Origin of the sequence: Tessaracoccus aquimaris (assembly GCF_001997345.1) — a bacterium.
GTDB lineage: Bacteria > Actinomycetota > Actinomycetes > Propionibacteriales > Propionibacteriaceae > Arachnia > Arachnia aquimaris.
Genome location: NZ_CP019606.1, coordinates 1,364,141 through 1,421,811, shown reverse-complemented (window position 1 = coordinate 1,421,811; position 57,671 = coordinate 1,364,141). Strand labels below are relative to the sequence as shown.

The 57,671-nt window shown below is 68.6% G+C and carries 49 protein-coding genes, 1 tRNA gene and 10 pseudogenes (2 of these 60 running past the window's edge); 35 read left to right on the top strand and 25 right to left on the bottom strand.

The genetic code is table 11. The features are described from left to right. The 3 genes and pseudogenes from BW730_RS06705 to BW730_RS06695 all read left to right on the top strand — a co-directional run. Positions 1-507: the 3' portion of an SOS response-associated peptidase gene (locus tag BW730_RS06705; RefSeq protein WP_077685574.1), read on the top strand. Its footprint begins 186 nt before the window's first position; the window shows 507 of its 693 coding nt (coding positions 187-693); the start codon falls outside the window, past its left edge; the stop codon is at positions 505-507. Between the two features lie 134 nt (positions 508-641). Continuing rightward, positions 642-1,267, top strand: a pseudogene (locus tag BW730_RS06700) (sigma-70 family RNA polymerase sigma factor). Then, positions 1,267-1,533: a zf-HC2 domain-containing protein gene (locus BW730_RS06695; RefSeq protein ID WP_077685573.1), complete on the top strand. Its 267-nt coding sequence runs from the start codon at positions 1,267-1,269 to the stop codon at positions 1,531-1,533. Before BW730_RS06700 ends, BW730_RS06695 begins: the two are co-directional and overlap by 1 nt. A 62-nt stretch (positions 1,534-1,595) precedes the next feature. Here BW730_RS06695 and BW730_RS20290 read toward each other — a convergent pair whose 3' ends face one another. Continuing rightward, positions 1,596-1,670 carry a 50S ribosomal protein bL37 gene (locus BW730_RS20290; RefSeq protein WP_390620223.1) on the bottom strand — a complete coding sequence of 25 codons (75 nt, stop codon included), beginning with the start codon at positions 1,668-1,670 and terminating at the stop codon, positions 1,596-1,598. Between the two features lie 111 nt (positions 1,671-1,781). Here BW730_RS20290 and BW730_RS06690 point away from each other — a divergent pair, with 111 nt between their 5' ends. Further along, a complete protein-coding gene (locus tag BW730_RS06690; RefSeq protein WP_077685572.1) occupies positions 1,782-3,197 on the top strand; it encodes a sensor histidine kinase in 1,416 nt (471 codons plus the stop codon). Positions 3,198-3,200: 3 nt separating this feature from the next. Here BW730_RS06690 and BW730_RS06685 read toward each other — a convergent pair whose 3' ends face one another. After that, on the bottom strand, positions 3,201-3,452 hold the full coding sequence (locus BW730_RS06685; RefSeq protein ID WP_077351911.1) for a WhiB family transcriptional regulator: 252 nt from the start codon (positions 3,450-3,452) through the stop codon (positions 3,201-3,203). A 170-nt stretch (positions 3,453-3,622) separates the two neighbouring features. Between BW730_RS06685 and BW730_RS06680 the strand changes: the two genes are divergently transcribed. Beyond that, entirely contained in the window at positions 3,623-4,018 is a 396-nt protein-coding gene (locus BW730_RS06680; protein ID WP_145952756.1) for a hypothetical protein, read from the top strand. On the opposite strand, the gene galK is transcribed toward BW730_RS06680, so the two are convergent. The 6 genes from galK to BW730_RS06655 all read right to left on the bottom strand — a co-directional run bounded on the left by galK (position 4,015) and on the right by BW730_RS06655 (position 10,661). Next, positions 4,015-5,157, bottom strand: coding sequence for a galactokinase (galK, locus tag BW730_RS06675; protein ID WP_077685570.1), 1,143 nt, complete (start codon positions 5,155-5,157; stop codon positions 4,015-4,017). The genes BW730_RS06680 and galK overlap by 4 nt on opposite strands. Next, positions 5,158-5,334, bottom strand: coding sequence for a DUF6104 family protein (locus tag BW730_RS18765; protein WP_145952755.1), 177 nt, complete (start codon positions 5,332-5,334; stop codon positions 5,158-5,160). A gap of 4 nt (positions 5,335-5,338) precedes the next feature. Then, on the bottom strand, positions 5,339-9,190 hold the full coding sequence (locus tag BW730_RS06670; protein ID WP_418082030.1) for a multifunctional oxoglutarate decarboxylase/oxoglutarate dehydrogenase thiamine pyrophosphate-binding subunit/dihydrolipoyllysine-residue succinyltransferase subunit: 3,852 nt from the start codon (positions 9,188-9,190) through the stop codon (positions 5,339-5,341). A 63-nt stretch (positions 9,191-9,253) separates the two neighbouring features. Then, positions 9,254-9,817 carry a hypothetical protein gene (locus tag BW730_RS06665; RefSeq protein WP_077685568.1) on the bottom strand — a complete coding sequence of 188 codons (564 nt, stop codon included), beginning with the start codon at positions 9,815-9,817 and terminating at the stop codon, positions 9,254-9,256. Continuing rightward, positions 9,817-10,539, bottom strand: coding sequence for a glycosyltransferase 87 family protein (locus tag BW730_RS06660; protein WP_158522504.1), 723 nt, complete (start codon positions 10,537-10,539; stop codon positions 9,817-9,819). Before BW730_RS06660 ends, BW730_RS06665 begins: the two co-directional genes overlap by 1 nt. A 50-nt stretch (positions 10,540-10,589) precedes the next feature. Continuing rightward, positions 10,590-10,661 (bottom strand) — tRNA-Arg (locus BW730_RS06655). 166 nt (positions 10,662-10,827) lie between these two features. On the opposite strand from BW730_RS06655, the pseudogene lysA reads away from it, so the two are divergent. The 20 genes and pseudogenes from lysA (at position 10,828) to BW730_RS06550 (ending at position 29,125) form a co-directional block, all read left to right on the top strand. After that, positions 10,828-12,230: pseudogene (gene lysA, locus BW730_RS06650) on the top strand (diaminopimelate decarboxylase). Further along, positions 12,227-13,531, top strand: coding sequence for a homoserine dehydrogenase (locus BW730_RS06645; RefSeq protein ID WP_226997113.1), 1,305 nt, complete (start codon positions 12,227-12,229; stop codon positions 13,529-13,531). The pseudogene lysA and the gene BW730_RS06645 overlap by 4 nt, the downstream one beginning before the upstream one ends. Before the next feature lies 1 nt (position 13,532). Beyond that, positions 13,533-14,429: a homoserine kinase gene (gene thrB, locus BW730_RS06640; RefSeq protein WP_077685565.1), complete on the top strand. Its 897-nt coding sequence runs from the start codon at positions 13,533-13,535 to the stop codon at positions 14,427-14,429. A 233-nt stretch (positions 14,430-14,662) separates the two neighbouring features. Beyond that, positions 14,663-16,575 (top strand): annotated as a pseudogene (gene rho / locus BW730_RS18760) (transcription termination factor Rho). Positions 16,576-16,689: 114 nt separating this feature from the next. After that, the gene (gene rpmE / locus BW730_RS06625) at positions 16,690-16,896 is read left to right on the top strand and encodes a 50S ribosomal protein L31 (protein WP_077685564.1); all 207 of its coding nucleotides are present in this window, start codon (positions 16,690-16,692) and stop codon (positions 16,894-16,896) included. An 85-nt stretch (positions 16,897-16,981) separates the two neighbouring features. After that, positions 16,982-18,049, top strand: coding sequence for a peptide chain release factor 1 (prfA, locus tag BW730_RS06620; RefSeq protein WP_077685563.1), 1,068 nt, complete (start codon positions 16,982-16,984; stop codon positions 18,047-18,049). Beyond that, positions 18,046-18,879 (top strand): peptide chain release factor N(5)-glutamine methyltransferase, encoded by an 834-nt coding sequence (gene prmC / locus BW730_RS06615; protein WP_226997112.1) that lies wholly within the window; start codon positions 18,046-18,048, stop codon positions 18,877-18,879. Before prfA ends, prmC begins: the two co-directional genes overlap by 4 nt. 4 nt (positions 18,880-18,883) lie before the next feature. Next, a pseudogene (locus tag BW730_RS20140) lies at positions 18,884-19,803 on the top strand (L-threonylcarbamoyladenylate synthase). Then, positions 19,803-20,951, top strand: a complete 1,149-nt coding sequence (locus BW730_RS06605; RefSeq protein WP_077685561.1) for an MraY family glycosyltransferase — start codon at positions 19,803-19,805, stop codon at positions 20,949-20,951. The pseudogene BW730_RS20140 and the gene BW730_RS06605 overlap by 1 nt, the downstream one beginning before the upstream one ends. Then, entirely contained in the window at positions 20,944-21,399 is a 456-nt protein-coding gene (locus tag BW730_RS06600; protein ID WP_077685560.1) for a hypothetical protein, read from the top strand. The genes BW730_RS06605 and BW730_RS06600 overlap by 8 nt, the downstream gene beginning before the upstream one ends. A 72-nt stretch (positions 21,400-21,471) precedes the next feature. Continuing rightward, a complete protein-coding gene (locus BW730_RS06595) occupies positions 21,472-21,702 on the top strand; it encodes a hypothetical protein (protein WP_145952754.1) in 231 nt (76 codons plus the stop codon). Positions 21,703-21,719: 17 nt separating this feature from the next. Continuing rightward, positions 21,720-22,501: pseudogene (gene atpB, locus BW730_RS20285) on the top strand (F0F1 ATP synthase subunit A). Between the two features lie 57 nt (positions 22,502-22,558). After that, entirely contained in the window at positions 22,559-22,780 is a 222-nt protein-coding gene (gene atpE, locus BW730_RS06585) for an ATP synthase F0 subunit C (protein ID WP_077685558.1), read from the top strand. Between the two features lie 8 nt (positions 22,781-22,788). After that, positions 22,789-23,334 carry a F0F1 ATP synthase subunit B gene (locus tag BW730_RS06580; protein ID WP_418082029.1) on the top strand — a complete coding sequence of 182 codons (546 nt, stop codon included), beginning with the start codon at positions 22,789-22,791 and terminating at the stop codon, positions 23,332-23,334. Continuing rightward, positions 23,331-24,128 (top strand): F0F1 ATP synthase subunit delta, encoded by a 798-nt coding sequence (locus BW730_RS06575; RefSeq protein ID WP_077685557.1) that lies wholly within the window; start codon positions 23,331-23,333, stop codon positions 24,126-24,128. The genes BW730_RS06580 and BW730_RS06575 overlap by 4 nt, the downstream gene beginning before the upstream one ends. Before the next feature lie 20 nt (positions 24,129-24,148). Continuing rightward, positions 24,149-25,786 (top strand): F0F1 ATP synthase subunit alpha, encoded by a 1,638-nt coding sequence (gene atpA, locus BW730_RS06570; RefSeq protein ID WP_077685556.1) that lies wholly within the window; start codon positions 24,149-24,151, stop codon positions 25,784-25,786. Between the two features lie 5 nt (positions 25,787-25,791). Continuing rightward, a pseudogene (locus BW730_RS06565) lies at positions 25,792-26,711 on the top strand (F0F1 ATP synthase subunit gamma). A gap of 8 nt (positions 26,712-26,719) precedes the next feature. Next, positions 26,720-28,171, top strand: a complete 1,452-nt coding sequence (atpD, locus tag BW730_RS06560; protein ID WP_077685555.1) for a F0F1 ATP synthase subunit beta — start codon at positions 26,720-26,722, stop codon at positions 28,169-28,171. 3 nt (positions 28,172-28,174) lie between these two features. Further along, complete coding sequence (locus BW730_RS06555; RefSeq protein WP_077685554.1) at positions 28,175-28,588, top strand: F0F1 ATP synthase subunit epsilon; 414 nt, start codon at positions 28,175-28,177, stop codon at positions 28,586-28,588. Positions 28,589-28,660: 72 nt separating this feature from the next. Continuing rightward, a complete protein-coding gene (locus BW730_RS06550; RefSeq protein WP_077685553.1) occupies positions 28,661-29,125 on the top strand; it encodes a DUF2550 domain-containing protein in 465 nt (154 codons plus the stop codon). Between the two features lies 1 nt (position 29,126). Here the strand turns inward: BW730_RS06550 and BW730_RS06545 are convergent, their stop codons facing one another. After that, on the bottom strand, positions 29,127-29,756 hold the full coding sequence (locus tag BW730_RS06545; protein ID WP_226997111.1) for a M23 family metallopeptidase: 630 nt from the start codon (positions 29,754-29,756) through the stop codon (positions 29,127-29,129). Here BW730_RS06545 and BW730_RS06540 point away from each other — a divergent pair. Beyond that, on the top strand, positions 29,755-30,795 hold the full coding sequence (locus BW730_RS06540) for a hypothetical protein (RefSeq protein WP_077685551.1): 1,041 nt from the start codon (positions 29,755-29,757) through the stop codon (positions 30,793-30,795). The genes BW730_RS06545 and BW730_RS06540 overlap by 2 nt on opposite strands. Positions 30,796-30,813: 18 nt before the next feature. Here BW730_RS06540 and BW730_RS06535 read toward each other — a convergent pair whose 3' ends face one another. Further along, entirely contained in the window at positions 30,814-31,431 is a 618-nt protein-coding gene (locus BW730_RS06535; RefSeq protein WP_077685550.1) for a cob(I)yrinic acid a,c-diamide adenosyltransferase, read from the bottom strand. 83 nt (positions 31,432-31,514) lie between these two features. On the opposite strand from BW730_RS06535, the gene BW730_RS06530 reads away from it, so the two are divergent. Beyond that, positions 31,515-32,174, top strand: coding sequence for a peptidylprolyl isomerase (locus BW730_RS06530; RefSeq protein ID WP_269466652.1), 660 nt, complete (start codon positions 31,515-31,517; stop codon positions 32,172-32,174). A gap of 10 nt (positions 32,175-32,184) precedes the next feature. Here BW730_RS06530 and BW730_RS06525 read toward each other — a convergent pair whose 3' ends face one another. From BW730_RS06525 to mce, 6 genes are all read right to left on the bottom strand, one after another. Beyond that, positions 32,185-32,961, bottom strand: coding sequence for an alpha/beta fold hydrolase (locus tag BW730_RS06525; RefSeq protein WP_145952753.1), 777 nt, complete (start codon positions 32,959-32,961; stop codon positions 32,185-32,187). Next, entirely contained in the window at positions 32,958-33,233 is a 276-nt protein-coding gene (locus tag BW730_RS06520; protein ID WP_077685547.1) for a hypothetical protein, read from the bottom strand. Before BW730_RS06520 ends, BW730_RS06525 begins: the two co-directional genes overlap by 4 nt. Beyond that, positions 33,233-33,928, bottom strand: coding sequence for an endonuclease NucS (gene nucS / locus BW730_RS06515; protein WP_077685546.1), 696 nt, complete (start codon positions 33,926-33,928; stop codon positions 33,233-33,235). The genes BW730_RS06520 and nucS overlap by 1 nt, the downstream gene beginning before the upstream one ends. 21 nt (positions 33,929-33,949) lie before the next feature. Next, positions 33,950-35,173, bottom strand: coding sequence for an AI-2E family transporter (locus BW730_RS06510; RefSeq protein ID WP_077685545.1), 1,224 nt, complete (start codon positions 35,171-35,173; stop codon positions 33,950-33,952). Then, positions 35,170-36,240, bottom strand: a complete 1,071-nt coding sequence (locus BW730_RS06505; RefSeq protein WP_077685544.1) for a DivIVA domain-containing protein — start codon at positions 36,238-36,240, stop codon at positions 35,170-35,172. The genes BW730_RS06510 and BW730_RS06505 overlap by 4 nt, the downstream gene beginning before the upstream one ends. 125 nt (positions 36,241-36,365) lie before the next feature. Further along, entirely contained in the window at positions 36,366-36,815 is a 450-nt protein-coding gene (gene mce, locus BW730_RS06500) for a methylmalonyl-CoA epimerase (protein WP_077685543.1), read from the bottom strand. 159 nt (positions 36,816-36,974) lie between these two features. On the opposite strand from mce, the gene BW730_RS18460 reads away from it, so the two are divergent. Both BW730_RS18460 and BW730_RS06490 read left to right on the top strand, forming a co-directional pair. Further along, entirely contained in the window at positions 36,975-37,130 is a 156-nt protein-coding gene (locus tag BW730_RS18460) for a hypothetical protein (protein ID WP_158522502.1), read from the top strand. Between the two features lie 6 nt (positions 37,131-37,136). Further along, positions 37,137-37,700 (top strand): PH domain-containing protein, encoded by a 564-nt coding sequence (locus tag BW730_RS06490; RefSeq protein WP_077685542.1) that lies wholly within the window; start codon positions 37,137-37,139, stop codon positions 37,698-37,700. 111 nt (positions 37,701-37,811) lie between these two features. Here BW730_RS06490 and pgm read toward each other — a convergent pair whose 3' ends face one another. After that, positions 37,812-39,440 (bottom strand): phosphoglucomutase (alpha-D-glucose-1,6-bisphosphate-dependent), encoded by a 1,629-nt coding sequence (gene pgm / locus BW730_RS06485; protein WP_077685541.1) that lies wholly within the window; start codon positions 39,438-39,440, stop codon positions 37,812-37,814. A 142-nt stretch (positions 39,441-39,582) separates the two neighbouring features. On the opposite strand from pgm, the gene BW730_RS06480 reads away from it, so the two are divergent. Next, positions 39,583-40,398: a tetratricopeptide repeat protein gene (locus BW730_RS06480; RefSeq protein WP_077685540.1), complete on the top strand. Its 816-nt coding sequence runs from the start codon at positions 39,583-39,585 to the stop codon at positions 40,396-40,398. 1,780 nt (positions 40,399-42,178) lie between these two features. On the opposite strand, the gene treZ is transcribed toward BW730_RS06480, so the two are convergent. The 8 genes and pseudogenes from treZ to glgX form a co-directional block, all read right to left on the bottom strand. Further along, entirely contained in the window at positions 42,179-43,909 is a 1,731-nt protein-coding gene (treZ, locus tag BW730_RS06470; protein ID WP_145952752.1) for a malto-oligosyltrehalose trehalohydrolase, read from the bottom strand. 13 nt (positions 43,910-43,922) lie between these two features. After that, positions 43,923-45,212 (bottom strand): malto-oligosyltrehalose synthase, encoded by a 1,290-nt coding sequence (locus tag BW730_RS19160; RefSeq protein ID WP_226997110.1) that lies wholly within the window; start codon positions 45,210-45,212, stop codon positions 43,923-43,925. Continuing rightward, positions 45,209-45,754, bottom strand: a complete 546-nt coding sequence (locus BW730_RS19155) for a hypothetical protein (RefSeq protein ID WP_077685537.1) — start codon at positions 45,752-45,754, stop codon at positions 45,209-45,211. The genes BW730_RS19160 and BW730_RS19155 overlap by 4 nt, the downstream gene beginning before the upstream one ends. Then, positions 45,703-46,440 carry an alpha-amylase family glycosyl hydrolase gene (locus BW730_RS19150; RefSeq protein WP_077685536.1) on the bottom strand — a complete coding sequence of 246 codons (738 nt, stop codon included), beginning with the start codon at positions 46,438-46,440 and terminating at the stop codon, positions 45,703-45,705. Before BW730_RS19150 ends, BW730_RS19155 begins: the two co-directional genes overlap by 52 nt. A 310-nt stretch (positions 46,441-46,750) precedes the next feature. Next, positions 46,751-47,530, bottom strand: coding sequence for an NUDIX hydrolase (locus BW730_RS06455; RefSeq protein WP_077685535.1), 780 nt, complete (start codon positions 47,528-47,530; stop codon positions 46,751-46,753). Then, positions 47,527-49,424: pseudogene (gene glgB, locus BW730_RS06450) on the bottom strand (1,4-alpha-glucan branching protein GlgB). Before glgB ends, BW730_RS06455 begins: the two are co-directional and overlap by 4 nt. A gap of 35 nt (positions 49,425-49,459) precedes the next feature. Beyond that, a complete protein-coding gene (locus BW730_RS06445; protein ID WP_077685534.1) occupies positions 49,460-50,602 on the bottom strand; it encodes a phosphotransferase in 1,143 nt (380 codons plus the stop codon). An 8-nt stretch (positions 50,603-50,610) separates the two neighbouring features. Further along, positions 50,611-54,811 (bottom strand): annotated as a pseudogene (glgX, locus tag BW730_RS20280) (glycogen debranching protein GlgX); the annotation flags it as partial. A 95-nt stretch (positions 54,812-54,906) separates the two neighbouring features. On the opposite strand from glgX, the pseudogene BW730_RS19950 reads away from it, so the two are divergent. The 5 genes and pseudogenes from BW730_RS19950 to BW730_RS06415 form a co-directional block, all read left to right on the top strand. Continuing rightward, positions 54,907-55,083 (top strand): annotated as a pseudogene (locus tag BW730_RS19950) (aminotransferase class V-fold PLP-dependent enzyme); the annotation flags it as partial. 98 nt (positions 55,084-55,181) lie between these two features. After that, the gene (locus BW730_RS06430; protein ID WP_250637762.1) at positions 55,182-56,027 is read left to right on the top strand and encodes a cysteine desulfurase family protein; all 846 of its coding nucleotides are present in this window, start codon (positions 55,182-55,184) and stop codon (positions 56,025-56,027) included. Positions 56,028-56,078: 51 nt separating this feature from the next. Beyond that, positions 56,079-57,133: pseudogene (gene mnmA, locus BW730_RS06425) on the top strand (tRNA 2-thiouridine(34) synthase MnmA). Then, on the top strand, positions 57,133-57,597 hold the full coding sequence (locus BW730_RS06420) for a uroporphyrinogen decarboxylase/cobalamine-independent methonine synthase family protein (protein ID WP_077685532.1): 465 nt from the start codon (positions 57,133-57,135) through the stop codon (positions 57,595-57,597). The pseudogene mnmA and the gene BW730_RS06420 overlap by 1 nt, the downstream one beginning before the upstream one ends. Continuing rightward, positions 57,489-57,671: the 5' end (the start) of a uroporphyrinogen decarboxylase/cobalamine-independent methonine synthase family protein gene (locus BW730_RS06415; RefSeq protein WP_158522500.1), read on the top strand. It continues 414 nt past the right edge of the window; the window shows 183 of its 597 coding nt (coding positions 1-183); the start codon lies at positions 57,489-57,491; the stop codon falls past the right edge of the window. The genes BW730_RS06420 and BW730_RS06415 overlap by 109 nt, the downstream gene beginning before the upstream one ends.

Genomic DNA, 57,671 nt, shown 5'->3' with positions numbered 1-57,671 from the left:
CGCTGGGGCCTGGTGCCAAGCTGGGCGAAGGCGCCCACCGCCACGATGATCAACGCGCGGGTCGAGACGGTCACCGAGAAGCCTGCCTTCCGGAAGGCCGCCTCAGCCCGCCGCTGCCTGATTCCGTCGATCGGCTACTACGAGTGGCGGCCCGAGCAGGTCCCGGGAACGGCGAAGCCGGTCAAGCAGCCCTACTTCCTCTACCCGCAGGCGGAGCCGTTCGTGATGGCAGGGCTGTACGAGTTCTGGAAGGGCCCCGACGGCTGGGTCGCGTCGACGACGATCATCACCACCGAGGCCACCGACGAACTGGGCTGGGTGCACGACCGGATGCCGATGATCGTGCCCGCCGACTCCTACGACGACTGGCTCGACCCCGGACTCACCGACGCAAGGGCGGCGGTCGCGCTGCTCGAGACCCCCCTGACGCTCGCCCACCGCAAGGTCTCCCGGGCCGTCAGCTTCGTCGGAAACGACGGCCCCGACCTCATCGTCGCGGCTGGCTGAGCCTCGGCCCCAGCCGGCCGCGCGGGAATATCGCGGCGACAATCGGGGTTGTCCCACACATGACGCTCACGAAGGTGCCACCGGTGGTGACCATCGCCGAGTCGATCGTGGACTCGGCGCTATTGTCGTACCTGATGGAAGATCAGGATCTGGTGGCAGCGTCGGCAGACGCCACCCTCGAAGATGCCGAAGCGGCAGCCTTCGAGGAGGAGGCGCTGAGCCATCTCGACAAGCTGTACGCGGCCGCCCTGCGGATGACGCGGAACCCGGCCGACGCCGAAGACGTGGTGCAGGACACCTACGCCAAGGCCTTCGCGTCCCGCCACACCTTCACGCCAGGGACCAACCTCCGCGCCTGGCTCTACCGGATCCTGACAAACACCTACATCAACGCCTACCGCAAGGCGCAGCGCACCCCAAGAGCACCGGCGACGACTCCGTCACGGACTGGCAGTTGGCCCGCGCGGCCTCGCACGACTCCACCGGCCTGCGCAGCGCCGAGATGGAGGCGCTCGACCAGACGCCCGACGCGGTCGTCGCCGAGGCGATCTCGCAGTTGCCCGAGAACTTCCGCACCGCGGTGCTGCTCAGCGACGTCGATGGATTCTCCTACAAGGAGATCGCCGAGATCATGGGCACCCCCATCGGCACGGTGATGAGCCGGCTCAACCGCGGAAGGGCCCAACTGCGGGAGTTACTCGCCGACCACGCCAAGGAACTGGGCATCGGACGAAACGACACACGGGAGGGGGGACGCTGATGAGCGCCATGGGAATGTCCCAGGAACACGACGAGATGGACGAGTGCGTGCAGGCCCTCGCGCGCGTCCACGCCTTCCTCCACGAGGAACTGGTCGAGGCCGACGCAGACGCCATCCGGATCCACCTGCATGCGTGTGAGCGATGTATGGAGAACTTCGAGATCGAGTCGACCATCACCGAGATGATCGTGCGCAGTCAGCCCGTAGAGCAGGCCCCGACAACGCTGGCTGCGCGGATCCAGACGATGCGCATCACCCGTAGGTGACCCCCGACATGAAGAAGCCCCCGCACGCAGCGGGGGCTTATCTGCCTCGGCGAGGCGACGGCTCAGGCGTTGGGACGCTTGCCGTGGTTTGCCTTGTTCTTGCGACGCGCGCGGCGCTTGCGACCGGTCTTACCCATGGTGGGACTCCTCGTGGCTGAATCTGCGGACACCACATTGTGCCAGAACCGGGTCGTCATGAAAAAGCCCGACGTGGCAGAGTTGGCATCGTGGCACGAGCAGTAGACCGGATGACCGACGACGAGTGGCTCGACGCCTTCGTCTCCCAATGGCACCTCCTGGCGGATCTGAGCTTCTCGGATCTGGTCCTGTGGAGGGCACTCGACGAGGGCGACACATTCGAGTGCACCGCCCAGATCCGCCCCGTGACAGGCCCAACGGCCCTCGAGGACGACATCGTGGGGGAGCGCATCGAGTACGACCCCGAGCATCAGGTCACCGTCGCCTACATGACGCACGAGATCTCCGAGACCAGCAACAACGCGATCAGCGCGGGCATCCCCGTCGACGTGTGGGCGATCCCGGTGATCCGCAACGGCCACCCCATCGCCGTCATCGAGCGGCACACCAACCAGATGGGCATGCGGGCCACCGGCGCCCTCGAGGAGAACTTCCTGGAGGCCGCGGAGATCCTCACCCAGATGCTGATGCGCGGCGAATTCCCGCTCGTTCCGCCGTCCGACAAGGCGCTGGCGCCGCGCCCCGCAGACGGCGTGCTGCGGGTGCAGCCCGACGGGATCATCTCCTTCGCCAGCCCCAACGCGATCACCGGCTACCGCAGGCTCGGCGCGCAGGGCGACATCGAGGGCGAGCACTTCCGCGACCTCACGCGAACGCTGCGCCGTGGCGTCGAGGCGGTCGGCCAGACCGTCAACGCGGACATCGACGGGCGACTCACGCTCGAGTTCGACGTCGAGACCCACAGCGCGTCGATGCGCTTCGTGGTGCTGCCGCTCTGGTTCGAGACGACCTCCGCCGGGATGCTGGTGCTCTGCCGCGACACGACCGACCTGCGGCGCCGCGACCGGATGCTCGTCACAAAGGACGCCACGATCCGCGAGATCCACCACCGGGTCAAGAACAACCTTCAGACGGTCGCGGCGCTGCTGCGGATGCAGTCACGCAGGCTCGAGTCCCCGGAGGGCAAGGAGGCGCTGCGCGACGCGATGCGGCGCGTCTCGTCCATCGCGATGGTGCACGAGACGCTGTCCTACTCGCTCGTCGAAGAGGTCTCCTTCGACGAGGTGTGCGACAAGATCCTCGACATGGTGGGAGACCTGGCCGCCTCGAACGGAACCGTCCGTGCGGTCCGGCGCGGCACCTTCGGGGTCGTCCCCGCCGACATGGCCACGTCGCTGTCGATGATCATCACCGAGTTGTGCCAGAACGCCATCGAGCACGGGCTGAACAGCTCCTCTGGCCTCGTGGAGGTACTCCCGGAGCGCAACGGCCAACAGTTGGCCGTGTCCATCCTGGACGGCGGTCAGGGGCTGCCGGAGGACTTCAGGCTCGGTAACCAGAAGTCGTTGGGGCTCTCGATCATCTCGACGCTGATGCACGACCTGCACGGCACCCTGTCGATCGCCAACCGCACGGACGCGCCGGGGACGGTCGCCCGGATCGAACTGCCCGTGCCGAGGGGCTGAGCCTCAGGAGTTGCGCAGGCGGGAGCGCGCGGCGCGGCGCTTGATGGCGCGGCGCTCGTCCTCGCTCAGGCCACCCCACACACCGTGGTCCTGGCCGGCCTCAAGGGCCCACGCGAGGCACTGTTCACGAACGACGCAACGGGCGCAGATCTTCTTTGCCTCTTCGATCTGCTGCAGCGCCGGACCAGTGTTGCCAACAGGAAAGAACAACTCCGGATCCTCAGTGAGGCAGGCAGCCTTGTGGCGCCAATCCATAGTTGTGCTCCTTCTGTGGCAGGTTCATGGTGCTGCGGAGGCTCCGCAAGCTTATGCAGGTTACCCCTGGGACCAACGATAGGCAATAGATGCTCGCCGGGGGAGGGTTGTTCTCAACAAATGTGTCAGTCGGCTTGATCGACGGCGGTGGCCTTGGCAGGCTTCGTTCCGTGAACCTTAGCCTGCTGCGCCGGCCCCTGCTCGCCGTCGCCATCATCCTGACAGCCCTGACGGGGCTTGCCTTCGTGGTGAGCGGAATCGCGGCGCTGGTGGCCAACTCGCGCACGTTCGGTCTCGGCGTGGCGGCCATGCTCATCGGCTACGGCGCCGTGCTGATCCTCATCGCGTGGCTGGTGCTGCGCGGCCGCCCGTGGGCGCTCGGCCTGATCGTCGCGTCGTCGCTGCTGCACGCGCTGGCGGTCGGCAGTTTCCTGACCAGCCAGGACCGGACCCAGTTCGTCCTGATGCTTGTGATCGCGCCGTTCGTGCTCGCCACGTTGGTGGCGTCGGTGCTTGCCGTCGGTCGCGGCGAGTTGCAGCGCGCGACCGACGGCACCGCGGGTTAGGCCAGCCGGCCCGCACCCGGGGCTGGCAGCACCGTGAACCATTCGGGGGCCGCGTAGCCAGCGTCTGCGAAGGCGGCCGCGACCTCCGCGCCGATCCGCTCACCCTGGCCTGCAGGGGCGAGCGCGATGATGCAGCCACCGAACCCGCCGCCCGTCATCCGGGCGCCAAGCGCGCCCGAGCGACGCGCCTGCTCGACGGCGAGGTCGACCGTCGCGACGGTGATCTCGTAGTCGTCGCGCATGGACGCGTGCGACGCGTCCAGCAGCGGCGCCAAGTCGGCGAGGTGACCGTTCTTGGCGACCTCGAAGGCGTCCAGCACCCGGGCGTTCTCCGTGACGATGTGACGCACCCGGCGCCGCATCGTCTCGTCGTCCAGTTGGGCGAGGGCAGCGTCCAGGTCGGTGACGTCGCGCAGCGCAGGAATCCCCAGCAGCGCGGCCGCCTCCTCGCAGGACGCGCGCCGCGCGCCGTACTCGCCGTCGACGTGGCTGTGCGGCGTCTTGGTGTCGAGGACCAGGATCTCAAGGCCCTGCTCCGCAAGCGGGAGCGGGACCTGTTCGGCCTCGAGCGAGCGGCAGTCCAGGAACAGGCCGGCGTCCTTCTCACACAGCGTGCTCGCCGCCTGGTCGAGCAGGCCCGTCGGGGCGCCGACGTAGGCGTTCTCGGCGACGCGGGCCAGCTTGGCGCGGTCCATCGGGGCGATGTCCAGGTCGTACAGGTCGGCCATCGCGGCGACCGTTGCGCACTCGATCGCCGCCGAGCTCGACAGCCCCGCACCCAACGGCACGTCCGAGGTGAGCACCAGCGTGGCCCCGCCGAGGTCATGACCGGCCTCACGCAGCGCCCACACGACGCCCGCGAGGTAGGCGGACCACCCGTCCTGCCCAGGCGCCAGGTCGGCAAGCGGCAGGCTGACCTGCTCGTCGAGCTCCAGGGAGACGATCAGCAGGGTGTCGTCGTCGCGACGCCCCGCGGCGAGCACCGCCTTCCTGTCGAGCGCGAACGGCAGCACGAAGCCGTCGTTGTAGTCGGTGTGTTCGCCGATCAGGTTGACCCGTCCGGGCGCGAACCACAGACCCTCGGGCGCGGCATCCGCCACCTCCTGGTAGCGCTGACGCAGGGCGTCGAGGTCGAGCATTCAGTCCTCCTCATCGTCGAGCCGTGCCAGCCACGAGGCGAGCCGCTCGACCGGAGTCTCGAACTCCGGGTTCAGGTCAACAAAGGTGCGCAACTGATCGGCGAGCCACTCGAAGGTGATCTCCTCGTGGCCGCGCCGATCGACGAGCTCTTCGAGCCCGCGGTCGGTGAAATACATGGCGTCACCCTAGCGCGGCGTCGAGGAGTTCATCCTCCTGGGCCTTGTGGACCTTGAGTGAGCCAACGGACGGTGCCGACGACCACGGGCGGGAGACCAGCACCATGTCGAGGTTGAACTCGGGGAAGTGCTGAGCGACCGCGCCGGGCAGATGGACGGACAGGAACGGCCAGCCGCCCTGGTTCTCCGGCTCGTCCTGCACGAACCGCACATCGGTGACGTGCGCGTAGCGGCGCAGCACCTCCGCCAGTTCCGCGTCTGGAAGCGGGTAGAGCCGCTCGAGCGCGATGATCGCGACGGTCCCGTCGTGACCGGCCTTCTCGCGGGCCGCGACCAGGTCCCAGCGGACCTTGCCGGAGCACAGCACCAGTCGCGTCACCTTGCTCGGATCCTCGATCGTCGGATCGTCGAGCACGGGCTGCCACTTGCCGGAGGTGAAGTCGCTCGGATCGGAGGTCGCCAGCTTGTTTCGCAGCATCGACTTGGGCGTCGCGATCACCACGGGACGGTGGTAGTTGACGTAGGCGTGCTGGCGCAGCAGGTGGAAGTAGCTGGCCGGCGTCGACGGCTGGCACACGGCAAGCGCGTTCTCGGCGCACAACTGCAGCCAGCGCTCGATCCTGGCCGAGCTGTGGTCGGGCCCCTGCCCCTCGTAGCCGTGGGGGAGCAGCAGCACAACGCCCGACTTCTGGCCCCACTTGGCGTTGCCAGCGGCGACGAATTCGTCGGAGATGGTCTGGGCGCCGTTGACGAAGTCGCCGAACTGGGCCTCCCACAGCACAAGGGCGTCGGGGCGGGCCACGGAGTAGCCGTACTCGAAGCCGAGCGCGGCGTACTCGCTGAGCAGCGAGTCGAACACGTCGAAGGAGGCCTGGTCGTCGGTGAGGTGCTTCAGCGGCACCCACGCCTCGTTGGTGACCCGGTCGACGATCGCGGCGAAGCGTTGCGAGAACGTGCCGCGTCGCGAGTCCTGACCCGCGAGGCGGACCGGGCGACGCTCCATCAGCAGCGAACCGAAGGCGATGATCTCGGCGGTGGCCCAGTCGATGGGCCCCTCCAGGATGGCGTGCGCACGACGCTCCAGTTGGGGCTTCACCTTCGGGTGCGGCGTGAAGCCCTCCGGGAACTGCGTGTGCACGTTGGCGATCGTCTGCATCATCTCCGGGGTGATCTCGGTGAGACGCTCATCGGGCTTGGTCGGGTAGTAGGGGACGCGCATGTAGTCGTCATCCGCCGCCGCGCTGTCGCGCACCTCGCGGAACACGTTCTCGAGCCGGCTGCGGAACCGGTTCATGACGTCCTCAGCGTCCGACATCGAGATGTCGCCGCGGCCGATCAGCGACTCGGTGTAGAGGCGCCGCGTCGAGCGCTTCTGCTCGATCAGGTCGTACATGTTGGGCTGCGTGAAGCTCGGATCATCGCCCTCGTTGTGACCGCGCCTGCGGTAACAGACCAGGTCGATGACGACGTCGCGGTGGAACTTCTGCCGGTAGTCGAACGCGATGCGCGCCGCCCTGATGCAGGAGTCCGGGTCGTCGCCGTTGACGTGCAGCACCGGGGCCGAGATGGCCTTTGCGACGTCCGTGGAGTAGGTCGAACTGCGCGACTCGGTCGGCGCAGTGGTGAAGCCGACCTGGTTGTTGACGACCACGTGGATGGTGCCGCCGGTCTTGTAGCCGCGCAACTGGCTCATCTGCAGGGTCTCGAACACGACGCCCTGGCCCGCGAAGGACGCGTCGCCGTGCAGCGTGAGGGCGAGCACCGGGTGGTCGGTGGCCTTCAACGTGTCCTGCTTGGCGCGCGTGATGCCCTGCAGCACCGGGTTGACGGCCTCGAGGTGCGACGGGTTCGCCGCGACCGACGCCTTGATGGTGGCGCCGTTGGCCGCCACGAAGGTGCCCTCGGCGCCAAGGTGGTACTTCACGTCGCCGGTGCCGGTGGTGTCGAGGACGCCGTCGAACTCCTTGAAGATCTGCGCGTACTTCTTGCCGACGATGTTGGCGAGCACGTTGAGGCGGCCGCGGTGCGGCATGCCGATGCAGACCTCGTCGAGCGAGTCGTTTGCCGCCTGCTGCGCGATCTCGTCGAGCAGCACGATCAGCGACTCGCCGCCCTCGAGCGAGAACCGCTTCTGGCCGACGAACTTCGTCTGCAGGAAGGTCTCGAAGACCTCCGCCTCGTTGAGTTTGTCGAGCGCGTGCATGTGCTCCTCGTGCGTGAGGGGCTGATGCGGGACCTCCATGCGCTGCTGGAACCACTCGCGCTGCCGGATGTCTGCGATGTGCATGTACTCGACGCCGACGGTGCGGGTGTAGGAGTCCTGCAGGATCGAGATGATCTCGCGCAGCGTCAGGTAGACGCGCTCGTTGCCGCTCAGGGTGCCGACGGCGAACTCGCGGTCGAGGTCCCAGATGCTCAGGCCGTGGCTCTCGAGGCGCAGGTCCTCCTGCGAGCGCTGCCGGTACTCGAGTGGGTCGGTGTCGGCGACCAGGTGGCCGAACGTGCGATAGGCGTTGACCAGTTCCAGCACGCGGGCCGTCTTGGAGACCTGCTGGTCGCGGTGCGCGGAGATGTCGGGTGACCAGCGCAGCGGCTCGTATGGGATGCGGAGGGCCTCGAAGATCTCGTCGTAGAAGCCCTCCTCGCCGAGCAGCAGCGAGTGCATCTTCTTGAGGAACTCTCCCGACGTGGCGCCCTGGATGACGCGGTGGTCGTAGGTGCTCGTCAGCGTCGTGACCTTGCTGACGGCGAGGTCGGTGATCCGCGACGGGCTCATGCCCTGGAACTCGGCCGGGTAGTCGATGTTGCCGACGCCCAGGATCATGCCCTGGCCTGCCATCAGGCGCGGCACCGAGTGGTTGGTGCCGATGCCGCCCGGGTTGGTGAGCGACGCGGTGGTGCCCGCGAAGTCGCTGACCTGCAGTTCGCCGGCGCGCGCCTTGGCGATCACCTGCTCGTAGGCGGACCAGAACTGGAAGAAGTCGAGCTTCTCGCAGCCCTTGATGTTGGGCACCAGCAGTTGGCGGGTGTCACCCTTCCTGAGGTCGATGGCGATGCCGAGGTTGATGCTCGGATTCTCGACCAGGTTCGGCTTGCCCTCGACCACCGTGTAGGCGTTGTTCATGTCGGGCAGCGACTTCAGTGCCTGCACCATCGCGTAGCCGACGATGTGGGTGAAGGAGACCTTGCCGCCCTTGGAAGTGCGGAGGAAGTTGTTGATCACCGTTCGCTGATCGATGACCAGCTTCATGGGAACCGAACGCACCGACGTCGCGGTCGGCACCGTCAGCGAGGCGTCCATGTTCTTCGCGGTGCGCATCGGGGCGCCGCGCATCACCACGTAGGTCGGTTCGGCGGCGCTCGGCTCGGGGCGCAGCGACGGGTTCGGCGCGTTGGCGGAAAGGCCAGCGCCGCTTCCCGGGTTGGAGGGGGCGCCTGCACCCTTGCGGACGGGCTCCACCTGGGGCCTGCTCGCGGGCCTCTCCTCGGCCTTCGGCTCGGGCTGAGTCGCTGGCTTCGCCGCCGCCGCCGCTGCCGTCGTTGGAGTCGGTGCGGGTGTCTGGGGCGCAGGCTCGGCTGCGGGCTCGGGGGTCGCGGGCTGCGGGGGAGGGGTCGCTTCGGTCGCGGCCGCGGGGGCCTCGGGCCGCTTCGGCTCGGTCTGGGCGGCGACCCGGGGCTGAGCCTCGGCCCGATCGCCGGGGTCGGCCTTCTCTGCGGCGAAGAACTCTCGCCAGGACGGATCGACGGACTTCGGGTCGGCCTCGTAGGCCTCCCGCATCTCGTCGATCAGCCAGGAGTTGGCCCCGAATGCGTCAATGGAGTCAGGTGCTGACATATGCCTTGTGGCGGTGGCCACGATCCCCTCTGTGTGGACTACGACCGCAGGCGCCTGCGGCTGCTGAAAAGGAAGCTTACCCAATCAAACCGACGCCGTGTCGCCACGACGACGGCTGGACCTCAGTGTCAGATACAACGCGTACCCCGTCAGCACCACAAGCGTCAGGTTCCTGAGCAGCAGAACGGACGTCTCAGGGCCGGATCCGAGCGGGTTGCCCATGATTCCGTAGGTGCCCCACGGGTAGGTGAACTGCGTCAGCGCGCCGACCAGCACGAGCGCCACCGCGAGCACGTTGACGTGCCTGCGGAGCCAGCCCGACTCGTGGTGGATGTACAGCGCGGCGACGGGGCCGCCGAGCCACAGGATGTACTGCGGCGAGAGGGTCTTGTTGACGATGATGGTCGCCAGGATGATCGTCAGGACGGCGAGCAGGATCGACTGCGGCAGCCGGGCGTCGCCGATCCGAAGGTTCCTGATCAGGCGGTAGCTGAGGTAGCAGGCAAGCAGGATGCTCAGCACCGTCAGAACCGACGAGACCTGCAGCATGAGCTGAACCCCTGGGGCCTCGCCGCGGATCTCGATGGCGTTGAACTCCGAGAGGTAGGTCTCCCAGAGCGGCTGGTTGGTGAAGGTGCGCAGAAACATCAGGGGCTGGCGGGCACCGACTCCACCTGCAGCCCACGGTTGCCCTGCCAGGTGATGGGGGAGGCCGAGCGCGACCACCCGTGCGTCAGCAGCGACGCGGCGGCCAGCCCGAAGCCGACGACCGCGAAGCCGATCAGGCGGCCGCGGGAGGTCTTGTCGCGCAGCGGGTTCGGGGCGAGCATCGGGCCGATCAGCAGCGCGGGCCACAGCTTGATGGCGGCGCCAAGCCCGACAAGCGCGCCCGCGATCCGCGGATGCGTCATCACGAGCATGCAGGCCCAGGCGACGAGCGCGGCGGGGATCAGGTCGAAGCGCGACCACACCACCGCGCCCTGGACGCCGGTGAAAAGGATCCAGAACAGGCAGCCCCACGGGTTGCCCCGCCGGTAGAAGGAGATCGCCACCAGCGCGTCGAGCAGCACGAAGGTCACCATGAAGTACGGCGTCCACTCGTAGTAACCGCCGAAGAGTTCGTACAACCCCTGCAGGATCCACACCGCCGGAACCGGATACTCGGCCATCACGTCGGGTTGGCCCTCGATGAGGGCGTAAACGTTCGCGCCGTAGTAGGAGATGTCGTTGATGACGAACTTCACGGACTCAAGGCGCAGCGTGAGGACGGTGAACAGCCGGGTGACCAGGAAGACGAGGATCAGCGCCGCGATCGTCTCGAGACTGCGCAGGGAGGGCCCGGCCTTCGGCGCGGTTCCAGCCAGTGACAACCTCGGCCTCCTCATCGTCGGTCGAAGAGTCTCCGACAACTGCTGGTCGGCGCCCCCGCGAGGATTCGAACCTCGGCTCCCGCCTCCGGAGGGCGGTGCTCTATCCCCTGAGCTACGGGGGCCGACGCGCACCCTGGTGCGCGACCTCGGCAAGGTTAGCACCCGTGCGACCCCGCTGTCGCACCGCGACGCGGCGACGGGCGGATCGGCCGCGGCTGTGGCGTCCTCCACGTGGACAGTGCGGTCATGGATGGCGCCGATCGGCGGCGCTCTGGCAGGCTTGCGGACATGACGCACATGCACATCGCCGGGTCGATCCACGCCGACGCGGCACAGGGCGGCCCGACGTGGCTGCGCGTGCCAGACGACCTGAACGAACTGGACCTGAAGCTCTGGCCGCGCGGCACGCACCGCGACGAGGCCGGGCGGATCGTCGTCGCGGGCGTCGCGCTGACCGATGTCGCCGAGCAGCACGGCACCCCCACCTACGTCATCGATGAGGACGACTTCCGCTCGCGCGCCCGCGACTTCACGGAGGGCTTCCCTGGCTGGGAGGTCTACTACGCAGGCAAGGCGCTGCTGACCCGGACGGTTGCCCGCTGGGCGGCGGAGGAGGGCCTCAACCTCGACGTCACCACCATGGGCGAGATGAAGATCGCGCTGGCGGGCGGCATGCCGGCGGCGCGGCTCGGCTTCCACGGCAACAACAAGTCCGACGAGGAGATCGCGTTCGCGCTCGACCAGGGCGTCGGGCGCGTCATCGTCGACTCCTTCGACGAGATCCAGCGCCTCGAGCGGGCCTGCGCCGAGGGGGCCACCGCGCCAACGTGCTTGTCCGTGTCACCACCGGCGTCGAGGCGCACACGCACGAGTACATCGCCACCGCCCACGAGGACCAGAAGTTCGGCCTCAGCATCATGGGTGGGCAGGCGCTGACGGCGCTGGTGCGCTGCTACTCGTCGCCGTACCTCGATCTGCGGGGCATCCACAGCCACATCGGCTCGCAGATCTTCGAGACCCTCGGCTTCGAGGTCGCCATCCGGCGCACCATGAAACTGGCGAGCCAGTTCCGCACCGCCACCGGCGTCGAACTGCCCGAGTTGGACCTCGGCGGCGGCTTCGGCATCGCCTACACCGCGGCCGACACGCCCCGCGCGACCACGGAACTTGCGGCGGCGTTCGAGGAGATGGTCGACCACGAGTGCAGGGCTCTCGGCCTCAACCGCCCCGAACTCAGCATCGAGCCGGGTCGGGCGATCTGCGGACCCTCCGGCGTCGCGGTCTACCGCGTCGGCACCGTCAAGACCGTCGAACTCGAGGGCGGCCGCTCCCGCGTCTACGTCTCGGTCGACGGAGGCATGAGCGACAACATCAGGCCCGCCCTGTACGCCGCGGAGTACTCGGCGGCCGTCGCCAACCGGACCTCCTCGGCTGAGCCGGTGCTCAGCCGTGTTGTCGGCAAGCACTGCGAGGGCGGCGACATCCTGATCCGCGACGTCTTCCTGCCCTCCGATGTCGCCATCGGCGACCTGATCGCCGTGCCCGGCTCGGGAGCGTACGCCAGGAGCATGGCCAGTAACTACAATCAGATCCCGAAGCCGCCTGTGGTGAGCGCCAAGGACGGCGACACGTCCGTGATGCTGCGCCGCGAGACGCTGGAGGACTTGATGAGATTGGACGTGGGACAGTGACCAAACCGCTGAAGGTCGCCCTGCTGGGCGCTGGCGTCGTGGGCTCTCAGGTGGCCCGCATCCTGGTACAGGAGTCGGACACCCTGGAGTCGCGGATCGGCCGCCGCCTCGAACTGGTCGGCGTCGGGGTGCGCAACCTCGACACCCCGCGCCCCGGGATCGACCCGGCGCTGATCACCGACGACCTGGAGGGCCTCGTCAACCGGGGCGACCTCGACGTCGTCATCGAGTTGATCGGCGGCATCGAGCCCGCCCGCGGCCTTGTCCTCAAGGCCATCGAGAACGGCGCCTCCATCGTGACGGCCAACAAGGCGATGCTCGCCGACGACCTCGGCTCCCTGTCGCGCGCCGCCGTCGACAAGGGCGTCGACCTCTACTACGAGGCCGCCGTCGCGGGTGCTATCCCGATCATCCGGCCGCTGCGCGAGTCCCTGGTCGGCGACGAGATCGCCGAGGTGATGGGCATCGTCAACGGCACCACCAACTTCATCCTCGACAAGATGGTCACCGACGAGGTGAGCTTCGAGGAGGCGCTGCGCGAGGCGCAGGAACTCGGCTATGCCGAGGCCGACCCGACCGCCGACATCGAGGGCCACGACGCGGCCGCGAAGGCCGCGATCCTCGCTGGCCTCGCCTTCCACACCGAGGTCCGCAGCGCGGAGGTGTTCTGCGAGGGCATCACGGACGTCACCCCCGCGGACATCGCCGCGGCGGAGCAGATGGGTTGCACCATCAAGCTGCTTGCGATCGCCAAGCTGACAGACGACGACCGGATCATCGTGAAGGTGCACCCGGCGATGGTCGCCAACAAGCACCCCCTCGCCAGCGTCTCCGGCGCCTACAACGCCATCTTCGTCAACTCCCGCGAGGCGGGCGAACTGATGTTCCTCGGCCAGGGTGCGGGCGGCAACCCGACGGCCTCGGCCGTGATGGGCGACGTCGTGACGGTGGCCCGCAACCGAGCGCGCGGCACTGCATCGCACCTCAGCTCCGGGTACACCCGGCGCGCGGTCGCCCCGATCGGCGAGTCCTCTGCCCAGTTCTACGTCAGCTTCGACGTGGTCGACCGGCCGGGGATCCTGGCGAAGTGCGCCGCGGTGTTCGGCAGGCACAACGTGTCGCTTCGCGTGGTCCAGCAGAGCTACGCCGACGACGGTCGCCCCTCCGACGGCTTCCCGGCAAGGCTCGGCGTGATGACGCACCTGACGCTCGAGGGCAGCCTCAGCAAGGTGATCGAGGAGCTGAACGAGGCCGACTTCGTCGGGTCCACCGTGCGCGTGATGCGCGTCGAGGGCTTCTGACGTGGGCCGGAGGCTCCACGTCCGGGTGCCGGCCACCACGGCCAACGTCGGCTCCGGGTTCGACTGCATCGGCATCGCGCTCAACCTGTACGACGACCTCGACCTGGAACTCCTCGGCGATCCGGGCGACCTGCGCGTCGCCGTGACGGGCGAGGGTGAGGGGTCGGTGCCGCTCGACGCGCGGCACCTGGTCGTCTCGTCGCTGCAGCACGGCCTCAACGCGTGGGGCGCGGAGCGGCCCGGCCTGGCGCTGACCTGCCACAACCGGATCCCGCACTCGCGCGGGCTCGGCTCGTCGGCCGCCGCGATCGTCGCTGGCCTGGCGCTCGCCTGGGGCATCGCCCGCCCCGGGGAACCGCTCGATCTTCCGGAACTGACACGCATCTCGAGCCGCCTCGAGGGGCACCCGGACAACGCCGGGGCAGCAGTGTGGGGCGGCGCGATCCTCGCGTGGTTCGCCGACGACGACGTCCGCCTGGTCAACCTGGCCGTCCCCGACGCGCTCGGCACCCGCGTGTGGGTGCCCGACTTCGAGGTGGCGACCGCGGGGGCCCGCTCGGTGCTCCCCGATGAGGTGGCGCGCCACGACGCCGTCTGGCAGGCCATCGCCTCAGCCGCCCTACCGCTCGCCCTCGAGAGGCGCCACGACCTGCTGCTCAAGGCGACGGGGGACAGGCTGCACCAGAGCTACCGGGCGTCGCTGATGCCCGAGTCCTGGGAACTGATGAACCGGCTCCGCGGGGCGGGCGTGCCCGCCGCGATCTCCGGCGCGGGGCCCGCGGTCTTCGCGATCGGCACCGCGGACCAGTTGGCCGTCGCCGACGCCACCGGCCACGACGGCTTCGTGCGCCACGATCTGGCCATCGGGCCGGGCGTCGAGCTGAGCGTCACGGCCTGATCCTGCGTCCTTTCGGCGCGACGTCAGCAGCCGATGCGCGATGGCGGGTGGTGACCTCTGCCGTGCTCGTCACGCGCGATTGACGGGGGATGCGCGACCCGTGGCTGAGTGGCGGCTTTGCCCCTGACGGGTGCAGTGCTAGCCTTGATACGTTCACTGATCGATGGCGCCCAGCTGCGAGATTCTTGCGATAAGCCTGTGCAGCGCCGAAGCGAATCTCAACTTGTCAGCCGATGAGGCCTTATCTAGTTGCCTTTCGGTTCATTTGTGGAAGGAAATCCGTGACCGAAAACGGTTCCCACCTCGCCAGCTTGAAGCTGCCCGAACTCAAATCCGTCGCCTCCGGCCTCGGCATCAAGGGCATCTCCGCCATGCGCAAGGGTGACCTGATCGCCGCCATCCAGGGGGCGGGATCCTCGCCGAATGGCGGCGGGGCGAAGACCCAGACCCGCCGCGCGACCCGCCCGGCGGGCGCGACGACATCCGACGCCGCCCCGTCCCAGGGCGACCAGGCGCGCGACGGGGCAACCCAGCGCCCCGCGAAGGCAGAGCGTGCCGAGCAGGCACCCAAGGCCGAGCGTGCCGACCAGGCCCCCAAGGCCGAGCGGGACGAGCGCGCCCCGCGGGGCGAGCGCTCCGAGCGACGCGACGGCCAGCAGCGCGAGAAGCAGGACAGGCAGCCGGAACTGGTCGCCCAGGACTCGGGCGCCCAGGCCGACCAGGACGGCAACCGGAACCGCCAGCGCCGTCGTTCCCGCGACCGGGCCGGCCAGGACACCATCGCGGAGGTCGGCGAACTGCTCGACGCCGCCATGGGCCAGTCGCCCGCGCCTGTTTCGAAGTCCGTTCCCGTCGAGTCGAGCCCCCCGCCCAGCGGCGGCTACGACGACGGAGACGGCAACTCGCGGCGCAGCCGCCGTCGTCGCAACCGTGAGCGCAACAACAACCGCCGCCAGGGCCGAGGCAGCCAGGGCATGGAGCGCATGGAGGCCGAGCCCACCGTCTCCGAGGACGACGTCCTCGCCAACATCTCCGGCATCGTCGACATCCTCGACAACTACGCCTTCGTGCGCACCACCGGCTACCTGCCCGGCTCCGCAGACGCGTACCTGCCGATCTCGACCGTCCGCCGCTACGGCCTGCGCCGCGGCGACGTCATCACCGGCGCCATCCGCACGCCCCGCGACGGGGAGCGCAAGGAGAAGTTCAACCCGCTCGTTCGCCTCGACTCTGTCAACGGCGACGACCCGGAGAAGGCAAAGGGCCGTCCCGAGTTCGCCAAGCTGACCCCGCTGTACCCGCAGGAGCGGCTGCGCCTCGAGACGGTGCAGAACCAGCTCACCGGCCGCATCATCGACCTGGTCTCGCCGATCGGTAAGGGCCAGCGCGGGCTCATCGTCTCGCCCCGAAGGCGGGCAAGACCATGGTGATGCAGGCCATCGCCAACGCGATCGCCGCGAACAACCCCGAGGTGCACCTGATGGTCGTCCTCGTGGACGAGCGTCCCGAGGAGGTCACCGACTTCCAGCGGACCGTCTCCGGTGAGGTCATCGCCTCGACGTTCGACCGTCCCGCCGAGGATCACACCATGATCTCCGAGTTGGCCATCGAGCGCGCCAAGCGCCTCGTCGAGCTCGGCCACGACGTCGTCGTGCTGCTCGACGGCATCACCCGCCTCGGCCGCGCCTACAACCTGGCCGCGCCCGCGTCGGGCCGGATCCTCTCCGGTGGCGTCGACTCCGCGGCGCTGTACCCGCCGAAGAAGTTCTTCGGTGCGGCCCGCAACATCGAAAACGGTGGCTCGCTGACCATCCTTGCGACGGCGCTCATCGAGACCGGATCCAAGATGGACGAGGTCATCTTCGAGGAGTTCAAGGGCACGGGCAACATGGAGCTGAGGCTCCGCCGCGAGCTGGCCGACAAGCGGATCTTCCCCGCGATCGACGTCGACGCCTCCGGCACCCGCCGCGAGGACCTGTTGCTCGGCCGCGACGAGCTGAACATCATCTGGAAGCTGCGGCGGGCACTCTCCGGCCTCGACGACCAGTCGGCGCTCGAGACGCTCAAGTCGCGCATGACCAAGACGGCCAACAACCACGAGTTCATGCTCAGCGTCCTGAAGACGACGCCTGCGCAGGACGGCTGAGACCCGACTTGGAAATCTCGCACCCGCGAGGCAAAATGAATAGTTGTGCCGGTTCACGCACTCTCACTGTCCCGACCATGGGCAGGCGACCCGGCCGAATCGAAGGAGAAACACATGAAGCAGGGAATCCACCCTGACTACGTGGAGACCACGGTGACCTGCACCTGTGGCAACACGTTCACCACGCGTAGCACCCTCACCAAGGGCAGCATGAGTGCCGACGTGTGCGCCGAGTGCCACCCGTTCTACACCGGCAAGCAGAAGATCCTCGACACCGGCGGCCGCGTCGCCCGCTTCGAGAAGCGCTACGCCAAGAAGTAGCTCTTGACAACGAACGCCTCGTTGGGACCCGGTTCCAGCAGGCGTTCGTTTCTTTTTGCCCGACCGTCCCGCCTGGAAGAGCCCCATGTTCGACAACGCCCAGCCCCTCATCGATGAGTTCCACGACCTGGAGCAGCAGTTGGCAGACCCGGAACTGCACGCCGACGTTGCGCGCTCCCGGAAGGTCGGTCGTCGGTACGCCTCGCTCCGGCCCATCGTCGAGGGCATCGAGGAGTTCCGCCGCCTGAGCGACGACCGGGAGGCCGCCGCCGAACTGTCGGCCGACGACTCGTCCTTCGCCGACGAGGTCGCCGACCTCGACGCGCAACTCGAGGTCTCTACCGCGAAGCTCACAAAGCTGCTCGCGCCCCGCGACCCCAACGACGACGCCGACGCGCTGCTGGAGATCAAGTCCGGCGAGGGCGGCGACGAGTCGGCGCTGTTCGCGGGCGACCTGCTGAAGATGTACACCAGGTACGCCGAGCAGGTCGGCTGGAAGATTGAGGTGCTGGACTCGCAGGAGACCGACCTGGGCGGCTACAAGTCCGTCACGGTCGCCGTCAAGACCACCAGCCACCAGGAGTTCGGGCCATACGGTCGACTCAAGTTCGAGGGCGGCGTGCACCGCGTGCAGCGGGTCCCCGTCACCGAGTCGCAGGGCCGCATCCACACCTCGGCGGCGGGCGTCCTCGTGATGCCCGACGTCGAGGCCGACGAGGTCGAGATCAACGACGACGACCTGCGCATCGACGTGTACCGCTCGTCCGGGCCGGGCGGCCAGGGCGTCAACACGACCGACTCTGCCGTGCGCATCACGCACCTGCCGACCGGGGTGGTGGTGAGCTGCCAGAACGAGCGCTCGCAGTTGCAGAACCGCGAGTCGGCCATGCGGATGCTGCGCGCCCGCCTCACGCAACTCGCCGAGGCGCAGGCCGCGGCGGCGGCGTCGGACGCTCGCAAGTCGCAGGTCCGCACCGTCGACCGCTCGGAGCGGATCCGCACCTACAACTTCCCCGAGAACCGGATCACCGACCATCGGATCGGCTACAAGGCCCACAACCTCGACCAGGTCCTCGAGGGCGCCCTGACCCCGGTGCTCGACGCGCTCGCCGAGCAGGACCTCGCCGAGCGGCTCGCGGAGGTATCCGGGTGAGCGAGGCGGCCTACGAGCTCGCCGTGCGCCTCGCGAAGACCGGCTCCCCGAGCCCGGGACCCGAGGCGCGCACGATCGTGGCGCACGTGCTCGGCGTCGAGGTGTCGCGGCTGATCACCGTCGACGGGGTGACCCCGGAGCAGCAGCGCCTCATCAACGAACTGGGCGAGCGCCGGGCGGCCGGGGTGCCTGTGCAGCACCTGACGGGGACGGCCTACTTCCGCCACGAGATCCTCAGCGTCGGGCCGGGCGTGTTCATCCCGCGGCCCGAGACGGAGGTGATGGTCGGCTGGGCGCTTGACCGCCTCGCCGAGCGCGACAGCCGCGTGGTCGTCGAGCTCTGCGCCGGCTCAGGGGCCATCTCGGCGGCGATCGGCTCGGAGATCGGGGGAGTGCGCCTGCACGCCGTCGAGCTCGACCCCGCCGCGTACCGCTACCTCGCCTCGAACCTCGAGGACTACGACGCCGACCTGCGGCTCGGCGACATGGCGGACGCTTTCGGTGACCTCGACGGCACCGTCGACCTCGTCATCGCCAACCCCCCGTACGTGCCGGAGACGATGCGCCCGTTCCTGCCGAGCGACGTCGTCGACCACGACCCCTCCATCGCCCTGTTCTCCGGGCCGGACGGCCTGGACGCTCTGCGCGTGCTGGTGGGCGTCGCGCACCGACTGCTGGTGCCAGGTGGCCTCGTGGCGAGCGAGCACGACGAGTCGCACCCGGACGCCGTCGTGGAGTTGTTCACCGCAGCGGGCTTCTCCGACGTGACTCCGCATGCCGACCTGACGGGACGAGCCCGATTCGTCACCGCCGTCAAGCCCCTAGGATGAGCCTGTGACTGAACCCGCCCGCGTCTTCAACCTGTCCATCGACGAGGAGGCCGGACTCGCCGAGGCTGTTGCGGCGGTGCGCGCCGGGTCCTGCGTCGTGCTTCCTACCGACACCGTCTACGGGATCGGCGCGAACGCGTTCGACACCGCGGCGGTGCAGGGCCTGCTCGACGCGAAGGAACGCGGCCGCGACATGCCGCCGCCCGTGCTGATCGCCGAGCCGTCGATGCTGCGCGCGATCGCCGACGAGGTGCCCGAGGGCGCCGCCGCGCTGGCGAAGGCGCTGTGGCCGGGGCGCTGACCCTCGTGCTGAAGGCTCAGGCGAAGAGCGGGATGGACCTCGGTGAGACGCAGGGCACCATCGCGGTGCGGGTCCCCGACCACGAGGGCGCGCGCACGCTGCTGCGCCGCACCGGGCCGCTCGCGGTGAGCTCGGCCAACGTCTCCGGTCAGCCAGCGGGCCTGACCTGTGAGGAGACGCTCGCCCAACTCGGTGACCGGGTCGCCGTCTACCTCGACGGCGGTCCCGTCAGTGGGGGAGTCGCCTCCACGATCGTCGACTTCGCCGCAACGGACGAGGGCAAGGTGCTGCGCCTCGGGGCGATCCCGCTCGAGACGCTGCGCGAGCACGCCCCGTCGGTCGTCGGCCTCGACGAGCCGAAGGACGAGCGCGCGGAGCCCACCGACCAGGAGTCGGACGCCGATGCCGCCGCGATCGAGCAGGGGGATGGTGCCATGGGCGGGGCCGACGCGGACGCGACGGTCGCCGACGCTGAGACCCCTGCCGACGCCGCGACCGACACCGGTCCGGCCCACGAAGACCACCCCGACGCCGCCGACCCGGCCGACGAGGCCAACCCGAGCGACGAGTCGCCCACCGACGCGACCGACGCCGACGCCACCGATCGGATCGACGGGGCGTAGTGCGCGAATACCTGCTGGTCCTGCTCATCGCGGCCGGCGCAACCTACGTCCTGGCGGGGCTGTGCCGGAACCTCGCCGTGCGCACGGGCATCATGGCGCCGGTCCGCGCCCGCGACGTGCACACGCACCCGATTCCCTACCTGGGCGGCGTCGCGATGCTTGGCGGCCTCGCGGTCGCCTTCACCGTCGCGCTGCAGATGCCGTTCCTCGGCAAGTACGCGCTTGTCGCCCACGACGCCTCCGCGGTGCTGTGGGCGGGGCTGATCATCACCATCGTGGGTGTGCTCGACGACAAGTACGACCTCAACCCGATCGTGAAACTCGGCGGGCAGACGCTAGCGGCAGGCGTCGCCGTCATGCAGGGCGTGCGGCTGTTCTGGATCCCGCTGCCGAACCGGATCATCGCGCTCGACGACGCGACAAACATCGTCCTGACGGTGCTGGTGATCCTGGTGTGTGTCAACGCCGTCAACTTCGTCGACGGTCTCGACGGCCTCGCCGCGGGCGTGGTGGCGATCGGCTCCGGAGCGTTCTTCAGTTACACCTACGTGCTCGCCTACCAGCACGGCCTTGAGCGGGCCACCACCGCCAGCCTCATCACGGTCGCCACCTGCGGCATCGCCGTCGGTTTCCTGTTCCACAACTGGCACCCCGCCAAGATGTTCATGGGCGACTCCGGCGCGATGCTGCTCGGCCTCCTGATGGCGATGAGCGCCATCTCCTACACCGGCCAGTTCGACTCGAGCGCGCTGCCGCAGCAGAGTTCGGACTTCCTGCCCACCCTGCTGCCGATCCTGCTCCCCGTCGCGGCGCTCGCGCTGCCGCTGGTCGACCTGGTGACGGCGTGGGTGCGGCGCGCCTGGAACGGACAACACCCGTTCTCGGCAGACAAGCAGCACCTTCACCACCGCCTGCTGGCCCGTGGCCACTCCCACTGGGGGGCCGTGCTCCTGATGTACGGCTGGACGGCGGTTGTCGCCGTCGGGCTCGTGGTGATGGCGTTGTCACCGGCGTCCGCGTCCATCTGGATCCTGGCCGCCGCCCTGGTGATCCTGCTCGTCCTCACGCTGTGGCCGGTGCGGACCGCGCCGCCGCACATCGGGGGCGAGGAGTCCGACGTCGTCGACCAGGTGCCCAATCATGAGTGAACGCAAGGTGGTGACGGCGGCCACCCGGAGGGCCCGCCAGATGATGTTCGGAGGGCTGGTGCTCGGTCACGTGGTCGGCATCACCATCATCGGCCTCGGGTTGGCGATCGGCGGGGTGAACGCGGCCCTGACCGCGGCGCTCGGCTTCGCGGCCGTCGTGATCTTCTACAGCATCGGGCAGGCCCTCGAGGTGGTCGCCTCCGAACTGGAGCCTATGCAGGGCATGGCGCTGGTGCTGGTGAGCTACGCCGTCCGGGTGATCGGCATCGCGGCGGGACTGTGGGCCATCCTCCGGCTGCCTGCGGTCGCCCCCCGCGTGGAGGGTGGTTGGCTGCTGCTCAGCATCGCGGGGACCGTGTTCGCCTGGGTGACCGGCGTTGTCCTGGTGGCATCCAGGCAGCGCGTCCCGGTCTACGACTCCGAATATCACCCCCCAGGCCAGTCCTGACTCACCCGGTGGTATGTACGGCGTGGGCTCAAGATGAAACGGGGCCGAGTTTCCGCTAGGCTCGACCCCGACATGGGCACCACACCTACGCCACCCGAGGACAACGAACGCAAGGGTCCAACGGGCACAGAGGACGGCATGGTCGTGCTTAGTTACATCCTCGCGGGATTGATTTTCTACGGGGGCCTGGGCTGGGTTGGTGACTATTTCTTCAAAACCTCATGGCTGTTGCCGCTCGGCCTGATCCTGGGCCTGGTCTTCAGCTTGTATCTGATCATCAAGCGATACGGGAGCGGTACGTGACACTAGGGCTACTTCCGATGGAATCCGGCGGCGGCTACACCCCGCCAGGCACCCACGACTTCGAGTTCGAGACCATGTTCCCCGGCGTCCCGGGCCTCGAATGGCTGAACAAGCCGGCGGCTCAAGCGATCATCGGCGCCGCCCTCGTCATCATCTTGTGGTGGATCGCCTCCAGGAACCTCAAGGTCAAGCCCTCGAAGGGGCAGTTCGCCGCGGAGTACATCTACGAGTTCGTCCGCAACGGCATCGCCCGAGACATCCTGCACTCCGACTTCCGCCGGTTCCTGCCGTACCTGCTCGGCCTCTTCAGCTTCCTGCTTGTCAACAACTGGTTCGGCGAGTTGTTCGTCTTCATGTACCCGACGTTCTCCAACGTCGGCTACGCCTACGGGCTCGCGATCCTCTCCTGGCTGATCTACATCGGGGCAGGCTTCCAGAAGTGGGGCTTCGGCGGCTTCCTGAAGAAGTCGCTGATCCCGAGGGCGTTCCCGGCTACCTGCTGCCGATTGTCATCCCGCTCGAGTTCCTCGCGACCTTCATCACGCGCCCCATCACGCTGGCGCTTCGTCTGTTCGCCAACCTGTTCGCCGGGCACCTCGTCGTGCTGGTGTTCGTGGTCGGCGGCGGCTTCCTGATCACCTACGCCAACAACGCGTTCTACAACGTCGCAGGCGGGGTCTCGATGGCCTTCAGCCTGGTGATCCTCCTGCTCGAGCTGTTCATCGGCGCCCTGCAGGCCTACATCTTCACGGTTCTCACCGCCCAGTACGTGTCGACCTCCATCGCAGAGGCGCACTAAACCCAACCGACTTCTCGGCTTAGGAAGAGCCGAGCAAGCCATCCGAAAGGAAAACGCATGTCCCTCCTCGAAATCAACGGCTCGCTGAACATGATCGGCTACGCGATCGCCACGATCGCGCCGGCGCTGGGCGTTGCCTGGATCTTCGCCTCGGTCATCAACGGCACCGCCCGCCAGCCTGAGGCTCGTGGCGCCATGATGAGCACCGCCTTCATCGGCTTCGCCGTGGTCGAGGCCCTCGCCATCATCGCCATCGCCCTCGCCTTCGTCCTCAACTGAGCCGCGTCATGGTCCCCACTATCGGGGTGCTCCAGGAAATCGACCTGGGGCCACTGTTGCCCCACAAGATGTCGGAATTTGTCATCGGCATCGTCTTGATGCTGATCATCTTCGTCATCATGTGGAAGGTCGTCGTCCCCGCCTTCGAGAAGATGTACGCGGAACGCTCCGACAAGATCGAGGGTGGCATGCAGCGCGCGGCCGCAGCCGAGGCTAAGGCCGAGGCGGCGCTCGCCGACTACAACGACCAGCTCGACGCGGCGCGTGAAGAGGCAGCCCGGATCCGCGAGGACGCGAAGAACCAGTCCGCGACGATCCTGGCAGAGGCCCGCGACAAGGCACAGAAGGATGCGTCGCGCATCCTCGAGTCCGGTCGCGTGCAGCTCGAGGCAGAACGCACCCATCTCGTGCACCAGCTCCGCGGTCAGGTCGGCGGCATGGCCACCGAACTGGCAGGCAAGATCGTCGGCGAGTCGCTGTCGGACGACGAGCGCGCCAAGCGCACCGTTGACCGCTTCCTGGCCGATCTCGAGTCCGCAGGTCAGACGCGATGACGGCCCGCGACGCCGCAAATGCTGCGCTCGACTCGTCCGTGGAGGGCATCGCAACCGATGCCGCCACGGCAGCCGAGCTGTTCGCCGTCGTCGATCTGCTCGACGGTCAGCCGATGCTGCGTCGATCGCTGTCGGATCCGTCTTCGACGCCCGCGGCGCGTGCGGGTCTCGCCAAGCGCCTGCTGGCCGGCAAGGTCTCCGACACCGCAATCGAGGTCGTCGGGTCCGTCGTGCAGTCGCCGTGGCGAAGCGCCAACGCGATGGTCGGAGGCCTTGAACGACAGGGCGTCCGGATCGCGCTGCGCGCCTCGGCGGCAGGCGGTCAGCTGGAGCGGGTCGAGGAGGAGTTGTACTCCCTGGCTCGCACCGTCGACTCGGATCCGGAGCTCGGGGCCGCGCTGCGCAGCCTCGCGTACCCGCTCGAGGGCAAGCGCGACCTTGTCGCGCGCCTGATCTCGGGCAAGGTCGACCCCGTCACGGCACAGCTCGCCTCGCGGGCGGTGCGTGCCAGGCGCCGCACCTTCCCCCTGACGATCGAGAGCTACCTTCAGATGGCCGCCGACATGGCCGGTCAGAAGATCGCCCGCATCACCGTCGCGCAGCCCCTCGATGAGGCTCAGGAGGCCCGGCTCAAGGCCGCCCTCGTGGCCCAGGCGGGCGGCGCCGTCACCCTCCAGATCCACGTGGATCCAAAGGTGATCGGCGGCATCAGCGTGGCCATCGATGACGACGTGTACGAATCAACCGTTGCCGCCCGGCTCGAAGACGCCCGCAGGCAACTCATCAACTTGTGAGAATCAGAAAGTAGGACGCAATGGCTGAACTCACCATCAGTCCAGACGAGATCCGCAGCGCGCTGGACGAATTCGTCCAGGCCTACGACCCGCAGGGCGCCGAGCGCACCGAGGTCGGCACGGTCGTCAGCTCGGGCGACGGCATCGCCCGGGTCGAGGGCCTTCCCTCTGCGATGGCCAACGAGCTGCTCCGCTTCGAGAACGGCACTCAGGGCATCGCACTGAACCTGGACGAGCGTGAGATCGGCGTCGTCGTCCTCGGCGACTCCGAGGGCATCGACGAGGGCTCGACCGTGCACGGCACGGGCGACGTCCTGTCGGTCCCTGTCGGCGAGGGCTACCTGGGTCGCGTCGTCGATGCCATGGGCACCCCGATCGACGGCCTCGGCGAGATCAGCGGCATCGAGGGACGCCGCGCGCTCGAGCTGCAGGCCGCAGGCGTGATGGACCGTCAGGAGGTCCGCGAACCCCTGCAGACCGGCCTCAAGGCCATCGACGCCATGATCCCGATCGGCCGCGGCCAGCGTCAGCTCATCATCGGCGACCGCAAGACAGGCAAGACCGCCATTGCGATCGACACGATCATCAACCAGAAGGCGAACTGGGCCTCCGGCGACCCGAAGAAGCAGGTCCGCTGCATCTACGTCGCCATCGGCCAGAAGGGCTCGACCATCGCAGAGGTGCGAAGCACCCTTGAGGATGCGGGCGCCTTGGAGTACACGACGATCGTGCACGCTCCCGCCTCCGATCCCGCGGGCTTCAAGTACATCGCCCCCTACTCCGGCTCGGCCATCGGCCAGCACTGGATGTACCAGGGCAAGCACGTCCTTATCGTGTTCGACGACCTCACCAAGCAGGCGGAGGCGTACCGCGCCATGTCGCTGCTGCTGCGTCGCCCTCCGGGCCGCGAGGCGTACCCCGGCGACGTCTTCTACCTCCACTCCCGCCTTCTCGAGCGCTGCGCCAAGCTCTCCGACGAGCTGGGTGCCGGCTCGATGACCGGCCTGCCGATCATCGAGACCAAGGCGAACGACGTGTCGGCCTACATTCCGACCAACGTGATCTCGATCACCGACGGCCAGATCTTCCTGCAGTCCGACCTGTTCAACGCCAACCAGCGCCCCGCGGTCGACGTCGGCGTCTCGGTGTCCCGAGTCGGCGGCGCCGCACAGGTCAAGGCCATGAAGCAGGTCTCCGGCTCGCTCAAGCTGAGCCTCGCGCAGTACCGCGACATGCAGGCTTTCGCCATGTTCGCCTCCGATCTCGATGCCGCCACCCGGCGTCAGCTCGAGCGCGGCGCGCGTCTGACCGAACTGCTGCGTCAGGGCCAGTACGCGCCCTACTCGGTCGAGGATCAGGTCGTCAGCGTGTGGTCGGGCGTCGAGGGTCACTTCGACGACGTTCCGGTCGACGACACCCTCCGCTTCGAGCAGGAGTTCCTGGACTACCTGCGGCACAACTCCGACGTGCTGCAGGGCATCGCGGGCGACTTCCTCTTCGGCGACGACCGCAAGGACGCCACCGTGACCGCGATCGGCGAGTTCAAGAAGATCTTCCGCACCTCCGAGGGCAAGCTCCTCGTCGGTCGCGAGGACCACACTCCGCTTGAGGACGAGGAAATCGGCCAGGAGACGATCGTCCGCCAGAAGCGGGGTTAGTCCAGATGGCTAGCAGTCTGCGCGAGCTTCGACAGCGTCGAAAGAGTGTTTCGACCACGAAGAAGATCACCCGTGCCATGGAGCTGATCGCTGCCTCGCGGATCGTGAAGGCCCAGCAGGCCGTCCGAGCCGCGACGCCGTACACCCGTGAGCTGACCAAGGCCGTCTCGGCCCTTGCAAGCGTGCACGATCTGGAACACCCGCTCCTCACCGACGTCGAGAACCCGAAGCGTTCGGCGATCCTGCTGATCACCTCTGATCGTGGGCTCGCAGGCGCCTACTCGGCAAACGTCATCAAGGCGGGCGAGCAGTTGCACGCGAAGTTGGCGGAGGAGGGCCAGGAGGTCGTCCAGTACATCACCGGCCAGAAGGGCCTCGCGTACTTCGACTTCCGCAAGCGCCCGGTCGAGCAGTCCTGGACCGGGTTCTCGGATCGTCCCCAGTACGCGCACGCCAGGGAGATCGCCGACGTGCTGTTGGCCAAGTTCCTGCTCCCGACGGAGGAGGGCGGCGTCGACCAGTTGCACATCGTCACGACCAGGTTCGTGTCCATGCTGACGCAGACGGCGACCGCGGTGCGCCTGCTCCCGCTCGTCGTCGAGGATGCCCCGCCAACGGCCGCAATGGCAATGGCAACGGCGAGGTGCTTCCGTACTACGACTTCGAGCCGGACGCCGCGACGGTGCTTGACGAACTGCTGCCCATGTTCGTCGCCAACCGCATCCACACGGCCCTTCTGCAGGCGTCGGCATCCGAACTGGCAAGCCGTCAGCGCGCCATGAAGTCGGCGACCGACAACGCCCAGACCCTGATCGAGGACCTGACCCGCGAGGCCAACCAGGCCCGCCAGGCGGAGATCACCCAAGAAATCACTGAAATCGTCGGTGGCGCGTCGGCGCTGGCCGAATCTGCCGGAAACGAATGAGGAAACACATGACTGCAACTCTGAACGAGACGCAGCCGGCCACCACCGGTGGTGTCGGCCGCGTCGCCCGCGTCATCGGCCCCGTCGTGGACGTCGAGTTCGCGGCCGACCAGATTCCCGCGATCGGCAACGCGCTGCTCGTGGACACCGAGATCATGGGCGAGAAGTTGACCATGACGCTCGAGGTCGCGCTGCAGGTCGGCGACTCGATGGTCCGCGCCATCGCGCTGAAGCCCACCGACGGCATGCGTCGTGGCTCTGAGGTGCGCGACACCGGCGCCCCCATCTCGGTGCCCGTCGGCCTCGTCACGAAGGGGCACGTCTGGAACGTGACCGGGGACGTCCTCAACGCCGACCCCGCTTCCCTCGAGATCACCGAGCGCTGGCCGATCCACCGTCCCGCCCCGAAGTTCGACGCGCTCGAGCCCCGCACCGAGATGCTCGAGACCGGCATCAAGGTCCTCGACCTGCTCACGCCCTACGTCAAGGGCGGAAAGATCGGCCTCTTCGGCGGCGCAGGCGTCGGCAAGACGGTGCTCATCCAGGAGATGATCTACCGCATCGCCCACAACTTCGGCGGCACCTCGGTGTTCGCGGGCGTGGGGGAGCGCACCCGTGAGGGCAACGACCTCATCAACGAGATGGAGGAGGCGGGCGTCCTCAAGGACACCGCGCTCGTCTTCGGCCAGATGGACGAGCCCCCGGGCACCCGTCTCCGCGTCGCCCTGTCTGCGTTGACGATGGCGGAGTACTTCCGCGACGTCGAGAACCAGGACGTGCTCCTGTTCATCGACAACATCTTCCGCTTCACGCAGGCCGGCTCGGAGGTCTCGACGCTGCTCGGCCGCATGCCGTCCGCCGTGGGCTACCAGCCCAACCTGGCCGACGAGATGGGCCAGTTGCAGGAGCGGATCACGTCGACCAAGGGTCACGCCATCACGTCGATGCAGGCCATCTACGTGCCTGCGGACGACTACACCGACCCGGCCCCCGCCACGACGTTCGCCCACCTCGACGCGACGACGGAACTGTCGCGTGAGATCGCCTCGCGTGGCCTCTACCCGGCGGTCGACCCGCTGTCGTCGTCGAGCCGCATCCTCGACCCGCAGTACATCGGTCAGGAGCACTACGACACCGCGGTGCGCGTGAAGCAGATCCTGCAGCGCAACAAGGAACTCCAGGACATCATCGCCATCCTGGGTATCGACGAGCTTTCCGAAGAGGACAAGATCATCGTGAACCGGGCGCGTCGCATCCAGCAGTTCCTGTCGCAGAACACCTACACCGCGGAGAAGTTCACCAACGTGCCGGGTTCGACCGTCGCGCTGGCCGACACCATCGAGGGCTTCCAGATGATCTGCCGCGGCGATGTCGATCACATCGCCGAGCAGGCGTTCTTCAACGTCGGCGGCATGGACGACGTGATGGCCGCGTGGGACAAGATCCAGAAGGAACTCTGATCCATGGAGCGTCCCCCGCTGGAAGTTGAGGTGGTCTCCGCCGACCGGGTCGTCTGGTCCGGCGACGCCATCAACGTCATCGCACGCACCGTCGAGGGCGACATCGGCATCCTGCCGGGCCACGAGCCGCTGCTCGCGCTCCTGGTGCCAGGGGTCGTGGAGGTCGTCACGGCAGATGGACGCAGCGAGTCGATCGCGATCGACGGTGGCTTCATCTCCGTGGCCCACGGTCACGTGTCCGTGTTGAGCCAGATGGCTCAGCCCGGGCAGGAGGTCAGCCTCGATCTGGCCCGCAAGCAGGCGTCCACGCTTGAGGACAAGGCCCTCAAGGGCGAAGCAGACGACGATGAGCTTCATCATCTACGGATCCTGCAGGCGCAGATCAGGGCAGGCGAGTCTGTGAAGAACACAAACTGATCTCATTTTGCTCAGGGCGGTCCCTTCGGGGCTGCCCTGAGCGCATCATATGCAAGGGAGGTGTGAGGGAACATGCCGTGGCAGATCGTGATCGTGACGATCATCGTCGTCGCTGTCGTGATGCTGCCCTTCGTCGCCCTCTATCTCCGCCGCCGCTGGCTCACTGGCCAGGGCGGCCTTTTTGATTGTGCGTACCAGTTGCCAGACGCCCCCGGGCCGGCCTGGGTGCTGGGGGTCGCACGGTACCGGCGCGAGCAGTTGGAGTGGTTCCGGGCGTTCTCGCTCAGCCTGAGGCCCAAACACGTCTTCCCGCGCGTCGGCACGACCTACGTGCATCAGCGCACCCCACAGGGGCTCGAGGCGATCGCGCTGTTCGAGGGCTCGCTCATCGTGACGCTCCGCGACAAGGCGACCGGGTCGACCAGCGCGCTGTCGATGGCGAGCGACGAGGCCCTGGCGTTGATGAGTTGGCTCGAGTCGGCTCCTCCCGGCAGCCACTATCTGCCGGGCAGCGCGGACTCGCCGAACCCCAATTGAGCTAGGCCTCGACCACATCTCTCTCGGCGGGCAGCCATGGTGCCTCGTCCCTTCGCTGGAACGCGATGGGGAGCGCGCGGCACCGCGCCCAGTCGATGCCGTCGGTGGCTTGGACGTGGACGTGCGGTTCGGTGCTGTTGCCGGAGTTGCCGCACGCCCCGATCGTCTGGCCAGGAACCAGGATCTGGCCCTCCCCGACCGCGAGCGAGCCGCGCTGCAGGTGCGCGAGCAGCACGTACACGTCGCCGGAGCGGATCACCACGTGGTTGCCCGCGACGGCTGAGGCGCCCCTCCTGACCCGCGCGGCCTGGGTTGCGGCGTACCCGAGTTGGGCGCGGAACGAGCGGTAGGCGTCGTGATCCGGCTCGCCGTCGTGGGTGAGCACCACCTCGCCCGCGAGAGGCGCCAGGATCGGGGAGCCGAAGCCCACGAACCGCTCGGGTGGCTCGGTCGCCAGGAGCGAGCGCAGCGTCCGTGGCGCTGACCTGCCGCGGTCGTCGACCCGGACGAAGTCGATCGCGTACGCGGTGCCGAACAGCTCCGTCCCGTGGCTCGGCACCCGCCGGGCAGGGCTGTTCTCGACGCGCCACCGCCCGGTGAACGGGAAGCGCAGGGCGACGGGGGAGTCCATGGCATCCATCCTCGCGCATCCGTGCCTGGCGTGGTTCCCGACCAAGGACCCCGGTCGATGGTTCGATGGGACGGTGGAAGCGCATCCCGGACCCGTCGTCGTCGCCTCGGCCATCAAGCTCGACGAGTCGATGCGCGCCCGGCTCGGCGCGCTGCTCGGGTCGGACTTCGTGGTGCTCGACGTCCGGGTCGCACCGGAGTCGGCCAACGTCGTCATCACGCCGCGCGTCAGCGACCTGGCCCTCGGGCAGTTCCGGTTGATGTTCCCCACCGCCCGGATCGTGGTCTCGGAGGTGTTCGACCTCGACTCGGGCCTCGATCACCGCGGCCCGATCCATGACGCGCTCTCGGCCGACGTCGATGGCTACGTGCTCGCCAACTCCCTCGACGGCCTCGGGGTGGAGATCGCCAAGCAGGCGGGCCTGCAGTTGTCGGGCTCCACCGGTCGCACCCCGCTGCAATTGCAATCCGCGGCCCCTTCGCCACCCGCCGCGACGGCCTCCGCGCAGCAGGGCGCCGGGCGGACGATCTGGTGGATCAACGGCCCCTTCGGCGTCGGGAAGACGGCACTGGCCGCCGCCCTTGCGCGCTTGGACCGTCGCGTGTTCGATCCCGAACTGATCGGCACCCTGGTGCGGCGGTTGATCCCCGAACCTGTCCGCGACTATCAGTCGCTGCGTCCATGGAGGGCGCTGGTGGCCGAGACGGCGATCCAACTGGTCGAGCACTACGACTGTGACCTGGTGTGCCCCATCAGCCTGCTGAACCGGGAGTGGGCGGGCGAGATCTTCGCAGGGGTCTCCCTTGCGGGCATCGGGCAGCGGCACCTGGTGCTGCACGCCGACCGCGCCGAACTGGAGCGCCGGATCCGGGAGGACGAGAGCGAATCGGAGGCGGCCCCGTGGCGGCTCGACTCGATCGACCGTTACGAGGCGGCCCGCGCCTGGCTCGACGCCGGGGCGGAGATCGTCGACACCACGCTCCTCAGCCCCGCCGACGTGGCGGATCGGGTCGACTCGCTGATGACCGCGCGCGGCTGAGACCTGCGGAGCGCGTCCTCACTCGGCGGCGGCGGCCCGCTTTGCCGGCCTCTCGCGGTCGGTGCCTTGAACCCACAGCACCTCCGACTCGGTGCCGTTGGCGGCGCGGCTCATGATGAACAGCAGATCGGAGAGGCGGTTGAGGTATGTGATCGCCAGCAGGTTGATGCCGCCGTCCTCGTCGGTGCCGAACTCCTCGTAGCAGCGCCACGCGGCCCGCTCCGCCCTGCGCGTGATGGTGCGGGCGACGTGCAGTTGGGCACCCGCGGGGGTGCCTCCCGGCAGGATGAAGCTACGCAGCACCGGCAGGTCCTCCTGCAACTCGTCGCAGTAGGCCTCAAGTCGGTCGATGCAGTGCTGCTCGATGCGCAGCGGCGGCCACTTGGGCGCGGGGTCCTTTGGCGTCGACAGGTCGGCGCCGACGTCGAAGATCTCGTTGCGGATCAGCGCGAGCATCTCGACCACGCGGTCGGGCAGGCCGCCGAGCGCGACGGCGACCCCGATCGCCGCGTTGGCCTCGTCGGTGTGGCCGTAGGCCTCGACCCGCAGGTCGGTCTTTGCGACCTCCGAGTTGTCGGAGAGTCGGGTCGTGCCTGCGTCGCCGGTGCGGGTGTAGATCTTGGAGAGAGTGACCATGTCGTCCAATCTAGTGGCTGCGATGCCCTGGGGCTGGCGAGTCCCGCCCCGCTACGAGGTCGTCGGTGTGAAAGAGTTGGGGCGTGCAGAAACGAGCCTTCCCCCTCATCATGGCCGCCGTCACCCTGCTTGGCCTCAGCGCCTGCAGCGACGCGAACAAGTCCGCAGCGGGAGGCGAGGTGCCGGCAGGGATGGTCGAATGCTCCTACCCGTCGGAGGGCTCGCCCGCCCGCGCCGTCGACCCGCCTGCGGCCACTGCGCCCAAGGAGGGCGTCGTCACCGTCACCCTGAAGCTCACCGCGGGCGAGATCCCCATCACGATGGACCGCGCGAAGGCGCCGTGCACCGTCAACTCGTTCGTCTCGCTTGCCGAGCAGGGCTACTTCGACGACACCGTGTGCCACCGCCTGACCGACTACGGCATCTTCGTGCTGCAGTGCGGCGACCCCAGCGCCACCGGCACAGGAGGCCCCGGTTACACGATCCCCGACGAGGTCGACCCGTCGCTGACCTACCCGGCCGGCACCGTCGCGATGGCCAACCGCGGCTCGAAGGACACCGGCGGCTCGCAGTTCTTCCTCGTCTACGCCGACAGCCAACTCGACCCGGACTACACGGTGTTCGGGACCATGGACCAGGCGGGAATCGACGTCGTCGGCGGGATCGCCTCGCAGGGCGTCGACGCGGGCGACAAGACCTCCCCGATCGCCGAGGCCAAGATCGAGTCCGTCTCCCTCGGCTGACCTCCGCCGGCTAGCGGGTGTCGGTGAGGAAGCGTCGGCAGACCACCAGGAATGCCTCGGGGTCGTCGGCGTGCACCCAGTGGCCGGCGCGCTTCAGCGTGATCTGGAACATCCGCGGGAACAGTTGCCGCATGATCGGCACATGCTCGGGCTGGACGTAGGGCGAGAGGCCGCCAGTGACCCAGAACACCGGGCCCTCGAAGCTTGCGTCGATGCTGCGCCATCCGCCGACCTCGTGCAGCGAGTCGCCGAGCAGGTCCAGGTTGGCGGCCCAGGACCAGTGCTGACCCTTGTGTCTGAGGTTCTGCAGCAGGAAGCGCCGCACGACCTCGTCGGGGATCTCGTCGGTGAGCAGCAGTTCGGCCTCGGTGCGGCTCTTGATATGGTCGATGTCGAGGTGGCGCAGCGCGGCGACCAACGCGGCGAACGACTGCGCGGCCTCGTTGCGTGCCGGGGAGATGTCGACCACCATCAGCCGATCGATCAGTTCCGGCCGACGCAGCGCAACCCGCATGGCGATCTTGCCGCCCAGCGAATGCCCGATCAGCGCGACCGGAGCGTCGAAGCGCTCGGCGATCCAGTCGGCGACGAGGTCGGCCTGCGCGTCGAGGTCGAACTCCTCCGTCCACGGCGAGCGGCCGTGGTTGGGCAGGTCGACCAGGTGCGACGTCGCGACGTCGGCAAGCGCCGTCGCCACGGATGAGAAGTTCTTGCCCTGCCCGAACAGCCCGTGCAGGAAGACGACCTGACGCGGCCCAGAGCCGATGACGACCTCGTACAGGTTCACGACGCGACGCTCCAACAGTGCGAGTGCCAATGCCTGCGGACCTCAAGGCCGGAGTCGTTGCCGAGCGGAGGCGCTGCGGGCCACACGACCACATGCGCGGTGCCGGGGGCCACGCGCTGCGAGCAGCCAGGGCAGCGGTACTCCTTCTCCGAGCGTGCCGCCGGGACGTCGCGGACGATGTAGTCGACGCCGCCCTTTCGGACGCGCCGCTGCGACCCGCCCGCCAGCAGCGGCCGTGGGGCGCGCAGGTGTTTGGAGGGGCGCTTGGCCATCAGAACAGCCGCTCGTCGGCGTTGTCCATGCCGCGCAGCGCGTCATAGTCGATCAGCCGGCATTCGATGCCCCGGTCGACGGCGAGGGTGCGCGCCTGGGGCTTGATCTGCTGCCCCGCGAAGATGCCCCGCACGGGCGCCAGAGCCGGGTCCCGGTTCATCAACTCCAGGTAGCGCGTCAACTGCTCGACGCCGTCGATCTCGCCGCGGCGCTTGACCTCGACCGCGACGTAGTGGCCTGCGGTGTCGCGCAGCAGCAGGTCGACCGGGCCGATCGGCGTCAGATACTCGCGCTGCACCAGCGCGAGCCCGTCACCCAGCGTCGCCGGGTGCTCGGCGAGCAGCACCTGCAGGTGAGCCTCGACGCCGTCCTTCTGGAGGCCTGGGTCGATGCCCAGTTCGTGGGCGGTGTCGTGCAGCACCTCGGCGAGCGAGATCCGCAGCGTGTCGCCGTCCTTTGACTTCACCTGCCACACCTCGGTCACGCCGAGCGCCTCGACGGCCTCCGCGTCCGGTTCGGTGACGCTGAGCGTGCAGGGCGGGCTCATCCAGTTCAGTGGCTTGTATGCGCGGTCATCGGCGTGCACCGACACCGACCCGTCGGCCTTCACGAGGATCAGTCGCGTGGCCATGGGGAGATGGGCGGTCAGCCGACCCACATAGTCGACCTGACATTGAGCAATCACCAAACGCACCCGAACAACCTACCTTCGCGCTCAGGAAGCGTCCAAAGCGGGACGCACCATCTCGCGGTACAGCAGCAGGACGGCGGCCGTCGTGGGGATGGCGATCACCGCCCCGATCACGCCGAACAGCATGCCGCCGATGATCGCAGACAGCACGACGAGGGCGCCCGGCACCTTGACGGTTCGCTTCATCACGTTGGGGTAGAGCACGTAGGCGTCGAACTGCTGGTAGATCAGGAAGTAGATGATCGTGGCGATGCCGATGTTGGGATCGACCGCGAAGCCGACGAGGGCGACCGAGACCATCGCAAGCGACGATCCGACCAGCGGGATGAAGCAGAACATCGCGACGACGAAGCCAAGCGCGAGCGAGTAGGAGCCCAGGCCAGCGATGTTCATGAAGACGAAGGAGCACAGGGACGCGACCGCGACGATCACGAACATGCCGGTGATGTAGCCGGACACGCCGCGGAAGATCTCGTCTGCCAGGTAGCGGGCGCGGGGGCGCTTGCTCGCCGGCGCGAAGGCGTAGATGGTCTCCTTGATGGCGGGGAGGGAGGCGAGGAAGTAGATGGTGAGCACCAGGGTGACGATGACCGAGAAGACCAGGTTGGCCACCAGTTTCCCAGCGCCCATCAGGCCGCCGAAGAGGTTGTTGATCAGGCTCCCGGACGTGATGAACGACTCGATCTTCTCGACGATCTGGTAGCGCTCCTCGAACTCGCGCAGTTGCGGGTGGTCGGCGAGGTTCTGCAGCAGGCCCGGCAGGTTGCGGGTCAACTGGGTGGTCTGCTCGGTCAGCACCGGCACGAGCGCCGTCAGCCCGAGCGCGATCACGCCGAGCAGCGCGAGGGTGACGATCGTGACGGCGAAGCCGCGGGGGACGCGTCGCCTGGTGAAGAACTCGACGGCTGGGTTCAGCCCAAGGGCCAGGAACATTGCAAGCACGACGAGGATCAGGACGCTCTGGACGGTCAGGATCGCCTGAGCGAGCGCAAGCGCCACCAGTACGCCGACCGCGCCGAGGAATCCGACGGCGAAGGGGGAGGGCGACTTCTGTTCCGGGGGCAGCGGTTCGGCGGGCGGAACGGGCTCGATCCGGACCTCCGGTTCGGGCGCCAGCAGCTTTCCTGCCCTCCGCGCTGCGCCCCCGAGTACCCGAGCGGCCCCGCTACGAAAACGGGGCCGCTTCTTGGGAGCCTTTTCGGGGAGTGACTCCGCAGGGGAGTCCGTGCCGGGGTCCTCGTCGCTCACTTTTCCTCGTCGCGGGTGATCACCGTTGTCGGGTCTTCGCTGAACTGCGCGCCGGACTCCTCGGCGAGGGCACGCAGGTTGTTGAGTTGGCCGAGCGCGTTGGAGCGGCGTGCCTCGAGCGAGGCGATCTCACGGGTTAACTGCTCCTTGCGCCAGGCGATGCGCTCCTCCAGGTCGGTCTCCTGGTCGCGGGCCCGTTCACGCATCGCCGTCAGGGTGTCCTCGGACTGGCGGGTCGCCGCGAGCCGGATCTCCTCGGCCTGCTTGACGGCGTCGGTGCGGATCGTGGCGGCTTCGTCCGACGACTCCTTCGCGCGTGCCGCGGCGGCCTCGACCTCCTTCTCGGCCTGCGCGAGGCGCTCCGTGATGGAGTCCTCTGCCGCCTTGGCCGTGGCAAGGGTCTTCGTGAGGGAGTCCTCGGAGGACTTCTGCGCCGTTGCGATGATCTCGGTGGCCTTACGCTCGGCCTCCTGCTCGCGCCGCAGGCCCTCGACCCTCGCCGTCTCCAGGAGAGCGTCGCTCTTCTGGTTGGCGGCGTCGACGATGGACTTGGCTCGCTGCTTGGCGTCGGCGATCATCATGTCCGCGTCGCGGCGGGCCTTCTCGAGCGCCGCCGCGCCCGCATCCGCCTGCTCCTGGCGCAGTTGCCGCAGCCCGGACAGGCCGGTCAGCCGGACGTCGTCGGCCTCCTGCTGCGCCGCCTCGCGCAGCGCCGATGCGGTGCGGCGGGCCTCGGTCTTGATCCGCTCCGACTCGTGTTGCGCCTTGTCGATCAGGTCGCCCGCCTGCGCCTCCGCGGCCTTCAGCAGGCCGGTGGCGTGGGCGCCGAGGCGGGTGAAGTCGGTGGTGCCGACCTCGCTCCGGACGTACTCGACCTCGCGGGAGGACTCGCGCAACTGCATCTTCAGTTGCGTCACCTTCGCCTCGACCTCGCGGACGTAGCTGTCCACCGAGTGTCTGTCGTAGCCGAGCATCGCGTGGGGGAAGTTCCCAGCCGCGGAAGCGCTGTCCTCAAAGAGGTTCAGGCCGGTCTCTTCCGTGTCGAGATCGCGATTCGAGTCAGTCACGAGCGGTCCTTTCGGTCTCCTGCAGCCGAGCCTAGTCGCTCCGTCTGCCAGATTGACGCTGGAAACACGGCCGGGGCGGGACGGCCTCGTGCCATCCCGCCCCGGACGTCGTCAGAGGTCGCGGATCAGTGCTCCGCGGGCTCCTTGGGGAGCTCGACGAGCTCGAGCAGCACGCCACGGGCGTCCTTGGGGTGCACGAAGTTGATGCGCGAGCCGCCGGTGCCACGCTTGGCCTCGGGGAACAGCAGACGCATGCCGCGCTCGCGCAGCACCTCGGAGACGTGGTCAAGGTCCGCGACGCGGTAGGCAAGCTGCTGCATGCCGGGGCCGTTGCGGTCGAGGAACTTGGCGATCGTCGAGTTCTCGTTGAGCGGCGCGAGAAGCTGGATCTTGGCGTTCTCCTCGCCCTGCTCGCCGGTGCCGATCATCGCCTCGGCGACGCCCTGCTCCTCGTTGATCTCGCGGTGCAGTTCGCGCCACCCGAAGACCTCGCTATGGAACTTGATGGCCTCGTCCAGGTCGGGGACGGCAAGGCCGACGTGATCGATGCAGATGAAAAGATCTGAATTCTCCATGTGTCCAAGCTTCCCACACCCCCTTTTGTGGGGCTGGGCGGGGTGGCGGAATCGTGACGGGTGACAGGTTGGCCCGATCGGCCCGCTTCGGCGCGTCGGTCACTGCTGTGGTTGCGCCGTCGTGCACACTTGATCACGAACTACGCGAGGAGGACCGTCGTGGGTAATTGGATCAAGAAGATCCTGCTTGTGCTCGTTGTCGCGTTCGTGTTGTTCTATCTGTTCACGCGACCGGAGGCAGCGGCGGAGGCTGTGCGCACCTTCCTGGGCGCCTTCGAGTCGATCGGTCGCTTCTTCACCAGCCTCGCCGGGTAGCGCGTCGTGAGCCTCCTGGGGCGACTCCTGGAGCCCGACATCGAGGCACACCTGCTCACCGTCGAGGGCGAGGTCGTCATCGACGAGGTCCGCAAACACTGGGCCGCGACCTTCGGGTGGCACTGCCTGATCGCGCTCAGCATCCCGCTGTTCATCGCCATGATCCCGCTCAAGGGACTCTTCTGGGTGCCCATGGCGCTGGGGCTCGCCTGCCTCGCGCTGGGGATCTGGAAGGTGCACGTCGCGTTCATGGACCGCTTCGTGATCACCAACATGCGGGTGTTCCGGGTGCACGGGGTGTTCAACACGCACCTGGCCACGATGCCGATGAGCCGGATCCTCGACATCTCGATGATGCGCCCCCTGATGGGGCAGTTGTGCGGGTACGGGCACTTCGTCTTCGAGTCCGCAGCGCAGGACCAGGGCCTTCGCGACATCCGCTACGTCGGGCACCCCGAGCAGCGGGACCTGACCATCCAGCGTGTCATCCAACTCTCCGGCCTGCGTCAGACCATGCAGGTCGAGCGGTGGGCCGTCGACGAGGACGGCACCGAGGAGGACGGCACCTAGTCGCGCCATAACGAGTCTGAACACGCGAAGGCGGCGGCCCCCGAAGGGACCGCCGCCTCTCTGCCTGTCTGCGTCCTGTTCGTTGGTGTCGGACGCGCCCCCGATCTCTCGTCAGGCGTTCAGGGCCGCGTCGACGAGCGTCTTGGCCGCCGCCTGCACCTCGGCGAGGTGTTCGGCGCTCTTGAGAGACTCGGCGTAGATCTTGTACTTGTCCTCGGTGCCGGAGGGGCGGGCCGCGAACCAGGCGTTGTCGGTGGTCACCTTGATGCCGCCGATCGCCGCGTCGTTACCGGGGGCGTGCGACAGGACCGCCGTGATCGGCTCACCCGCGAGTTCCGTGACGGTGACGTCCTCGGAACTCAGCTTCGACAGGCGGGCCTTCTGGTCGCGGTTGGCGTCGGCGTCGACCCGCGCGTAGTAGGACCTGCCGAACTCGGCCTCCAGGTCCGCGTAGTGCTGGCTCGGGGTCGTGCCCGTGACCGCCAGGATCTCGGAGGCCAGCAGGGCGAGCAGGATGCCGTCCTTGTCGGTCGTCCAGGTGGTGCCAGCCATCGTCAGGAACGAGGCGCCGGCGGACTCCTCGCCGCCGAAGCCGATCGACCCGTCCGTCAGGCCCGGCACGAACCACTTGAACCCGACGGGGACCTCGACGAGGCGTCGACCCAGCTTCGCCGCCACCTTGTCGATCAGCGAACTCGACACGAGCGTCTTGCCGACGCCAGCCTCGGGCGACCAGCCGGGACGGTTCGCGAACAGGTAGTTGATGGCGACCGCCAGGTAGGCATTGGGGTTCATCAGGCCCGCGTCGGGGGTCACGATGCCGTGCCGGTCGGAGTCGGCGTCGTTGCCCGTCGCGAGCGAATAGGCGCCGCGCTGCCGAACCAGGGAGGCCATCGCGTTGGGGGAGGAGCAGTCCATCCGGATCTTGCCGTCGGTATCGAGCGTCATGAACCGCCACGTCGGATCGACGACCGGGTTGACGACCTCGATGGGCAGGCCCTGCTCGGCGAGGAACTCCCAGTACTGCACGGAGGCCCCGCCCATCGGGTCGGCGCCGTGCCGCAGGCCCGAGTTGCGGATCGCGTCAAGGTTGAGGACCTGCGTCAACTCGCTGCAGTACGGGGTCCGGTAGTCGTAGCGCGTGACCTCGCCCGCGATCTGCTCGTACGGGTGACGCTTGATGGAGCGGAAGTCGCCGAGCAACTCGTTCGCGCGGGCCGCGATCACCTTGGTCGCGTCGGTGTCGGCGGGGCCGCCGTTTGGCGGGTTGTACTTGAAGCCGCCGTCGCGGGGCGGGTTGTGCGACGGCGTCACGACGATGCCGTCGGCCAGGCCGTCGCGACGGTCCATGTTGTAGCGGATGATGGCGCGCGACACGGCGGGGGTGGGGGTGTACTCGTCCTCGCGTTCGGCGAGCACCTCGACGCCGTTGGCGTGCAGCACCTCGATCGCCGTCTTCCAGGCGGGGGAGGAGAGCGCGTGGGTGTCCTTGCCGATGAACAGCGGGCCGGTGGTGCCCTGCGCGGCGCGGTACTCGACGATCGCCTGAGTCGTGGCGGCGATGTGGGCCTCGTTGAATGCGGTGTCGAGGCTCGAGCCGCGGTGGCCGGAGGTTCCGAAGACGACCTGCTGGTCCGGGTTGTCCGGGTCGGGAATCAGGTCGTAGTAGGCCGCGATGACCTCGTCGACGTTGATCAGATCAGATTCTTGGGCAGGCTGCCCTGCGCGCTCGTGTGCCATGCTCAACATCCTATGGCCGTTGGTTGAAGGCGGGCCCCTTCCCGGCCAAGATAGAACCCATGACCGATGCGAACTTCAACCGTCCTGGCGCCGTTGACCTCTCAAGCCTTTCGGGGGCGGCGCTCCCGCGGCCGGAGGCTTCGTGACGAGCGTCACGGAGGCGGACTTCCAGACCCTTGCGACCCAGTCGATGCAGTACCCGGTCATCCTCGAGTTCTTCTCGCAGCGGGACCCCGCAGGCCAGGAGGTGTCGACGACGCTCGCAGGCCTCGTCAACGCCGCCGGTGGCCGCTTCCTGCTGGGACGCATCGACGTCGACGCGGAGCCGAGGTTCGCGCAGGCGTTGGGCGTGCAGGCCGTGCCGACGGTGGTCGCACTGATCGGCGGCCAAATGGCCCCGCTGTTCCAGGGCACGATGGCCGCGGACGAGATCTCGGCGCTGCTGGATCAGGTGGCCCAGTTGGCCGTGGCGAACGGCCTGACGGGTCGGGCCCAGCCGGTCGCCGGGGCCGCGCCGGAGGGCGATGAGGCGGCCGGGGCCCCGGTGAACCCGCGGTTTGACAAGGCAGACGCTGCCCTGGAGGCTGGCGACTTCGCGAAGGCCGTCGAGGAGTTCGAGGCGCTCCTGAAGGAGACCCCGCACGACCCTGAGGTGCTGGCGGGTCGCGCCCAAGCCGCGCTGCTGCAGCGCTCGGCCAGCTTCGACGGGGCTGCCATCGTCGCCGATGCGGCGGCTAAGCCTGACGACATCGACGCCCAGTTCGATGCTGCCGACCTGGAGGTCATCAACGGCCGCTACGAGGAGGCGTTCGATCGCCTGCTTGGGTTGGCGGCTGACAGCACGCCCGAGGATCGCGAGCGGATCCGGCTTCGGATCCTCGACCTGTTCGAGATCGCAGGTCGCACCGAGCCTGTGGTGTTGAAGGCCCGTCGTCGCTTGGCGACCGTCCTGTTCTGAGCCTCTCCCGGGGCTTGTCGGTAGCGTCCGAGGGACGTGAGCACCGTTCCCCGAGCTTGTCGAGGGGTCCGAGTGCGAATGCGCCTTCTTGGGCAGCACCGGGAGTACCTCTGTCCGGTCAGCCGCGGCCGGTCGCTGCTGATTGAGCCGGTGGGCGGCCGGAGCGGCGACCAGCGTGTCGAAATTCGCGTGACCTTGCGTGAGGACTTGACCACCGTTCCCCGAGCTCGTCGAGGGGTCCGATTGGCCCTCATGGAGAGGGTCCGAATGCGGATGCGCCTTCTTGGGCAGCACTGGGAGTGCCTCTGTCCGGTCAGCCGCGGCCGGGAGCCGGGCGGCGCCGTGGTCGGTGTCGCTGACTTGGTCGGTGTGCTTGTGGTCGGGTGGTTGAGGCCGCCCGGCGTCCCGTCCGTGTCTGCCCGGTTGCTCGCGTTCTGCTGGTGGTTGGGTGCCGTGCCCTGGAGTACGCGACCGCGGCGCGCGCCGCCCGGTCGCCCCGTTCGGGTCGGGTTGGACGAGGCGTGAGGCCAGTTCCTGCCTGATCGGGCTGGGCATGCGGCGCAGAAGGGGCGACGGAGGCTCACGGCCGTATTCTCGGCATCTCCCGTTGCGCTGTGGCGTGGTCGAGTCTTCTGCCACCAAGCGTCGTTTGTGCTTCGTCGCTTGGCGATCGCTCTGTCGCGGTCCGGGACTTACAGCCGTCGTCTGAGCTTGTCCAAGCGTCCGAAAGTGACGCCCTCTTGGAAGCATTGGGCGACCGTCTGCCCGGTCAGCCGCGGCCGGTCGTGGCTGATTGAGCCGGTGGGCGGCGCGGAGCGGCGACCAGCGTGTCGAAATCCTCGTGACCTTGCGTGAGGACTTGGCCACCGTTCCCCGAGCTCGTCGAGGGGTCCGATTGGCCCTCATGGAGGGTCCGAAAGCGAAGGCGCCTTCTTGCGCAGCACTGGGAGTGCCTCTGTCCGGTCAGCCGCGGCCGGGAGCCGGGCGGCGCCGTGCGCCCGTGTCGCTGACTCCATCGGGGTGCTTGTGCTCGGGTGGTTGAGGCCGCCCGGCGTCCCGTCCGTGTCTGCCCGGTTGCTCGCGTTCTGCTGGTGGTTGGGTGCCGTGCCCTGGAGTACGCGACCGCGGCGCGCGCCGCCCGGTCGCCCCGTTCGGGTCGGGTTGGACGAGGCGTGAGGCCAGTTCCTGCCTGATCGGGCTGGGCATGCGGCGCAGAAGGGGCGACGGAGGCTCACGGCCGTATTCTCGGCATCTCCCGTTGCGCTGTGGCGTGGTCGAGTCTTCTGCCACCAAGCGTCGTTTGTGCTTCGTCGCTTGGCGATCGCTCTGTCGCGGTCCGGGACTTACAGCCGTCGTCTGAGCTTGTCCAAGCGTCCGAAAGTGACGCCCTCTTGGAAGCATTGGGCGACCGTCTGCCCGGTCAGCCGCGGCCGGTCGTGGCTGATTGAGCCGGTGGGCGGCGCGGAGCGGCGACCAGCGCGTCGAAATCCTCGCTACCGTGCGTGAGGACTCTGCCACCGTTCCCCGAGCTCGTCGAGGGGTCCGATTCGCTCTCGTGGAGGGTTGCCTGCCGGTCAGCCGGGGCGGCCGTTTCCTGCGCCTGTCGAAGGGTCCGGAAGCGAATGCGCCTTCTTGCGCAGCACCGATGTGTCGCTCGGGTGGGATCTTGAGCATGTTTGGTAACTCGTTTGCGATTCGCACGTTCAAACCTGGCGCGTGGAGCAACGAGCAACCGAACATGCTCAACGGAAGACCCGCACCCCGGTCCGCGCAGAGGGGGTCAGGAGCGGCGGAGGATTGTGGCGCCGGGGGAGGAGAGGATCAGTTCGGTCGCGGTTGGCCGGGCGACCTCGCTCCACGTGGCCACGACCTCGTCGCGCTCGTCGATCTGGACCGTCGAGGTCGAGCGGGTCGCGACCACCAGGAAGTCGCCGCGCCGCATCGCCAGGGTGTTCGGGTCGATGACGTCGACGCGGACGGCGCCCAGGCGCGGGTCGCGCAGGTCCTCGTGGTCGCGACGCAGCCCGATCAGCTTCTGGTACCAGGCCAGCATCCGGGCATGCCCGGGATCTGCCCGCTCGGCCCAGTCGAGCTTTGCCGAGTCGAAGGTCGCCCCTGCCTGCGGATCGGGGGTGGCGGCGTCCCAGCCCATCGCGGCGAACTCGCGCGCCCGGCCGGCCGTCACCAGCGGCCCGAGGTCCGGGCCGAGGTGGCTGAAGAACGGGAACGGCGCGCTGGCAGCCCACTCCTCGCCCATGAACAGCATCGGCGTGAAGGCCGACAACAGGTAGAGGGCGGCCGCTGCCGCCTGGTCATCCGCGCCGGCGTGCTGCGCGAACCGGTCGCCGACGGCGCGGTTGCCGACCTGATCGTGGTCCTGCAGGAACACCACGAACGAGTGGCCGTCGTAGTACGGGCTGTCCGGGTCGACCGGGGCGCCCCAGTCCTGGCCGCGGAACCGAGAGAATCCGCCGTCATGGATGAACACCCTCGTCAGGGCCTTCGCGAGTGCATGCGCGTCGCCGAAGTCCACGTAGTAGCCCGACTGCTCCCTGCCGAAGAACGCGTGCAGCGCGTGGTGCACGTCGTCGGCCCACTGAGCGTCCATCCCCCGCGCCTCTGGCTCGGTGCCGACCGGCATCACCATGCTCGGCCGATTCAGGTCGGACTCGGCGATCAGCGTCATGGCCCGGCCGGTCTCGGCCTCCCACTCTGCCTTGCGCAGCGACAACTCCGCCAAGAAGTGCGTGGGGGAGTCGTCGGCAAGCGCGTGCACCGCGTCGAGGCGGAGCCCGTCCACCCCGACGTCGACCAGGAAGTGGCGCGCGGAGCCGATCAGGTAGTCGCGCACCTGAGCCGACCCGTCGTCGTCGAGGTTGATCCCGTCGCCCCACGGCGTCTGGTGCCGGGGGCTGAAGTAGCGGCCGAAGCGGGACACATAGGCGCCCTCCGGTCCGAGATGGTTGTGCACGACGTCGAGGATCACGCCGAGCCCCCTCGCGTGCGCGGCGTCGACGAAGCGCACCAGCGCCTCCTGGCCGCCATAGCCCTCGTGCACCGACCACGGCGCGACCCCGTCGTAGCCCCAACCGCGCTCGCCGGCGAACGCGGCGAGCGGCAGCAGTTCGACGGCGTCCACCCCCAGTGCGACGAGGTCGTCGAGCCGGGCGACCGCGGCGTCGAGGGTGCCCTCGGCCGTGAAGGTGCCGACATGCATCTCGTACAGGACGCCGCCAAGCACCTGCCGACCGGGCCAGTTCGTTGCCCTGCCGAAGATCGCGGGGTCGACGACGCGGCTCAGGCCGTGCACGCCGTCGGGCAGGCTGAGCGAACGCGGGTCGGGGAACGGGCCATCGCCGTCGACGATGAACCCGTAGCGCTCGCCCGGCAGGAGCGCCCGCTCGGGCCGGTACCAGCCCTCGGGTTCGGGCAGCATCGCGAGATCGCTTCCGTCGCCGAGTCGCAGCGACAGCGATCCGGCGGACGGCGCCCAGACGCTCCCCGCCGTCACGGGGCGGCCACCGTCAGCAGGGCGACGGGACGCCGCTCCAGCACGTCGACGAGCGGAACCTGGCCGCCGTCGAACTCGCGGCCCGACAGCGCGTCGCGCCAGCGGCCCTCGGGGAGGATGATCTGGTGCTCGCCCCAGCCGCCGCGCTCGGTGAGTTGCGAGTTGAACCGCGCCGCGACGGTGATCGCGGTGAGTCGTTCCTCGCCCGCGACGCCCCTCGCGAACGCGACCGCCTGCCCCGACGTGGTCGCCACCGGCGAGTAGGACGACGTGGCCCCCGGAACGCATCGGGGTGGTCCCGGCGCAGCCGGAGCGCCTCCCTGACGACCAGCATCTTCTCCGCGTCGAGGGAGTCCGCCTCGGTGTCGGCGAGCAGCGCGCGACGCGCGCCGTAGTCGACGGGGCGTCGGTTGTCGGGGTCGACCAGCGACAGGTCGACGATCTCGTTGCCCTGGTACAGGTCCGGCACTCCGGGCATGGTCAGTTGGATCAGCTTGGAGCCGAGGATGATGCCGCGGGTCGTCTCGTAGCTTGCCGCGACGAACGCGTCGAGCGCGGCCGCGACCCGCTCGTCTGCGAGTGCCGTCTGCGCGAGGGTCTGGACGGCGTCCTCGTAGGCCGCGTCGGGGGAGGTCCAGGTCGTGTACGCCTTGGCCTCCCGCATCGCCTTGGTGAGGTAGCCGGAGAGCCGCTCGCCCGTGATCGGCTCGCTACCGGCAGCGGTCCCCGGCAGCCGCCAGGTCGCGGCCAACGTCTGCCACAGCAGCAGTTCGGTCGGCCCGTCGACCAGCGGCGAGCGCGCCTCATCCGTGGCCGACCTCAGCTCGGTCAGGCATGCGTCCCATTCCTTGGCGTGCTCGAGCATCGCCGACATCCTGGCGCGGACGTCCTCGGAGCGCTTGGTGTCGTGCGTCGAGAGCGTCGTCATCGTGGCGGGCCACGCGGAGCCGAGTTGGGTGCAGAAGTCGTGGAAGGCGTCGGCGGAGATGCCGACGATGGTCGGCTCGCTCCCCACCTCGTTGACGGCGAGGAAGCGGGTCCAGCGGTAGAAGGCCGTGTCCTCCTTCGACTTGGCCATCACGGGGCCGCAGGTCTGCGCGAAGCGGATCATGAACTCCGCCCGCAGCGCGGCCACCGGATCCTCGCCCGACCCCGGGCGGTGCGAAATGTTCGGCAGCGTCTCGGCCCCGCCTCCCTCACCTGCGGGCGCGTCGCCAAGCACCAGTCGCACGATCAGGTCGAGCGTCGAGGACTCGTCGTCGTCGAGTTCCGGGCGGACCCGGTCGGCGGCCTCGGCGATCACCTGGCGCTCCGCCTCGGGGCGGCGATACCGGGCTCGACGTACGCGCGGTAGCGGTCCATCTGGACCAGGAGTTCGGCGATGGTGCGACCCATCTCGCGCCTGGTGTGGTCGTAGAGGGCCAGGTCGGACTCGCAGATCGCCACCGCGATCGACGTCAGCCGGTTGACCTCCGTGAACAGCATGGTTCGCACGACCTCGCGCTTGGCGGCGAGCAGAACCTGCGAGAAGCCGCCCTCACCCGCGCCGCCGAGCCGCTCCCAGATCTCGTCGAGCTTCGGAAGCTGGTTCGGATCGTTGAACAGGCCCTCGACGCGCAGCAGCGAGTCGTATCCCGTGGTGCCCGCGCAGCGCGAACCGGGCGGCAGGTGCTCGTGCGGCTCGAGGATCTTCTCGACGACGACCCAGGCGCCGCCGGTGGCGCGGTGCAGCCGCTGCAGGTAGCCGCGCGGGGTGGCGAGGCCGTCGGGATGATCGATCCGGAACCCGTCGATCAGCCCCTCGCGGAACAACTCGAGCAGCAGTTTGTGGGTGGCGTCGAACACGTCGTCATCCTCGACGCGCAGCGCCGCCAGGGTGTCGACGTCGAAGAAGCGTCGGTAGTTGAGCTCCTCGTTGGCGACCTTCCAGTAGGCCAGCCGGTACCACTGCCGCTCCAGCAGTTCGTCGATCGAAAGGTCCTCGGTGCCGGGCCTGATCGGGAAGACGTGGTCGAAGTAGGCGACCACCGGCTCCTCGTGCCCCCGACGTCTCGCCTCTCGACGCGGATGTTGCCGTCGGCCAGTTCGTCGCCGATCCGGCGGCCGAGCACCGGCATCAGGACGGCCCGGGAGGAGCTGAGGTCGACGTCGAACCAGGCGGCGTACGCGGAGGCGGCGCCGTTGCGCAGCACGTCCCACAGGGCGGCGTTCTTCCAGATCGGGGTGGGCACGGCCATGTGGTTGGGCACCACGTCGACGACGATGCCGAGCCCTGCCGCGTGCGCGGCGTCGGCGAGCCGTCGGAACCCGGCCTCACCGCCGCAGTCGGCCGAGATGCGCGTGTGGTCGACGACGTCATAGCCGTGCATCGAGCCGGGCGCGGCCTGCAGGATGGGGGAGCAGAAGATGTGCGTGACGCCGAGGTCGGCCAGGTAGGGGACCTGGGCGACCGCATCGTCGAAGGTGAATCCCTCGTTGAGCTGAAGCCGGTAGGTCGACGTGGGCAGGGCGAGATCTGATCGTTGCTGCACATCGCCACTCTATTGGAGTCGGTGGTCTGAGGCTCTTCGACGAGTTCCCTGGGATGGGCTTGGCGTTGAGCAGCATTCGGTGTTCGTTGCTGGTTGGAACGTGAAAACGGCTCGGGTCGGACGTCGAACGTGGACTACTGCTCAACGCAAGTCCCGACCCGGCCCGCGCGAGGAGTGCCGATGGCTGCGCGGTCGGCCGTGGCTTGGCGTTGAGCAGCAATCGGGGTTCGTTGCTGGTTGGAACGTGAAAACGGCTCGAGTTGGGCGTCGAACGTGGACTACTGCTCAACGCAAGTCCCGACCGCCGGCCTCACGTCGCGTCGAGGTAGCCGGCCTCCGTGTAGCCCTGCCTGCCCTCCAGCATCAGGGCGATCCTGCGCGCGGACAGTTCCGTCACGTGGTCGGTGACCATCGCGGGCGCGACCCAGTGAAGGGCCTTGATCTCCCGGTCCGAGGGGGCGAGCGTCGCGACGGTCGCAGCGTCGACGACGCCAGCGTCGAAGATGAACTCGACGGCGTCGGACCACCCCAGGTACGGCGGCATCCAGTCCGCGAGAAGCGGCTGACCCAGCCGCACCTCCAGGCCGATCTCCTCGCGGATCTCCCGCTCGGCCGCGGCCCGGGGCGGCTCGCCGACCTCGGCGACCCCACCCGGCAACTCCCAGTCCGACTTGTAGGTCGTCTCCAGCAGCAGCACCCGGCCCGCCTCGTCGCGCATCAGGGCGTGCGCGATCACCCGCTTGGTGGGCAGGATCGAGTTCAGCACGCCCGAGTGGCCGGGCACCCCGTACACCGGATCGACCGCCAGCCTGGCGTAGATCAGCGAGTCGCGGTAGTCGCCCGGCTCACGCTCGAGCGACGAGCGGAGCCGCCCCTCCAACCGGAAACCGGCCCGGTGCAGCGCCGTGCGCGCGGCCGTGTCCCACTCCGGGATCTCGACCTGCAGCCTCCTCAGCCCGCGACCCACCAGCACGTCGTCGGCGGCAAGCGAGACCGCCCGCTGCAGGGTGTCCACGTCGACGCGCTGCTCGTCCCAGCGCAGATTGCCGGTGGAGCCGTTGACGTCGACGTGAACCTGGAACTCCGTCACGACACCACGCTGCGGCGCAGCCAGATGGAGCCGAGCGGGGGCACCGTCACGCGGGCGCGGGCGGGGAAATGGCCCCACGGCTCGGGGGTCGCAGTGACCTCGCCGAGGTTGCCGAACTCTCCGGAGCCGTCGTAGATCGGGGCGTCCGTGTTGAGGATCTCCTCCCAGGCGCCCTCCTCGGGAAGGCCGATCTCGTAGTCGGTCAGCGGCTCGGGCGAGAAGTTCGTCACGCAGGCGACGTGGTTGCCGCGCGAGTCGTTGCGCACCCACGACAGCGTGTTGTGGGCCGCGTCGTCGGCGTTGATCCAGGTGAACCCCGCCGGGTCGTTGTCCAGTTCGTACAGGGACGAGTTGTCGCGGTAGATGTGGTTCAGGTCGCGGAACAGCCGCTGCAGGCCGCCGTGGCCCCACAGTTCGGAGACCCACCATTCGAGGCTGGCTGCCTCGTTGAACTCGGGGCGCTGGCCGAACTCGCAGCCCATGAAGATCAACTGCTTGCCGGGGAAGCTCCACATGTAGGAGTAGAAGGCGCGCAGCGTGGCGAACTTGCGCCAGTCGTCCTGTGGCACCTTGTTGATCATCGAACCCTTGCCGTGCACGACCTCGTCGTGGCTGATCGGAAGCACGAAGTTCTCCGAGTACTGGTAGACCATCGCGAACGTCAGCAGGTTGTGCTCGTACTGGCGGTAGATCGGGTCGAGCTGCAGATAGCGCAGCGAGTCGTTCATCCAACCCATGTTCCACTTGAAGCCGAACCCGAGGCCGCCCTCGTGCACCGGCTTGGTGACGCCCGCGAAGCTGGTCGACTCCTCGGCGATCATCACGACGCCGGGTTCCCGCTCGTACAGGTGACGGTTGACGTAGCGCAGGAAGTCGATGGCCTCGAGGTTCTCGCGGCCTCCGAACTCGTTCGGCACCCACTCGCCCTCTTCGCGCGAGTAGTCCAGGTACAACATCGAGGCGACGGCGTCGACGCGGAGGCCGTCGATGTGGAACTCCTGGATCCAGTACAGCGCGTTGCTGACCAGGAAGCTCTTCACCTCGTTGCGGCCGTAGTTGAAGATGTAGGTTCCCCAGTCCATGTGCTCGCCCTGACGAGGGTCGGCGTGCTCGTACAGCGCCGTGCCGTCGAAGCGGCCGAGCGCCCACTCGTCCTTGGGGAAGTGCCCCGGCACCCAGTCCATGATGACGCCGATGCCCGCCTGGTGGAGCCGGTCGATCAGGTGGCGAAGGTCGTCCGGCTTGCCGAAACGCGACGTGGGGGAGAAGTAGCCGGTGACCTGGTAGCCCCAACTCGGCGCGAACGGATGCTCCGAGACCGGCATGAACTCCACGTGCGTGTAGCCCTGCCACTTCACGTAGCTGACCAGTTCCTCTGCCAGGTCGAGGTAGCTCTTGCCCTGCCGCCAGCCGCCGAGGTGGACCTCGTAGACGCTCATCGGCTCGGCGTGGGCCTTCGCCTCGCGGCGGCGCTGCATCCAGTCGTCGTCGGACCAGACGTACTTCGATTCGTAGACGATCGACGCGTTCGCGGGGCCTGCTCGCTGAAGCGGGCCATCGGGTCGACCTTCTCGATCCAGCGGCCGTCCTCGGTCTCGATCCGGTACTTGTACAGCGTTCCCTCGCCGAGTCCCTCGATGAAGGTCGCCCACACGCCGCTGCCCGGCACGAGTTGCATCTGGTCGCCGGTCCACCAGTTGAAGTCGCCGATCACCTGCACCGACCGCGCGTTGGGCGCCCAGACGGCGAACCGGACGCCAGAGATGGCGCCCTCCTCGTCGTCGGTCTCCGCGACAACATGGGAGCCGAGCCGTTTCCACAGTTCGGTGTCACCCCCGCTGTGGAACCCTTCGAGGTCCCAGCCCGTGAGTTCACCGAACGTGTCGTGTGCCATGGCTCATGCTCCTTCAGGAAGTGTTGAAAGGAAATCTAGCGGTACGCGGATGAGTTGGGGCGGTAGCGAGCCTCGTAGGCGACCTCGTAGCCGGCCTTGTCCGCCTCATACGCCGACAGCAGCGGGTCGGGGCGACCCGGGTCGATCCCGTAGCCTGTCAGGAACGCATTGCGCGTCTCGGCCAGCCAGTCGGCGCCCGCGGAGCCCGCGGCCTCCGCGTACCCGAAGGAGCGCAGCATTCCTGCCACGTCCCGCAGCGGCGAGTCGGGCTCGCGGCGCTCGGCGAGGCTCTTGAGTGGCTCGCCCTCGAAGTCGACGTAGATCCACCGCCCGCCGGTCAGCAGCACCTGCCCAAGGTGGCAGTCGCCATGCACGCGCTGCACGACGATCTGCTCGTCGGCGACCTGGTCGAACACGGCGCTCGCCCGCGGCAGGAACTCCCGTGCCTCCGGGTGCTCCGCCGCGATCCCGTCGAAACGGGTCCGGAAGTCGGCGGCCAGCCCCGAGCCGGGTCGGGTCCCTGTCCCGAGTCGCTCCGCGAGCACCCTGTGCACCGTCGCGAGGGCAGCCCCGAGCGCGGCGGCGTGGGCGGTGAAGTCGCGGCCCGCGGCCGCGTACTCGCAGGCGAGCACGTACCCGTCCGTCGGGTCGGGAAGTGACTCCAGGAAGACGGCGAGGTCGGTTCCGTCGACGTGCCAGGAGCCGTACAACTCGGCGACCACGCCGCTGCCGCGTAGTTCGCGGTGCAGTTCGACGTCGACGTTGCTGCCCGGCTCGATGCGTCGGAACACCTTTGCGAGCAGTCGGTCGCCGTAGAAGATGCTGGTGTTCGACTGCTCACCGGTATAGCGACGCGCGGGAAGCCCCTCGGGGATCGGAAGCAACCGCTCGAAGCCTGGGGCGTCCTCGCGCAGCAGATCGAGCAGGATCCCGGCGTCGTCGCACGCGTCGATCGGTGCCTCGCCGTCGCTGTACAGCAGCGGGATCAGGTAGCGCTCCCGGTGGCCGTCCTCGAAGTCGACGTTGAGGAACGCGGGCCGCAGCCCCGGCCTGCCTGGCTCGGGCGCCTGGGCCCAGTCGCCCAGTTCCACGTCGACCGGACGGCCTGCTCTTCCGGAGAACCAACGCTGCCCGAGCGCAAGGTCCCACAGCGTCGCTGTCAGGTCGGCGTCGCTCATGACACCGTGACGTGCAGCACGTGGGCGGGCTTACCCGGGTACAGCCGCACGAAGGCCTGCCGCTCCCACAGGTACTCCTCACCCGTCAGTTCGTCGCGGACGCTGATCTTGCCCGCCGCGGGGAACCCGAGGGCGTCGAAGTCGAGGTTGAGTTGCGACTCGACGGTGTTGTCCGGATCGAGCGAACACACCACGAGCACCGTGTCGTCGCCGTCGCGCTTGGAGAAGACGATGACGGCGTCGTTGGGCGCGTGATGGAAGTGCACGTCGCGCAACTGCTGCAGCGCCGGGTGGGCGTCGCGGATCTCGTTGAGTCGACCGAGCAGCATGTTGAGGTTCGGCTCGGCGTCGTAGTCGCGCGGCCGGAACTGGAACTTCTCCGAGTCGAGGTACTCCTCCTTGCCGGGGGCCAGCGGCTCATGCTCGAACAGTTCGAAGCCGGAGTAGACGCCCCACGACGGCGACATGGTGGCCGCGAGGATCGCCCGGATCGCGAACGACGCCTGGTTGCCCGACTGCAGGAAGAACGGGTTGATGTCTGGGGTGTTGACGAAGAAGTTGGGCCGGTAGAAGTTGGCCATCTCCGTCGACAGTTCCGTCAGGTACTCCGTCAGTTCCCACTTCACGTTGCGCCATGTGAAGTAGGTGTAGCTCTGCTGGAAGCCGATCTTGCCGAGCGCGGCCATCATCTGCGGCTTCGTGAAGGCCTCCGCCAGGAAGATCACCTCGGGGTGCCGCTCGTTGACGCGCCCGATCAGCCAGTCCCAGAACTCGACCGGCTTGGTGTGCGGGTTGTCGACACGGAAGATCGTGACGCCATGGTCGATCCAGAACTCGATGATCCGCAGCACCTCGTGGTAGATGCCGACCGGGTCGTTGTCGAAGTTGATCGGGTAGATGTCCTGGTACTTCTTCGGCGGGTTCTCCGCGTAGGCGATGGTGCCGTCGAGGCGGGTGGTGAACCACTCGGGGTGCTCCGTGACCCACGGGTGGTCGGGGGATGCCTGCAGCGCGAAGTCGAGCGCGATCTCGATGTCGAGAGAGCGGGCCTTCGCGACGAAGGCGTCGAAGTCCTCGAGGCTGCCCAGGTCGGGATGCACGGCGTCGTGACCGCCCTCGGGGGCGCCGATCGCCCACGGCGAGCCGGGATCCTGGGGCCCGGGGGTCAGCGTGTTGTTCGGACCCTTCCGGAACGAGGTGCCGATCGGGTGGATTGGCGGCAGGTAGACGACGTTGAAGCCCATCGCTGCGGCCGCCTCGAGGCGCACCATCGAGGATTGGAAGGTGCCCGAATGCCAGTGGCCCTCGTCGTCGACCCAGGCGCCCTGCGAACGCGGGAAGAACTCGTACCACGAGGAGTACAGCGCGCGCCTGCGCTCGACGCGGATCGGGTAGTCGGGCGTCGGGGAGACGAGTTCGCGGGCACCGAAGCGGGCCATCGCGCGGGTGATCGGCGCGGACGAGATCAGCTCGAGCACCTCGTCGACCTCGGTGTCGACGGTGAGGCCGGCGGCCGCGCCGCGCAGCAGGCTCGCGGCTCCGGGCGTCCGCATCGCCTCGGCCTGTCGCGCCGCCTTCTCGAGGAGTTCGCGGCCCTCCATGTGGACCAGGTCCACGTCGACGCCCGCAGGAAGCTTCTTCTCGGCGGTGTGCGCCCAGGTGCCCCACGGATCGGACCAACCCTCGACGCGGAACGTCCAGTCGCCCGGTGCCGCCATCCGGATGTGCGCCTGCCAGATGTCGAGGCCCATGGGCTCGACCTGCGTCATGTCGATGCGGCGCTGGGTGCCGTGCGGGGAGGTGAGGATCACCGACGCGTTGACGGCGTCGTGCCCCTCACGGAAAACGTTGGCCTGCACGAGCAGCCGCTCGTGGGTCACCGCCTTGACGGGGTAGGCGCCGCCCTCGAGAACGGGGGACACTCCGCTGACCGGGATGCGGCCGAAGCCGCCCTCGGTCCGGACGATGCGCTTGCTGCTTCGGGCTGGGAACTGCTCGGTCACACGGCAAGCCTAGCGGGCGCGGCCCTCGCCGGTCGGGTGCTTGTCCCGCCGACACCCTGACAGGCGGGGGATCAGGCCTTGGGGCGGTGCTCGCCTCCGCCTGGAGTTCGAGGAGGTCGCGCGAACTGAGCGGCACGTCGACGCGCATCACCGTGACGCTTCGGCCGGGCACCTCCACCTCGGACCTGGCCGCGAGGGCCTCGCCGATGGGAACCTCGCCCTCGTCGCCGCTGTGCCAGGCGACCTCGAACCGCGACCCCCAGGGAAGGCCCGGGAGCACGACGGTGACAGGGTCGGGGGCGGAGTTGAACCACGTCAGGAACGCCTCGCGCTCGTTGGAGACGTACATGCCGAGCAGCCGCCTCGACCCGTCGTGCCAGGCGTCCTCACCCATCTGCCCGTTGGTGCCGTCCATCCAGGTCAGGTCGACGCGCTGAAGGTTCTCGCCGTTCTCGCCGATCACCTCTGTGTGGTAGGCGAACCGGTCCATCCGGAGCGACTCGTGCTCGGCGCGCAACCGCAGCAGCGCCGCGACCCGGTCCTGCACGTCGCGCCACACGTCCGGGTAGCCCCAGTCGACCCACGAGAGGGGCGAGTCCTGGCAGTAGGCGTTGTTGTTGCCCTTCTGGGTGCGACCGAACTCGTCGCCCGCCGTGATCATGGGGGTGCCTGCCGCGAGGATCTGGGTCGCCATCAGGTTCAGCACCTGACGGCGGCGCAGCGCGTTGAGCGCGGGGTCGGGGGCGTCGCCCTCCCAGCCGTGGTTCCAGGAGTGGTTGTTGTCGGTGCCATCGCGGTTGGCCTCTCCGTTGGCCAGGTTGTGCTTGACGTCGTAGCTGACCAGGTCGCGCATGGTGAAGCCGTCGTGGGCGGTCACGAAGTTGATGCTGGCCTGCGGGGAGCGGCCGGGCCGGTCGAACAGGTCCGGCGATCCCGCCAGTCGGGTCGCCAACTCCTGCACGCCGTGCACCGACCCGCGCCAGTAGTCGCGCACGTGGTCGCGGAACCGGTCGTTCCACTCGCTCCAGCCCGGGCCCCAGGCGCCGACCTGGTAACCGTACGGGCCGATGTCCCACGGCTCGGCGATCATCTTGATGCCCTCGAAGGCAGGGTCGGAGGCGATCGCCCGCTTGAAGGGGTGGTCGTGGTCGACGTGCTGGTGCCAGTCCCGGATCAGGGTGGTGGCCAGGTCGAAGCGGAACCCGTCGACGCCCATCTCGGTGACCCAGTAGCGAAGGGAATCGAGCACCAACTGCAGCACCATCGGGTGGGCCGTGTTGACCGAGTTGCCGCATCCCGTCACGTCGTAGTCGTCGCGGCGGTCGTTGGTGAGCCGGTAGTAGGCGTCATGGTCGATGCCGCGCATCGAGAGCGTCGGGCCCTCGTGGCCGCCCTCGCCGGTGTGGTTGTAGACGACGTCGAGGAGGACCTCGATGCCCGCCTCGTGCAGCGCGGAGACCATCTGCTTGAAGTCGGTGACCTGGTTGCCGACGGTGCCCCGGGGGGCGTAGGCGGCGTGCGGGGCGAAGAAGCCGAGCGTGTTGTAGCCCCAGTAGTTGCGCAGCCCCTTGTGGGCGATGAACGGCTCGCTCACGAAGTGCTGCAGCGGCAGGAACTCGACGGCGGTGACGCCGAGGCCGACGAGGTGCTCGATCACGGCAGGGTCGGCCATCCCGAGGTAGGAGCCGCGCAGGTGCTCGGGCACGTCGGGGTGCAGTTTGGTGTAGCCGCGCAGGTGCGTCTCGTAGATCACGGACTCGGCCATCGTCCTGCGGCGCGCGATCGGCGTCGGGGGAGGGGAGTCGGCGACGACGACCGAGACGGGCACCGCCCCGAAGGAGTCCTCCGTCGACATCGTGTCAGGGTTGCCTGCGACGTGGTCGAGGATCGGGCCGCGGAAGTCGATGCCGCCGACGATGGCGCGGGCGTAGGGGTCGAGCAGCAGTCGCGCGGGGTTGAACCGGGAGCCGTCCGACGGGTCCCAGTCGCCGTGCACCCGGAAGCCGTACTGCTGGCCCGCGCCGATCCCCGGGACCTCAAGCGTCCAGATGCCGTGCTCGTCACGGTGCATGTGGTGGTTGTGCTGCTTGTTCCTGCCGTCGATCAGCGCAAGTTCGACCTTGTCGGCGCGGGGTGCCCACAGCCCGAAGGCAACCCCGATGTCGGTGACACGGGCGCCGAGCCGGGAGGTGTCTGGGATCTGCATGGCTACTCGGTTCACGCTTTCTATCTCGGTGGGCGCGGCAATTGTGCCACGCCGGGACGAAAACCCACGGAGGCGCGCTTCACTACAGTGGGGCCATGTCTGTGTACCTCGATCACGCGGCGACCAGCCCGATGCGCCAGGAGTCGGTGGAGGCGTTCGTGTCGGCCTCCGAACTGGTCGGCAACCCGGCGTCGCTGCACCGGTTGGGGCAGCGGGCCGCCGCCGCGCTGGAGGAGGCGCGCGAGGAACTGGCCGATGCCGTTGGCGCGCACCCCAGCGAGGTCATCTTCACCTCCGGTGGGTCGGAGGCCGACACCATCGCGGTGCTCGGGGGTGGGCCGCGCGCGAGCAGCAAGGCCGCACCCGTGCGCTGGTCTCGGCCGTCGAACACCCAGCGGTGGCCGGGGCGCAGGAGCGGGGCGCTGAGGTGCTGCCCGTCGACCGCGACGGGATCGTCGACGTGGGCGCCGCCGTCGCCGCGATCGACGAGTCGGTTGCCCTGGTGTCGGTGATGTGGGTCAACAACGAGACCGGCGCCGTCCAACCGGTCGAGAAGGTGCGCCGGGCTGCGGTCCGCTGCGGCGCTTGGATGCACAGCGACGCGGTGCAGGCACTCGGACACGTGCCCGTCGACTTCCACGCCAGTTCGCTCGACCTGATGACGCTGTCCGCGCACAAGATCGGCGGCCCCGTCGGCGTCGGGGCGCTGCTCGCCGGGCGTGCGATCGTGCCCGCCGCCGTCGGGCTCGGCGGAGGTCAGGAGAGGGGCGTTCGCTCCGGCACCAACTCCGTCGCGCTGGCCGCGGCCTTCGCGCGGGCCGCGAGCCTCGCCGTCCAGGAACTCGACGGCGAACGGGACCGGCTCACCGTGCTGCGGGACCGCGTCGCTGCCGCCGCGCTCGCCGTCGGAGGTCGGCTCAACTCGCTTCCAGACGGTGCCCCGCACATCGTCAACGCCACCTTCGACGGGATCAGGGCGGACGACCTGCTGTTCCTCCTCGACCAACGCGGGGTGCACGCCTCCGTCGGCTCCGCCTGCCGCGCGGGAGTGCATCAGCCGAGCGAGGTGCTGCTCGCCATGGGGCGCAGCGTCGACGAGGCGAGCCAGTCGCTGCGCTTCTCGCTCGGACGCACCACCACCGAGGCCGACATCGCCCGGCTGGAGGAGGTCCTGCCGCTCGCCGTCGAGCAGGGTCGTTCCGCCTTCGGCGCGTAGACTGTCACGGCCGATCCAACGGGAGGAGACACGGTGCGGGTACTGGTCGCGATGTCAGGCGGGGTCGACTCCGCCGTCGCCGCAGCGCGCCTCGTGGCCGAGGGCCACGACGTGACGGGCGTGCACCTTGCGCTGTCGAAGAACCCCGCGTCGTACCGCTCCGGCGCCCGCGGTTGCTGCTCGCTCGAGGACTCCCACGACGCGCGCCGGGTCGCGGACAAGCTCGACATCCCGTTCTACGTGTGGGACTTCGCGGAGGAGTTCCACGAGGCCGTCGTCGAGGACTTCGTCGCCGAGTACCGCGCAGGTCGCACCCCGAACCCGTGCCTGCGCTGCAACGAGAAGATCAAGTTCGCCGCCGTCCTGGACCGTGGCATCGGGCTCGGCTTCGATGCGGTCGCGACCGGCCATTACGCCGACCTGCGCCGCAACCCCGACTCGACGGTGTCGCTGCACCGGGCCGCCGACGACGCGAAGGACCAGTCCTACGTGCTCGGCATGCTCAACCAGCAGCAACTCTCGCGCTGCCTCTTCCCGCTGTTCGACGTGGAGAAGCCGGTGGTCCGCGAGGAGGCAAGGGCGCTTGGCTTCGGGGTCGCGAAGAAGCCCGACAGCCACGACATCTGCTTCATCGCCGATGGCGACACGCAGGGCTTCCTCGCCCGCTACATCGACGATGCCCCGGCGACATCGTCGACGCCGACGGCGCGGTGCTCGGCCAGCACCGCGGCACGCACCGCTACACAGTCGGCCAACGCAAGGGCCTCGACCTGCGAGTCCCCTCACCCTCGGGCGACCCGCGCTACGTGCTGAGCATCGAACCCGTCTCCCGCACCGTCGTGGTGGGCGATCGCGCCCAGTTGGGCGTGCGGCGCCTCTCCGGCATCCGGCCGACCTGGACCGAGGGCCCCGTCGAGGGCTCCTTCCGGGGAAGGGCGCAGTACCGGGCGCACGGCGTCGCGCAGGAGGCCACGGTCGTGGCGACCGGGAACGGGTTGAGCGTCGACCTCGACGAGCCCGCCTCAGGCGTCGCGCCCGGCCAGACGGTGGTCGTGTATTCCGGCGACCGGGTGGTCGGCAGCGCCGTGATCGCCGAGGCCGCCTGATGCGCGTCACCGCCGCCGGGTCGCTCCCCGGCACCGACTTCCGCGGCGCGCTGACCGCGATGACCGAGGCGCTTCCCGAGGTGCTGCCGCTTCCGGAACTGCCTGCCCGCGGCGTCGCGTCGCAACTGGTCGGACGCGCGCTCGGGCTGATCGACGGCCTGGGCTTCGACCTGCAGCCTGCCGGGTGGCGGCTGACCCCGCATTCGACGGCGGAGCAGCGGCGTGCCCGCGCGCAGTGGCGAAACGACCTCGACGACACCGAGGAACTGCTTCAGGGCTTCGACCAGACGCTGAAGGTGGGCGTCGCAGGCCCGTGGACTCTCGCGGCCTGCGTGGAACGGCCGATGGGGACCGGTTGCTCGCCGACCACGGCGCGCGCCGCGAGGTCGCACAGGCGCTGCTGGAGGGCGTCGGCTGGCTGCGGGCCGAACTCGGTAGCCGGGTGCCGGGCGCCTCGGTGCTGATCCAGGTCGACGAGCCCTCGCTGGTCGCCGTCGCCGACGGTGCGATCCCGACCGCCTCCGGATTCTCCAAGCAC

Coding starts and splice junctions, on each gene's coding strand:
- BW730_RS06580 (WP_418082029.1), top strand. CDS start 22,789: ATGGTCCCCACTATCGGGGTGCTCCAGGAAATCGACCTGGGGCCACTG.
- BW730_RS06555 (WP_077685554.1), top strand. CDS start 28,175: ATGGAGCGTCCCCCGCTGGAAGTTGAGGTGGTCTCCGCCGACCGGGTC.
- BW730_RS06550 (WP_077685553.1), top strand. CDS start 28,661: ATGCCGTGGCAGATCGTGATCGTGACGATCATCGTCGTCGCTGTCGTG.
- BW730_RS06695 (WP_077685573.1), top strand. CDS start 1,267: ATGAGCGCCATGGGAATGTCCCAGGAACACGACGAGATGGACGAGTGC.
- BW730_RS06520 (WP_077685547.1), bottom strand. CDS start 33,233: ATGGCCAAGCGCCCCTCCAAACACCTGCGCGCCCCACGGCCGCTGCTG.
- mce (WP_077685543.1), bottom strand. CDS start 36,815: ATGGAGAATTCAGATCTTTTCATCTGCATCGATCACGTCGGCCTTGCC.
- BW730_RS06685 (WP_077351911.1), bottom strand. CDS start 3,452: ATGGATTGGCGCCACAAGGCTGCCTGCCTCACTGAGGATCCGGAGTTG.
- BW730_RS18765 (WP_145952755.1), bottom strand. CDS start 5,334: ATGTATTTCACCGACCGCGGGCTCGAAGAGCTCGTCGATCGGCGCGGC.
- BW730_RS06665 (WP_077685568.1), bottom strand. CDS start 9,817: ATGTTTCTGCGCACCTTCACCAACCAGCCGCTCTGGGAGACCTACCTC.
- BW730_RS06545 (WP_226997111.1), bottom strand. CDS start 29,756: ATGGACTCCCCCGTCGCCCTGCGCTTCCCGTTCACCGGGCGGTGGCGC.
- BW730_RS06600 (WP_077685560.1), top strand. CDS start 20,944: ATGAGTGAACGCAAGGTGGTGACGGCGGCCACCCGGAGGGCCCGCCAG.
- BW730_RS06595 (WP_145952754.1), top strand. CDS start 21,472: ATGGGCACCACACCTACGCCACCCGAGGACAACGAACGCAAGGGTCCA.
- BW730_RS06540 (WP_077685551.1), top strand. CDS start 29,755: ATGGCATCCATCCTCGCGCATCCGTGCCTGGCGTGGTTCCCGACCAAG.
- BW730_RS06535 (WP_077685550.1), bottom strand. CDS start 31,431: ATGGTCACTCTCTCCAAGATCTACACCCGCACCGGCGACGCAGGCACG.
- BW730_RS06575 (WP_077685557.1), top strand. CDS start 23,331: ATGACGGCCCGCGACGCCGCAAATGCTGCGCTCGACTCGTCCGTGGAG.
- prfA (WP_077685563.1), top strand. CDS start 16,982: ATGTTCGACAACGCCCAGCCCCTCATCGATGAGTTCCACGACCTGGAG.
- BW730_RS06445 (WP_077685534.1), bottom strand. CDS start 50,602: ATGAGCGACGCCGACCTGACAGCGACGCTGTGGGACCTTGCGCTCGGG.
- atpA (WP_077685556.1), top strand. CDS start 24,149: ATGGCTGAACTCACCATCAGTCCAGACGAGATCCGCAGCGCGCTGGAC.
- pgm (WP_077685541.1), bottom strand. CDS start 39,440: ATGGCACACGAGCGCGCAGGGCAGCCTGCCCAAGAATCTGATCTGATC.
- atpD (WP_077685555.1), top strand. CDS start 26,720: ATGACTGCAACTCTGAACGAGACGCAGCCGGCCACCACCGGTGGTGTC.
- atpE (WP_077685558.1), top strand. CDS start 22,559: ATGTCCCTCCTCGAAATCAACGGCTCGCTGAACATGATCGGCTACGCG.
- BW730_RS06420 (WP_077685532.1), top strand. CDS start 57,133: ATGCGCGTCACCGCCGCCGGGTCGCTCCCCGGCACCGACTTCCGCGGC.
- galK (WP_077685570.1), bottom strand. CDS start 5,157: ATGCTCGACCTCGACGCCCTGCGTCAGCGCTACCAGGAGGTGGCGGAT.
- BW730_RS06690 (WP_077685572.1), top strand. CDS start 1,782: ATGACCGACGACGAGTGGCTCGACGCCTTCGTCTCCCAATGGCACCTC.
- rpmE (WP_077685564.1), top strand. CDS start 16,690: ATGAAGCAGGGAATCCACCCTGACTACGTGGAGACCACGGTGACCTGC.